The organism is Eubacterium sp. AF36-5BH, from assembly GCF_003460505.1.
Lineage (GTDB): Bacteria > Bacillota > Clostridia > Lachnospirales > Lachnospiraceae > Eubacterium_G.
In genome coordinates this window covers 367-58,037 of the sequence record NZ_QTVG01000011.1, presented here as the reverse complement: position 1 = coordinate 58,037, position 57,671 = coordinate 367, and the positions used below count along the sequence as shown (strand labels likewise).

45 protein-coding genes, 1 pseudogene and 1 other annotated feature (1 of these 47 running past the window's edge) are annotated in these 57,671 nt (G+C 34.0%); of the genes and pseudogenes, 2 read left to right on the top strand and 44 right to left on the bottom strand.

Annotated features, from left to right (window positions below; all coding sequences use genetic code 11):
* From rplO to rbr, 22 genes are all read right to left on the bottom strand, one after another.
* A protein-coding gene (rplO, locus tag DW006_RS10905; protein ID WP_022165090.1) for a 50S ribosomal protein L15 crosses the window boundary here: on the bottom strand, nucleotides 1-266 show its 5' portion. It extends 175 nt beyond the left edge of the window; the window shows 266 of its 441 coding nt (coding positions 1-266); it begins with the start codon at nucleotides 264-266; its stop codon lies off the left edge, out of view.
* Nucleotides 267-286: 20 nt separating this feature from the next.
* The gene (gene rpmD / locus DW006_RS10900; RefSeq protein WP_022165089.1) at nucleotides 287-469 is read right to left on the bottom strand and encodes a 50S ribosomal protein L30; all 183 of its coding nucleotides are present in this window, start codon (nucleotides 467-469) and stop codon (nucleotides 287-289) included.
* 18 nt (nucleotides 470-487) lie between these two features.
* On the bottom strand, nucleotides 488-997 hold the full coding sequence (rpsE, locus tag DW006_RS10895) for a 30S ribosomal protein S5 (protein ID WP_118000545.1): 510 nt from the start codon (nucleotides 995-997) through the stop codon (nucleotides 488-490).
* Between the two features lie 17 nt (nucleotides 998-1,014).
* Nucleotides 1,015-1,383: a 50S ribosomal protein L18 gene (rplR, locus tag DW006_RS10890; protein WP_118000543.1), complete on the bottom strand. Its 369-nt coding sequence runs from the start codon at nucleotides 1,381-1,383 to the stop codon at nucleotides 1,015-1,017.
* A gap of 16 nt (nucleotides 1,384-1,399) precedes the next feature.
* On the bottom strand, nucleotides 1,400-1,939 hold the full coding sequence (gene rplF / locus DW006_RS10885) for a 50S ribosomal protein L6 (RefSeq protein ID WP_118000541.1): 540 nt from the start codon (nucleotides 1,937-1,939) through the stop codon (nucleotides 1,400-1,402).
* A gap of 104 nt (nucleotides 1,940-2,043) precedes the next feature.
* Nucleotides 2,044-2,445 carry a 30S ribosomal protein S8 gene (gene rpsH, locus DW006_RS10880; RefSeq protein ID WP_022165552.1) on the bottom strand — a complete coding sequence of 134 codons (402 nt, stop codon included), beginning with the start codon at nucleotides 2,443-2,445 and terminating at the stop codon, nucleotides 2,044-2,046.
* 27 nt (nucleotides 2,446-2,472) lie between these two features.
* Nucleotides 2,473-2,658, bottom strand: a complete 186-nt coding sequence (locus DW006_RS10875) for a type Z 30S ribosomal protein S14 (protein ID WP_021952764.1) — start codon at nucleotides 2,656-2,658, stop codon at nucleotides 2,473-2,475.
* 15 nt (nucleotides 2,659-2,673) lie between these two features.
* Nucleotides 2,674-3,213 carry a 50S ribosomal protein L5 gene (gene rplE / locus DW006_RS10870; RefSeq protein WP_118000539.1) on the bottom strand — a complete coding sequence of 180 codons (540 nt, stop codon included), beginning with the start codon at nucleotides 3,211-3,213 and terminating at the stop codon, nucleotides 2,674-2,676.
* A gap of 22 nt (nucleotides 3,214-3,235) precedes the next feature.
* Nucleotides 3,236-3,547, bottom strand: a complete 312-nt coding sequence (gene rplX / locus DW006_RS10865) for a 50S ribosomal protein L24 (protein ID WP_022165554.1) — start codon at nucleotides 3,545-3,547, stop codon at nucleotides 3,236-3,238.
* A 12-nt stretch (nucleotides 3,548-3,559) separates the two neighbouring features.
* Nucleotides 3,560-3,928 (bottom strand): 50S ribosomal protein L14, encoded by a 369-nt coding sequence (rplN, locus tag DW006_RS10860; RefSeq protein WP_022165555.1) that lies wholly within the window; start codon nucleotides 3,926-3,928, stop codon nucleotides 3,560-3,562.
* 29 nt (nucleotides 3,929-3,957) lie between these two features.
* Entirely contained in the window at nucleotides 3,958-4,218 is a 261-nt protein-coding gene (gene rpsQ / locus DW006_RS10855; RefSeq protein WP_347475138.1) for a 30S ribosomal protein S17, read from the bottom strand.
* 31 nt (nucleotides 4,219-4,249) lie between these two features.
* Nucleotides 4,250-4,459 carry a 50S ribosomal protein L29 gene (gene rpmC / locus DW006_RS10850; protein WP_022165556.1) on the bottom strand — a complete coding sequence of 70 codons (210 nt, stop codon included), beginning with the start codon at nucleotides 4,457-4,459 and terminating at the stop codon, nucleotides 4,250-4,252.
* The gene (rplP, locus tag DW006_RS10845; RefSeq protein WP_022165557.1) at nucleotides 4,449-4,886 is read right to left on the bottom strand and encodes a 50S ribosomal protein L16; all 438 of its coding nucleotides are present in this window, start codon (nucleotides 4,884-4,886) and stop codon (nucleotides 4,449-4,451) included. Before rplP ends, rpmC begins: the two co-directional genes overlap by 11 nt.
* A complete protein-coding gene (gene rpsC / locus DW006_RS10840) occupies nucleotides 4,886-5,533 on the bottom strand; it encodes a 30S ribosomal protein S3 (protein WP_022165558.1) in 648 nt (215 codons plus the stop codon). The genes rplP and rpsC overlap by 1 nt, the downstream gene beginning before the upstream one ends.
* Nucleotides 5,534-5,548: 15 nt before the next feature.
* Nucleotides 5,549-5,935, bottom strand: a complete 387-nt coding sequence (gene rplV / locus DW006_RS10835) for a 50S ribosomal protein L22 (RefSeq protein WP_022165559.1) — start codon at nucleotides 5,933-5,935, stop codon at nucleotides 5,549-5,551.
* A gap of 33 nt (nucleotides 5,936-5,968) precedes the next feature.
* Nucleotides 5,969-6,241 (bottom strand): 30S ribosomal protein S19, encoded by a 273-nt coding sequence (rpsS, locus tag DW006_RS10830; RefSeq protein ID WP_022165560.1) that lies wholly within the window; start codon nucleotides 6,239-6,241, stop codon nucleotides 5,969-5,971.
* 13 nt (nucleotides 6,242-6,254) lie between these two features.
* Nucleotides 6,255-7,097, bottom strand: coding sequence for a 50S ribosomal protein L2 (gene rplB, locus DW006_RS10825; protein ID WP_118000537.1), 843 nt, complete (start codon nucleotides 7,095-7,097; stop codon nucleotides 6,255-6,257).
* Nucleotides 7,098-7,209: 112 nt separating this feature from the next.
* Nucleotides 7,210-7,509, bottom strand: a complete 300-nt coding sequence (rplW, locus tag DW006_RS10820; RefSeq protein ID WP_118000535.1) for a 50S ribosomal protein L23 — start codon at nucleotides 7,507-7,509, stop codon at nucleotides 7,210-7,212.
* Nucleotides 7,509-8,129: a 50S ribosomal protein L4 gene (gene rplD, locus DW006_RS10815; protein ID WP_118000533.1), complete on the bottom strand. Its 621-nt coding sequence runs from the start codon at nucleotides 8,127-8,129 to the stop codon at nucleotides 7,509-7,511. The genes rplW and rplD overlap by 1 nt, the downstream gene beginning before the upstream one ends.
* Before the next feature lie 23 nt (nucleotides 8,130-8,152).
* Complete coding sequence (gene rplC, locus DW006_RS10810; protein ID WP_022165564.1) at nucleotides 8,153-8,782, bottom strand: 50S ribosomal protein L3; 630 nt, start codon at nucleotides 8,780-8,782, stop codon at nucleotides 8,153-8,155.
* Between the two features lie 114 nt (nucleotides 8,783-8,896).
* On the bottom strand, nucleotides 8,897-9,211 hold the full coding sequence (rpsJ, locus tag DW006_RS10805) for a 30S ribosomal protein S10 (RefSeq protein ID WP_022165565.1): 315 nt from the start codon (nucleotides 9,209-9,211) through the stop codon (nucleotides 8,897-8,899).
* Between the two features lie 445 nt (nucleotides 9,212-9,656).
* Entirely contained in the window at nucleotides 9,657-10,196 is a 540-nt protein-coding gene (gene rbr, locus DW006_RS10800; protein ID WP_118000531.1) for a rubrerythrin, read from the bottom strand.
* Nucleotides 10,197-10,561: 365 nt separating this feature from the next.
* Between rbr and DW006_RS10795 the strand changes: the two genes are divergently transcribed.
* A complete protein-coding gene (locus DW006_RS10795) occupies nucleotides 10,562-11,422 on the top strand; it encodes a class I SAM-dependent methyltransferase (RefSeq protein ID WP_118000529.1) in 861 nt (286 codons plus the stop codon).
* 196 nt (nucleotides 11,423-11,618) lie between these two features.
* On the opposite strand, the gene DW006_RS10790 is transcribed toward DW006_RS10795, so the two are convergent.
* From DW006_RS10790 to DW006_RS10730, 13 genes are all read right to left on the bottom strand, one after another.
* Complete coding sequence (locus DW006_RS10790; protein ID WP_118000527.1) at nucleotides 11,619-12,257, bottom strand: 4'-phosphopantetheinyl transferase superfamily protein; 639 nt, start codon at nucleotides 12,255-12,257, stop codon at nucleotides 11,619-11,621.
* 122 nt (nucleotides 12,258-12,379) lie between these two features.
* On the bottom strand, nucleotides 12,380-12,856 hold the full coding sequence (ybaK, locus tag DW006_RS10785) for a Cys-tRNA(Pro) deacylase (protein WP_118000525.1): 477 nt from the start codon (nucleotides 12,854-12,856) through the stop codon (nucleotides 12,380-12,382).
* A 107-nt stretch (nucleotides 12,857-12,963) separates the two neighbouring features.
* Nucleotides 12,964-13,515 carry a DNA-3-methyladenine glycosylase I gene (locus tag DW006_RS10780; protein ID WP_118000523.1) on the bottom strand — a complete coding sequence of 184 codons (552 nt, stop codon included), beginning with the start codon at nucleotides 13,513-13,515 and terminating at the stop codon, nucleotides 12,964-12,966.
* A 202-nt stretch (nucleotides 13,516-13,717) separates the two neighbouring features.
* Complete coding sequence (srtB, locus tag DW006_RS10775; protein ID WP_158561123.1) at nucleotides 13,718-14,467, bottom strand: class B sortase; 750 nt, start codon at nucleotides 14,465-14,467, stop codon at nucleotides 13,718-13,720.
* Nucleotides 14,468-14,726: 259 nt separating this feature from the next.
* Entirely contained in the window at nucleotides 14,727-19,166 is a 4,440-nt protein-coding gene (locus tag DW006_RS10770; RefSeq protein ID WP_118000519.1) for an SdrD B-like domain-containing protein, read from the bottom strand.
* Nucleotides 19,167-19,418: 252 nt separating this feature from the next.
* Complete coding sequence (locus DW006_RS10765) at nucleotides 19,419-20,063, bottom strand: ATP-binding cassette domain-containing protein (protein ID WP_199521909.1); 645 nt, start codon at nucleotides 20,061-20,063, stop codon at nucleotides 19,419-19,421.
* 79 nt (nucleotides 20,064-20,142) lie between these two features.
* Complete coding sequence (locus DW006_RS10760; protein ID WP_118000517.1) at nucleotides 20,143-21,015, bottom strand: hypothetical protein; 873 nt, start codon at nucleotides 21,013-21,015, stop codon at nucleotides 20,143-20,145.
* Entirely contained in the window at nucleotides 21,008-21,817 is an 810-nt protein-coding gene (locus DW006_RS10755) for a hypothetical protein (RefSeq protein WP_118000515.1), read from the bottom strand. The genes DW006_RS10760 and DW006_RS10755 overlap by 8 nt, the downstream gene beginning before the upstream one ends.
* Nucleotides 21,814-22,863, bottom strand: coding sequence for a hypothetical protein (locus tag DW006_RS10750; RefSeq protein ID WP_118000513.1), 1,050 nt, complete (start codon nucleotides 22,861-22,863; stop codon nucleotides 21,814-21,816). The genes DW006_RS10755 and DW006_RS10750 overlap by 4 nt, the downstream gene beginning before the upstream one ends.
* A gap of 13 nt (nucleotides 22,864-22,876) precedes the next feature.
* Nucleotides 22,877-23,302 carry a hypothetical protein gene (locus DW006_RS10745; protein ID WP_118000511.1) on the bottom strand — a complete coding sequence of 142 codons (426 nt, stop codon included), beginning with the start codon at nucleotides 23,300-23,302 and terminating at the stop codon, nucleotides 22,877-22,879.
* Between the two features lie 277 nt (nucleotides 23,303-23,579).
* Nucleotides 23,580-24,857 carry a sensor histidine kinase gene (locus DW006_RS10740; protein ID WP_118000509.1) on the bottom strand — a complete coding sequence of 426 codons (1,278 nt, stop codon included), beginning with the start codon at nucleotides 24,855-24,857 and terminating at the stop codon, nucleotides 23,580-23,582.
* Between the two features lies 1 nt (nucleotide 24,858).
* Nucleotides 24,859-25,569 (bottom strand): LytTR family DNA-binding domain-containing protein, encoded by a 711-nt coding sequence (locus DW006_RS10735; RefSeq protein ID WP_118000507.1) that lies wholly within the window; start codon nucleotides 25,567-25,569, stop codon nucleotides 24,859-24,861.
* A 75-nt stretch (nucleotides 25,570-25,644) separates the two neighbouring features.
* Nucleotides 25,645-27,246, bottom strand: a complete 1,602-nt coding sequence (locus tag DW006_RS10730) for an MBL fold metallo-hydrolase (RefSeq protein WP_118000505.1) — start codon at nucleotides 27,244-27,246, stop codon at nucleotides 25,645-25,647.
* 510 nt (nucleotides 27,247-27,756) lie between these two features.
* On the opposite strand from DW006_RS10730, the gene DW006_RS10725 reads away from it, so the two are divergent.
* Complete coding sequence (locus DW006_RS10725) at nucleotides 27,757-29,157, top strand: MATE family efflux transporter (RefSeq protein WP_118000503.1); 1,401 nt, start codon at nucleotides 27,757-27,759, stop codon at nucleotides 29,155-29,157.
* Nucleotides 29,158-29,485: 328 nt separating this feature from the next.
* On the opposite strand, the gene DW006_RS10720 is transcribed toward DW006_RS10725, so the two are convergent.
* From DW006_RS10720 to DW006_RS10685, 9 genes and pseudogenes are all read right to left on the bottom strand, one after another.
* Nucleotides 29,486-30,307 carry a hypothetical protein gene (locus DW006_RS10720; protein WP_118000501.1) on the bottom strand — a complete coding sequence of 274 codons (822 nt, stop codon included), beginning with the start codon at nucleotides 30,305-30,307 and terminating at the stop codon, nucleotides 29,486-29,488.
* Between the two features lie 659 nt (nucleotides 30,308-30,966).
* On the bottom strand, nucleotides 30,967-33,441 hold the full coding sequence (locus DW006_RS10715) for a glycogen/starch/alpha-glucan phosphorylase (RefSeq protein ID WP_278286635.1): 2,475 nt from the start codon (nucleotides 33,439-33,441) through the stop codon (nucleotides 30,967-30,969).
* A gap of 387 nt (nucleotides 33,442-33,828) precedes the next feature.
* Entirely contained in the window at nucleotides 33,829-36,990 is a 3,162-nt protein-coding gene (gene ileS / locus DW006_RS10710; RefSeq protein WP_118000499.1) for an isoleucine--tRNA ligase, read from the bottom strand.
* 229 nt (nucleotides 36,991-37,219) lie between these two features.
* Nucleotides 37,220-37,471: a binding site (T-box leader), on the bottom strand.
* Nucleotides 37,472-37,668: 197 nt separating this feature from the next.
* The gene (locus DW006_RS10705) at nucleotides 37,669-38,634 is read right to left on the bottom strand and encodes a hypothetical protein (RefSeq protein WP_118000497.1); all 966 of its coding nucleotides are present in this window, start codon (nucleotides 38,632-38,634) and stop codon (nucleotides 37,669-37,671) included.
* A 16-nt stretch (nucleotides 38,635-38,650) separates the two neighbouring features.
* Entirely contained in the window at nucleotides 38,651-38,809 is a 159-nt protein-coding gene (locus DW006_RS12105; protein WP_022165714.1) for a hypothetical protein, read from the bottom strand.
* A gap of 31 nt (nucleotides 38,810-38,840) precedes the next feature.
* Nucleotides 38,841-48,851 (bottom strand): CotH kinase family protein, encoded by a 10,011-nt coding sequence (locus DW006_RS10700; protein WP_118000495.1) that lies wholly within the window; start codon nucleotides 48,849-48,851, stop codon nucleotides 38,841-38,843.
* 381 nt (nucleotides 48,852-49,232) lie between these two features.
* A complete protein-coding gene (locus DW006_RS10695; protein WP_118000493.1) occupies nucleotides 49,233-56,426 on the bottom strand; it encodes a discoidin domain-containing protein in 7,194 nt (2,397 codons plus the stop codon).
* 323 nt (nucleotides 56,427-56,749) lie between these two features.
* The gene (locus DW006_RS10690) at nucleotides 56,750-57,268 is read right to left on the bottom strand and encodes a hypothetical protein (protein ID WP_118000491.1); all 519 of its coding nucleotides are present in this window, start codon (nucleotides 57,266-57,268) and stop codon (nucleotides 56,750-56,752) included.
* A gap of 10 nt (nucleotides 57,269-57,278) precedes the next feature.
* A pseudogene (locus tag DW006_RS10685) lies at nucleotides 57,279-57,671 on the bottom strand (hypothetical protein); the annotation flags it as partial.

Genomic DNA, 57,671 nt, shown 5'->3' with positions numbered 1-57,671 from the left:
GTATCATTTTCGAATCTTTCTAATGCAGTAACATTGATACCAACGATATCTTTTGTATTGATATTAGTGAATCCTCTCTTAGGAATTCTTCTATATAATGGCATCTGACCACCTTCGAAACCAGGTCTAGGGCTTCCTGAACGAGCTTTCTGTCCTTTATGACCTTTACCAGCTGTCTTACCATTTCCTGAACCATGTCCACGGCCTCTTCTGAAATTATCACTATGCTTTGAACCTTCTGCAGGCTTTAAATTTGATAAATCCATTGTCGCACCTCCTATCTAAATTAAATTTCTTCAACTTTAACTAAATGTCTAACTCTCTGAATCATACCTCTGACTGCAGCGTTGTCAGGCATTTCAACTGTCTTGTTAAGCTTTGTAAGTCCTAAAGCTTCAGCTGTCTTTTTATTCTTTGGAACTGCTCCAATTGTTGATTTTACTAAAGTAATTCTTAATTTATCTGCCATTTCTAATTACCTCCCTTATTAGCCTAAAATCTCTTCTACAGTTTTACCGCGAAGTGTAGCTACTTCTTCCGGAGTCTTTAATGCAGCTAATCCTTCAATTGTAGCAAGAACTACGTTCTGCTTATTCTTTGAACCTAAAGACTTTGTACGAATGTTTGTGATACCAGCTAATTCTGCAACACTACGTGCAGGACCACCGGCGATAACTCCAGTACCTTCTTTAGCTCTCTTAAGAAGTACTTCTGCACTTCCGAATTTTCCAATAATGTCGTATGGAATACTATTGTTTTCATCCATAGGAACAGTAATAAGGTTCTTTATAGCATCCTCTTTACCTTTACGAATTGCTTCAGGAATTTCAGCTGCTTTTCCTAAACCTGCACCAACGTGTCCATGTTTATCACCAACTACTACTAAAGCTGCGAAACGCATATTACGTCCACCCTTTACTACCTTAGTAACACGTTTGATAGATACTACTGTCTCTTCTAACTCTAACTGACTTGCATCAATTATATCACGTCTCATGTGTGTTACCTCCTCAACTAAAATTCCAGACCAGCTTCTCTAGCTGCGTCTGCTAATGCCTGAACTTTTCCCTGGTAAATGAAGCCGCCTCTATCAAATACAACTTCCTTAATACCTTTTTCAACTGCTCTTTCTGCAATAACTTTACCAACATATGCTGCGGCATCAACGTTATTAGTTTTTTCTAACTCTTTCTTAACGTCAGCTTCTACTGTAGATGCTGCTACAAGAGTTTTTCCAACTGTATCGTCAATAATCTGAGCATACATATGATTATTACTTCTAAAAACTGCTAAACGTGGACACTCAGTTGTTCCACTTAAATGATTACGCAGTCTGTTATGTTTCTTAACGCGAATTTCGCTTCTAGATTTCTTACTAACCATTCTCTACACTCCTTTATTATTTACCAGTCTTACCAACTTTACGTCTGATAACCTCAGTATCGTACTTGATACCCTTACCCTTATATGGTTCAGGTTCTCTCTTACTTCTGATTTCTGCAGCGTACTGGCCTACTTTTTCTTTATCAATACCTTTTACAATGATTATGTTCTGTCCATCAAGAACTGTTTCGATTCCTTCTGGATCTTCCATTTCAACTGGATGTGAATAACCAAGTGAAAGTACTAACTTCTTACCCTGTTTCTGTGCTCTGTATCCAACACCATTTACTTCAAGTTTCTTTTCGTAACCTTCTGTTACACCAACAACCATGTTGTAAATAAGTGTTCTTGTAAGACCATGTAAAGCTTTGTTTTTCTTTAAATCATTTGGTCTTGATACAACGACTTCTTCACCGTCAACTTTAATGTCCATAGCCTCTGGTAAAACTCTTTCAAGAGTTCCCTTTGGTCCTTTGACAGTCACTTTATTATTTTCTGCTACTTCAACAGTTACACCTGATGGAATAGCGATAGGCATTCTTCCTATACGTGACATTTCGCCTTACCTCCTTATATTTCGTCTAAATAGTGATGAACATAGTGTGAATAATGAAGATTTCTCTTCATATTCACTTGTTCATATTACACTGTTTAAATTAATTACCAAACGAATGCGAGAACTTCTCCACCTACGTTTGCTTTTCTAGCTTCTTTATCTGTAATCACACCTTTGTTTGTTGATATGATTGCTGTTCCAAGTCCACCAAGAACTCTTGGTAATTCATCTTTTCCAGCATAAACACGAAGACCAGGTTTTGAAATCTTCTTGATTCCTGTAATAACTCTGTCGTTCTTGTCTGCACCATATTTTAATGTGATTCTAATTGTCTTGAAGTTTCCTTCTTCTAAAACTTCATACTTTGTGATATATCCTTCATTTACAAGAATTTCAGCAATAGCTAATTTCATCTTTGATGCAGGAACATCTACAGTATCATGTTTTGCAGTATTTGCATTACGAATTCTTGTAAGCATATCTGCGATTGGATCACTCATAGTCATAGTTTACTTCCTCCTTCAAATTTTCTCTTACCAGCTTGCTTTCTTAACGCCTGGTATCTGTCCTTTATATGCTAATTCACGGAAGCAAATTCTGCAGATTCCGTATTTCTTTAAATAAGCATGTGGACGACCACAGATTCTACAACGGTTGTAAGCCTGTGTTGAGAATTTAGCTTTTCTTTGCTGTTTAACTTTCATAGCAGTTCTAGCCATGGGTCTACCTCCTAATTACTTTGCAAATGGCATGTTAAATTGTGCCAATAATTCACGAGCTTCTTCATCAGTGTTAGCTGTAGTAACAAAGATAATGTCCATACCTCTAACCTTATCAACCTTATCGTATTCGATTTCTGGGAAAATAATCTGTTCTTTAATACCAAGAGCGTAGTTTCCTCTTCCATCAAATGCATTTGGATTAACACCTCTAAAGTCTCTTACACGAGGAAGTGCTAGATTTACTAATCTATCTAAGAATTCATACATTCTTTCTCCTCTAAGAGTAACCTTACATCCGATTGGCTGTCCTTCTCTTAACTTGAAGTTAGCTACTGAATTTTTAGCTCTTGTTACAACAGCCTTCTGACCTGTAATTGTTTCAAGATCTTTAACAGCTGTGTCTAAGATTTTAGCGTTTTCCTTTGCTTCGCCAACACCCATGTTTATAACAATCTTATCGAGTTTTGGAATCTGCATAACATTCTTATACTCGAACTTCTTCTGCATTTCATCCTTAATCTCGTTTAAATACTTTTCTTTAAGTCTGCTCAACTTTCTGGACCTCCTCTCTCAATTAATCGATTACGTCGCCTGTCTTCTTGGCAATACGTACTTTCTTTCCATCTTCTACTTTGAATCCAACTCTTGTAACCTGTCCTTTTACAACAAGCATAACGTTAGATACATTAATAGGTCCTTCCTGAGTTACGATTCCACCGTTCTGGTTCTGAGCACTTGGCTTAGTATGCTTTGTATGCATATTAACACCTTCAACTGTTACTGTACCCTTTTTAACATCAACGGCAACAACCTTACCTTCTTTACCTTTATCTTTACCTGCGATAACCTTTACAGTATCGCCCTTTTTAATCTTCATAGCTGACATTATGCGTACCTCCTATAAAACTTCAGGTGCTAAAGATACTATTCTCATAAATTTCTTATCTCTTAATTCTCTAGCAACTGGCCCAAAAATACGAGTTCCTCTTGGGGACATATCATCTTTTATAATTACAGCAGCATTTTCGTCAAATCTGATGTATGAACCATCTTTACGACGAGCGCCTTTAACAGTACGAACTACTACGGCTCTTACAACGTCACCTTTTTTGACAACTCCGCCTGGTGTTGCATCTTTAACAGTAGCAACGATAACATCACCAATGTTAGCATATCTTCTAGTAGATCCGCCCATTACTCTGATTGTAAGTAATTCTTTAGCGCCTGTATTATCAGCAACTTTAAGTCTACTCTCCTGTTGAATCATGCTGTATTCCTCCTATCTCTATATAAGGCCTATTTAGCCTTTTCAATAATTTCAACAAGTCTCCATCTCTTATCCTTTGAAAGTGGTCTTGTTTCCATAACTTTTACTGTATCACCGATACCGCACTGGTTTTCTTCGTCATGAGCTTTTAATTTGTAAGTTCTCTTAACGATTTTGTTATATAAAGGATGCTTTACATGATCCTCTACAGCAACAACGATTGTCTTATCCATCTTGTCGCTGACAACTTTTCCTGTACGTGTTTTTCTTAAATTTCTTTCCACAACAATTCTCCTTTCTTAATTAGGGATTAACCTGTAACTATTCAGCAGCATTTGCCTTTTCAACTATTAAAGTCTGAATTCTGGCAATGTTTTTTCTAACTTCTTTAATTCTGCTTGTGTTATCTAACTGGTTTGTTGCGTTCTGGAATCTTAAATTGAAAAGTTCCTTTTTAGCAGCTACTAATTCATCTTCTAATTCTGCAGCTGATTTTGCTCTTAAATCTTCTACATATTCCTTAATTTTCACTGTTATCACCGCCTTCTAAATCTTCACGAGATACAACCTTGCATTTAATTGGAAGTTTGTGTGTTGCAAGACGTAATGCTTCTTTAGCCACTTCATCAGGGACTCCTGAAATTTCGAACATTACTCTTCCTGGCTTAACTACTGCTACCCAATATTCAAGTGCACCTTTACCTTTACCCATTCGAGTTTCAGCTGGTGTAGCTGTTACTGGCTTGTCTGGGAAAATCTTGATCCAAACTTTACCACCACGCTTTACGTAACGTGTCATAGCAATTCTGGCAGCTTCAATCTGATTTGACTTAACCCAACCAGGTTCCATTGCTACGATACCATATTCACCATATGAAATCTTGTTTCCTCTAGTTGCTTTTCCTCTCATAGAACCACGGAACTGTTTTCTATGTTTAACTCTTTTTGGCATTAACATTATTTATCGCTCCCTTCTTTAGTTGGAAGTATTTCGCCGTTGTAAATCCAAACCTTTACACCTACTTTTCCGTAAGTTGTATCAGCTTCCGCGAAACCATAATCGATATCAGCACGTAATGTCTGAAGTGGAATTGTTCCTTCGCTGTAGAACTCTGTACGAGCCATATCAGCACCACCAAGACGTCCTGATGTTGAAGCCTTAATTCCTAAAGCTCCAGCCTTCATTGTTCTAGACATTGCAGACTTCATAGCCCTTCTGAAAGATACACGGTTTTCTAACTGCTGTGCAATGTTTTCTGCAACAAGCTGTGCATCCTTATCAGGTCTCTTAACGTCTTTAACGTCCATGAACAACTTCTTATCTGTCATTTTCTGAACTTCAGCTTTAACTTTTTCTATTTCAGCGCCACCTTTTCCGATTACAAGACCAGGCTTAGCTGTGTAAACATTAACTCTTACTCTGTCAGATGATCTTTCGATTTCAATCTTAGAAACACCTGTACTGTATAATCTCTTCTTTAAGTATGTTCTGATTTTGTAGTCTTCAACTAGGTTGTCAGCAAAATCAGCTTCTGCATACCATCTTGAGTCCCAGTCTTTAATAACTCCGACTCTTAATCCATGTGGATTAACTTTCTGTCCCATACTTTGCCTCCTATCTTATCTCTCATCAAGCACAATAGTAATGTGGCTGTTTCTCTTTAAGATTCTATAAGCTCTACCCTGTGCTCTAGGTTTGATTCTCTTCATTGTAGGTGCTGAATTTGCATAGCATTCTGCAATGTAAAGTTTACTAACATCCATGTTATTGTTGTTTTCAGCATTTGCAATAGCTGAATTTAATAATTTCAAAATTACGCTTGATGCATATCTTGGGTTGTATGTTAAAATACCGATTGCTGTTTCAACATCTTTACCTCTGATGGCATCTAAAACGAAGCATGCCTTCTGTACAGACACTCTAGCGTAAGATAACTTAGCTGATGGTCTTGTATCTTTATTAGCATTTCTCTCTCTCTTTATCTGGGATCTATGTCCTTTTGCCATAGATGAGACCTCCTTTCAAATTCTAACGGTTATTTAACCTCTCTTTTCGTCTTTTCCGTGTCCTCTGTAAGTTCTAGTAGAAACGAATTCACCAAGTTTATGTCCAACCATATCTTCTGTAACATATACTGGAACATGCTTTCTACCATCATGGACAGCGATTGTGTGTCCAACCATCTGTGGGAAAATTGTTGAACGTCTTGACCAAGTCTTAACAACTGTCTTTTCATCAGTTTCGTTCAATGCTTCAATCTTCTTCATTAAGCTCTCATCCGCAAATGGGCCTTTTTTTAATGATCTAGCCATTAGTTTCTACCTCCTATTTCATGTTCTTTCCGTCACGTCTTCTAACGATCATCTTGTTTGACTTCTTATTCTTCTTACGAGTCTTTAAGCCAAGTGCTGGTTTACCCCAAGGTGTACATGGACCTGGACGACCAACTGGTGCACGTCCTTCACCACCACCGTGTGGATGGTCATTAGGGTTCATAACAGAACCACGAACTGTAGGTCTGATACCCATATTACGCTTACGTCCTGCTTTACCAATGTTTACAAGACCGTGTTCAATATTACCAACAGTACCAATTGTTGCTCTGCAAACTAAAGGTACTAATCTCATTTCTCCTGAAGGAAGTCTTAATGTTGCATATTTTCCTTCCTTAGCCATTAACTGAGCTACGTTTCCGGCAGCACGAACTAACTGTCCACCCTTTCCTGGATATAACTCAATGTTGTGGATTTCTGTACCAACTGGGATAGCTGATAATGGTAAGCAGTTACCAACTTTAACTTCAGCGTTTTCACCATTCATAAGTACATCGCCAACTTTTAATCCGTTAGGAGCAAGGATATAAGTCTTTTCACCATCAGCGTAGCAAATTAATGCGATGTTTGCTGTTCTGTTTGGATCATATTCAATACTCTTAACTGTTGCTGGAATATCAACTTTGTTTCTCTTAAAGTCGATAATTCTATATTTTCTTCTAGAACCACCACCATGGTGTCTAACTGTTATTTTACCCTGATTGTTACGACCAGCTGTTTTCTTGAGAGATACTGTTAAAGACTTCTCTGGTGCTGCCTTTGTAATCTCTGCATTGTCAAGCATAGTCATAGCTCTTCTTGAAGGTGTGTATGGGTTAAATGTCTTAATTCCCATTTTAATTCTCCTTTCAAACTAAACATTTATTATCACGCTTGTTTCTGCGTCTAACTATTTCCTGTAAGCGATAAGGTATCCTCCCACTTTGTGGGTCCCTCCTTACCGCAATCTATAAACCAGCGAAGATTTCAATATCTGCACTGTCTTCTGTTAACTGAACGATAGCTTTCTTCTTAGCTGCTGTCTTTCCAGTTACATAACCACGTCTACGGTTCTTGCCGTTTAAGTTCATTGTGCTAACGCTTTCTACTTTTGCTCCTTCGAACATTTTTTCAACTGCATCTGCAACCTGTGACTTAGTAGCTTCTGTGTGAACGTAGAATGTATATTTCTTTTCTGCCATAGCGTTCATACTTTTTTCAGTAATAACTGGTGAAAGTATAACGTCATAATATTTAATATCTGCCATTATGCGTACACCTCCTCAATTGTTGCTACAGCTGCTTTTTCAACTACTAATGTATCGTACTTAAGAATGTCGTATACATTGATTGTGTTTGTTAAAGCAGTTTTCACTGTAGGGATGTTCTTAGCTGATTTTACTGTGTTAGCATCATTTTCGTTTAATACTACTAATGCCTTGTCAGCCTTTAAGTTTGCCATAACCTTTGCAAATTCCTTTGTCTTAGGAGCTTCAAACTTAAGTTCATCAACTACGATTAACTTTCCTTCATTAACTCTTGATGTTAATGCTGATTTAAGAGCTAATCTCTTTTCTTTCTTATTCATCTTAAATGAATAATCTCTTGGTGTTGGAGCGAATACAACTCCACCGCCTGTCCACTGTGGAGATCTTGTTGAACCCTGTCTTGCATGACCAGTTCCTTTCTGTCTCCATGGTTTTCTTCCGCCACCGCTAACTTCTGAACGAGTTTTAGCTTTCTGTGTACCCTGGCGTTTGTTTGCGAGCTGGCTTACAACAGCCTGATGTACTAAGTTTTCATTAACTTCAACACCAAATACTGCATCGCTAAGTTCGATTGTTCCGACTTCGCTTCCTTCCATATTTAAAACAGATACTTTTGCCATCTGTGCGTTCCTCCTTTCAAATACTACTTACCGGCTTTAACAGATTCTTTAATTGTTACTAAAGCTTTCTTAGGTCCCGGTACAGCACCTTTAACTAAGAGTAAGTTCTTTTCTGCGTCAACTCTAACGATTTCAAGGTTCTGAGTTGTAACCTTCTTGCCACCCATGTGACCAGGCATTCTCTTTCCTTTAAATACCTTACTTGGTGATGAACAAGCACCGTTTGAACCAGCATGTCTATGATACTTTGAACCATGAGCCATAGGTCCTCTTGACTGTCCATGTCTCTTAATTGCGCCCTGGAATCCTTTTCCCTTTGCAATTGCAGTTGCGTCAACCTTATCTCCAGCTTCAAAAATTTCAGCCTTGATTTCGTCTTTAACTGCGTATTCACCTTCGAGTTTAAATTCTCTTACATATCTCTTGTAAGATACGCCTGCCTTGTCAAACATTCCCTTAACTGGTTTGTTAACAAGTTTTTCTCTGATATCTTCGAAACCAACCTGTACTGCATCGTAACCGTCGTTTTCAACTGTCTTAACCTGTGTTACTACACAAGGTCCAGCCTGAAGAACTGTTACTGGTACTAATTCGCCAGCTTCGTTGAAGATCTGAGTCATTCCAACTTTTTTCGCTAAAATAGCTTTCTTCATTTTAATTACCTCCTGTTAATCTACAGCGGATCGCTTTCCGCGATCATCCTAGAACAGTTCATAACTAATCCGTCTGATTAATTATCTATATAAACCTTCAAGGATAATTTCTCACTATTTGTTTTTCATTTTGATATCAATATAAACACCTGCTGGCATTTCAAGCTTTGATAAAGCTTCTACTGCCTTCTGGTTTGGAGTAATGATATCGATGAGTCTCTTATGAGTTCTCTGTTCAAACTGCTCTCTTGAATCTTTGTACTTATGAACAGCTCTAAGAATAGTAACTACTTCTTTCTTAGTTGGTAGAGGTACTGGACCACTAACTTCTGTTCCTGTCTTCTTTGCAGTTTCAACAATTTTCTTAGCTGACTGATCTACTAATTTGTGATCGTAAGCCTTAAGTGTAATTCTCATTACTTGTGCCATAAAAAAAGCCGCCTCCTTTTCGTACTATTTAGCACGACAAGCGGTGACCGTACAACCTTTCCGTGCGTGTCGTATTCTCTACAACTTTGCATGGACGTTTCCACTCTATGGTGGACTCAATTATTTGTACAGTGACTTGTCGCCAGTTTCCTAACTTGACATTCGCTCCACGGAAAACCTACATATATGTAATGTAGCAACCTCACGTTTCAACGCTATCATGTCACAGCAAGAGTTATCATAACACAACTCTTTTCTAAATGCAATACCCTTTTTCAAAAAGTTTTAAGTTTGCAAAATGTTTCTTTTTTCTTCAATAAACATTTAGGCAATCCTATATCTTGACTATTTTTCATAAACAAACACCTCCGACAATATACACAACCAGTATATACATTGCCAAAGGTGTTTTCAATACATGACCTATGTTTTACATTTCTGCTATTTAGTAATTCTCAGCATGTACTTCAAAGAAGCTCTGTGGGTGATTACATACAGGGCAAACTTCCGGTGCTTTTGTTCCTACGCAAATGTGACCGCAGTTTCTGCATTCCCATACTTTTACTTCACTCTTTTCAAATACCTGTGCTGTTTCAATATTCTTAAGTAAAGCACGATATCTTTCTTCGTGATGTTTTTCAATTTCTGCAACTAAACGGAATTTCTTTGCTAGTTCAGGGAAACCTTCTTCTTCCGCTGTCTTTGCAAATCCTTCATACATGTCTGTCCATTCGAAATTTTCACCTTCAGCTGCTGCTGCAAGGTTTTCTGATGTATCTCCCAAACCGCTTAATTCTTTGAACCACATTTTTGCATGTTCTTTTTCATTGTCTGCTGTCTTTAAGAATAATGAAGAAATCTGTTCATATCCTTCCTTCTTTGCAACTGACGCAAAATATGTGTATTTATTTCTAGCCTGTGATTCTCCTGCAAATGCAGCCTCTAAGTTTTTCTCTGTCTGTGTTCCCTCATATTTATTTGTCATAACGCTACCTCCAAATTTTGTATATTTTGTAATTAAAATAATTATAACACAACACTTCATAGAAACAACCTTTTATTGTTTCTAATTCTTTTATATTTTTAGCCTTTTCAACTTTTAACACTTAATAAACTTTAATTACTTTTAATTGTTTATTGATGCTTTCTATGTTAATATATTAGCGGTTATTAAATAATGGATTTTGCAATACATTATTGATTATTTAAAAATAAATTATTAATTATTTAAATATTATATTTCAGGATGCATTATGAACTAATCATACAAGATATTAAAAATCATATTATAATAGGAAGTAACCTATTAAATACTTAACTTTAAATTTTAACGATAAAGAGGATTAATTTATGTGGATTGCAGATAATTGGAAAGATTATGAAGTTATAGATACTTCAACAGGAGAAAAATTAGAGAGATGGGGTGACTATCTTTTAGTCAGACCTGACCCTCAGGTTATTTGGAACACTCCAAAGAAAAACAAAGGCTGGCACAAGCACAACGGTCACTATCACAGAAGCAACAAAGGCGGTGGAAAATGGGACTTTTTCAATTTGCCTGAGCAATGGACAATTAATTATAAGAACCTAACATTTAATCTTAAACCTTTTAGTTTTAAACATACAGGATTATTTCCGGAACAGGCTACTAACTGGGACTGGTTTTCAGAGAAAATTCGCAATGCCGGTAGACCTGTTAAGGTATTAAACCTTTTTGCTTATACAGGTGGGGCTACTTTGGCTGCTCTAGAAGCCGGTGCTCACGTTACACATGTTGACGCTTCAAAGGGAATGGTTACATGGGCAAAAGAAAATGCAGTTTCTTCAGGATTAGCTGACAGACCTGTTAGATGGTTAGTGGATGACTGTGTTAAATTTGTAGAGAGAGAAATTCGTCGTGGAAACAAATATGATGGAATCATTATGGATCCACCTTCTTACGGTAGAGGTCCAAAGGGAGAAACTTGGAAAATTGAGGAAAGCATTTTTCCATTTGTGGAATTATGTACAAATATTTTAAGCGATGACCCATTGTTCTTCCTAATCAACTCATACACAACCGGATTACAACCGGCAGTTTTAAATTATATGATTAACACTGCTATTGTGCCAAAGTTTGGTGGAAAAGTTGAAGCAGAAGAAATTGGGCTTCCTGTATCATCGAATGGTCTTGTTTTACCTTGTGGGGCTTCAGGACGTTGGAGTAAATAACAATGTGAAATATTATAACAAATTTTAAAATTTCAAAAAAATAGCTATGATTTTAACATACTGTTTTTAAGTTAATCAGTAATCAGATTACTAAGACCTTTTAAACAATACATAAAATCATAGCTGCTTTTTTATAAATTTTACTAATCTACTTTTAGATTATATTTCTAAATTATTCTTTTTATATTCTTGCAAATTAGATTTCCACTTCTTCCATAGTAAATTCTTTGTCCCTAATGTCAGAGCAAATCGCCATTATATAAAGTTTATCCAATTTTATTTGTAAGATGGCATAACCAGGATTGTCGATAATTCTTGGATTGCCATGACTTAAATCTATTTCAAATGAATTCAAAGGTTTCCTTAATCCTATTCCAATATTTTTTAGGTACGCTTCCTTTATTGTCCATATTTCATGGAAACGCTGTCTTTGAATTTCGTAGTTATCATTTTCATTGATATAAGCACATTCATTGGCACAGAAATTTTTTTCAGCAATAAGATGGTTATGTTTTTCCATTCTTTGAATATCTATACCAATATTAAAATCCGAAACCACTATAACAACATAATTTCCAGAATGAGAAATATTAAAAGACATCCTCGTTCTTGTAAAGTGAGGTTTTCCATTTTTGGCAACCATTATTTCATCTCTTATATCAAATTTTTCACGGATATAGTTAATAAGCAATCCTGCTCCCAGACATCTTAACTTGTCATCTGTTTTCTTTAAACGTTCTATTTTTGCAAGTCTTCTCGGACTTACTTCTTTTACTTTTTCTGCAAATATATTTTTATTTCTAAGTGGTGTTATATTAAAGTAATAAACCTTCATTTCATTTCCTCTTCTATTTTATATTTTCCTTAAATTATTCCGCATCTCTGCTAAATCTTAACATTATAATTCTATAATGTTAAGATTTTTGCCGGCTGTTGTTTATAGGCTATTGTTTGCCATTATTCTGTAATATCTGCCAGTTGAAATTTTATAACATTTTCCAAATCAGTTAAAGACAATTCTACCTGATAACCAATCTTTCCACCGCTAAACATAATTGTATCGTAATTTTTTGCAGTTTCATCAATTGTTGTTTTAAAAAATTTCTTCATTCCAATCGGTGAGCATCCTCCATGAATGTATCCTGTAAGAGGCAACAGTTCTTTTGATTTAAGCATTTCTATTTTTTTCTCACCAACAGCTTTTGCCGCTTTCTTTAAATCAAGTTCTTTAGAAACAGGAACTAAAAACACATAATAACTCTTTGATTTTGACACTGTTACCAAAGTCTTAAACACAGCATTTGGATCCTGACCTAATGTTTTCGCCACCTCATCTCCTGCTATTGCTTCTGTAGCAACATAGTTATGACTTTTGTATTTAATCTTTTTGCTATCTAATACTCTCATTACATTTGTTTTTTCTTCTTTTTTCATTTTAGATTCCTTCTTTTTCATTTGCTTTGTTTATATAGATTAATATTAATATAATTTTATATTAATATTAACCTGCATTAATTTGCATTTATAGTATTGATTTCATTTTAATTTCCATGAAACAAAAAGCAACCTGGTTCATGGGAATTTATTATGCCTATTGCCTGTAAATAAGAATAAATAATAGTGCTTCCAACAAAACTCATCCCTCTTTTTATTAGATCCTTTGAAATAGTATCTGACAATTGTGATGTAGTTTTGTCATATTCATATACTATTTTATTGTTTGTAAAGCCCCAAATATAATTATTGAAACTGCCAAACTCATTTATAATATTTTTAAATGCTTTTGCGTTTTTTACGGCTGCTGCAATTTTTAACCTATTTCGTATTATGCCTGGGTTGTTTTTTAATTCTTCCAACTTTTCATCATCATAATGGCAAATCTTATCCAGATCAAAATTATCAAAAGCTTCTATGAATGCTTCTCTTTTGTTTAGCACACATTCCCATGACAAGCCTGCCTGAAACCCTTCTAATATTAGCATTTCAAAAAGTTTTTGGTCGTCATGAATAGGTACGCCCCATTCCTTGTCATGATACTCCACATACTTTTTATTTTTTTCGTTAACCCAATGACACTTTTTTACTTCCTGCATTTTTTATCCTTATCTTTTAGTACAAGCAAATTTCTTGCGTTTTTATTCTTGTTTAAAATTCACGTTTTTGCTTCTTAATATTTATGAGAATCTTTTACTTCCAGTGTTTTCATTTTTTCATTTCCAACAGTCAATTATATAGCATTTGCAAAACTATTACAATTTACTATTTCATTTTTTGCACACAATTTATGTAAACATACTATTTTATTTTTTTACACACGATTACCATTCTGCTATTTTCGTTTGTATTTTCGCAAGTTGACAATGAAATTATTTTATCCTTATAAGTTATTTTTTCATTAGTGTTATAAAGACTTCGTTTAGAAATTTCATTAATATATTTATTTATTTTCTTTTTACCTGACCAATATGCCACGTTGTAATACTCAAAGGATTTTTTTACATTTACTTCCGAAACAAATGCGTATACCACCAAATATTTCCCGCTGTCTTTTATTGTATCAAATTGCACATACTTGTGTTCCTTGTAAAAATCCACATTTTTGTATTTTATCAAATCAGAGAACATTGTTCCGTTTTTCATATGATGACCATAAATTATAGTATTAAAATCCATAGGATCAACAGAACACTTTTCTCCTACAAATGGTGTTCCATATATTGAGTCCTCTTTTTTGAAATTGTGCATTAAATAAAAATCATAGGGTTTTGTAGTCTTCATAACAGGATAATTGATTTTTGTACCTTTAATTTTTATCCATCCTACAAAGTCGCTGTTTTCCTCGTATAACTTTGCATATTTCTTTTGAATATTATTTCCCTTAGCCTTTACCAACCCCTTCTGATTATTGTCTATTTTTTTCTCAATTGACGTAAAAATTTTCTTCTGTTCATGAGCCTGATAAAAGTACGTTACTATTTTATAGCCACTAACAGCCATTATTGCTATTAATATTATGGGGATTATTTTATCTTTAACTTTTTGCATTATTGTTTCCTTTACCTGTATAATTGCTTTTGCTCTTTTAATTTTACATTTATCTGATTTTTTTTCAATATGCATATTTTCAATTATAAAATTGTTGGATAAGCATTTTACTTTCTTTTCGCATCAGGATGCCTCCCTAGTGGAAGGTTTTTTATAATAATAATTTGCAGAGGAATTTCTTATTACACAAAAACGCCCTGGCTAATACATGATAAGTATTAGTCAGAGCATCTCTCAAAATTTATAAAGGAGTATTTAATTATTTGTTAGCTTTTCTTCTTGATGCATAAAAAATGTATGCACCTAATGCTAATGCAAAGATTCCAATAAACCAAAGAATGTTTGATGCTTCTCCTGTTTGAGCAGTATTTAATGAACCACTATTTGAAGAACTTTCATTTCCACTATTATTGTTATTATTTTTGTTGTTTTTGCCTTTAGCATTGTTGTTCTTATTTAAACTACCATTTTCACTTCCACTCTTTGATGTGGCTCTCTGTGACTTCTTGGTTGTCTTTTTACCTTTATTTTTCTTTGTTGTTTTTTTATTTGTTTCTCCAGCAGTTGTTGTAACACCTGTTTTTTCACTAGACGTTTCAGATATTGCCTGTGGTGTTGTCACTGGTGTTGTATCCTTAGGCGTTGTTGCCTGTGGTGTCGTTTCTTTTGTTGTTGACGCCGGTGTTGTATCCTTAGGCGTTGTTGTCTGTGGCGTTGTTTCTTTTGTTGTTGACACCGGTGTTGTGTCCTTAGGCGTTGTTGCCTGTGGTGTCGTTTCTTTTGTTGTTGACGCCGGTGTTGTATCCTTAGGCGTTGTTGCCTGTGGTGTTGTTTCTTTTGTTGTTGACGCCGGTGTTGTGTCTTTAGGCGTTGTTGTCTGTGGTGTTGTTTCTTTTGTTGTTGACGCCGGTGTTGTATCCTTAGGCGTTGTCACCTGTGGTGTTGTCTCAGTGCTTGTATCTAGTAAACCTAAATTCTGATACTTAACTTCTGCATGAGTAATATTTTGTTCAACCATTTCATCAATTGTTGGTAAGGTTATTTCTGTTATTTTAGCTTTATTAAGTTTGCCGGTTTCAGTATTACTTTCACCTTCTGCCTTAGAATCATCATGTCCCTTCTTATCATCATCCTGTGCAAACTGATTTGTTACCTTATACTTTGACAAATCAACATCCTCTGTTGATTCGAAATCAACATAATATTCTCCAGCTTCTAATTTTTCAAATTTGTAATTTCCATTTTCATCGGTTAACTGTTCTGCAACCTTTGTACCATCTTTTTTATAAAGAATAACCTTTGTGTTCTTTACTTCGATGTCATCATTGTTGAAAATTCCATCTTTGTTCTTATCAATAAATACCTTACCTTCTAAAGAACGATCATAAACCTTACTCATAGCTGTACTGACTAATGTTTCCTGAGAATAACTGTTAAATAAAACATCATTTGCCGCTGCATCATCCAAACTATAAGTCATATCAATTATAGAAGAGCTCATAGCTTTGAGAGAATCATCTACAAATGCCCACGCTGCAGGCCATCCATTTGTTAACCCTTCTCCTGTTATTTCACCTGTTGTCTTATCAATTGTTGCTACAGACCACTGCTTAACCTGCTCTAATGTAATCTGGCTTGCATACTTTCCTGCAAATGTCTTATCATTTGTATAATACACTTTTACATCATTTATATCTTTAATTTTGTTTATATTAATCTTCATTGAAAGAATTTTGTAACTACCCTTCATAACGGTTCCATTAACACCATCTACAGGCATTGAGTCTACAGCATAAACATTATCCGTTGCAGTATTTCCTGAATTATTAATGACCATTTTGTAATTTGCAGTTCCAAATCTTTCAAGATTTTTTGTGCCTGTTTTTGTAATATTAAATGATGATAATTTTACAATTGAAATTCCGGCTGTTGATAAATTGCCAAGTTCTGCTGCCTGTTTTCTCTTATCTTCATCTGTAGAAATCTTAGCAACATTTGTTAATGTTGCATTATTTGTCACATCATTTTCCGGATTTTCTTCATCACCTATTTTACAACTATAGTGAAGTGAAGGAAGATCACCATTTGTCACTTTCTGATTAGGTATTTTCCACTTTAATGTAGTTGTACCGTCTATGTTTTTAGTAATTGATTCAGGTTCAATATTATCTCCACCTGTCACTGTTCCTGCACTAGGTGTATTTTCTTTATATGTTCCTCCATATTTCGAGCTTCCTTCAACATACGTTAAGCCTTTAGGCAATATGTCAGTAATGTAAACATTTGTTGTAAAATCATCAGGTACAGTTACATCCTGTGCAAATTCTAACTGACTTGCCAAAACAAAGTCAACATATCGTTCGCCATTATCTAATGTATAAATTGATTTTCTTTCTGTTTTGTTTGTCTGTTCAACCTGTTTTGAAATCTTAGCATAATATGGAACAACGTAAACACTGTCCCCAAGTGGCCAACTATTTTTTTCGCCACCAATATATCCTGTTTCATCATATTTTGCCTTAACGTATCCTCTTCCGGGATCAAGATCAACTGTATGTTCTTGTGTTGGTGCTCCTGTTCCCTGCATATAACGATTTGTAGATGAAACTGCATACTGATACCATTTTTTTAAAGTTTCCTCTTCTTTTCCTTCTTCAAAACTTACAGTATCTGCATAATCGCTTATAAGCCAAGCATTAGTTGTAGCTGTAATTCCATAGGCATATTTTGTTATGTCAAAATTTTTCTTTATTTGGATAAATCCCTGTGTTTCAATAGATGTATCTTTTGTACCGGTATTACATCCACGCCATTCATATAGCATTCCCACACATGTATATCCGTGATTTTCCAGCTCCTCCAAAGAAGTAAAATAAACCAAATCTTCCTCTTTTGTATCGAGCATTTCGTCATCATAGCCTTCTTCATCCGGTTTTAATCCTTTATGATTCCAACCTGTTTTGTCAGGCTTCGCCGCAAAAACAGCGTTATAAACAAATGAGCCACTTCTTCCTGACATTGCATTAGCCTGCCTATCCATATTAAACTCAATAGCACTGTCATCAAATTTAACTAACTGATTAACTGCGATTGAATGTCCATTTATATTGCTCTGACTAACTTCCTTTTCAGCATAGGCAATTGTATACGCAAATTTACTGCCAACAGTTAACGCATCTGAACCATCATTAATATTTTTGTCTCTTTCTTCATCTGTGCCATAATGTATATGACCTTCTACATTAGAACTAAAATAAATAATCTGGCTTCTTTTTCCATCTGTTACTAAGGAACGTTCAAATGACTGATTATCATCTGTTGTAACTGTCTGTTTAGTAGTTTCCGTATCACTTACGCCAACAGCTTTCATATTGTCTACTGTAGCATTTATTTGAACTTCACCTGTTTTACTATTATATTCATCCTCAATTTTAACCGAACCATCAACTGTTGTTGTTGGCTGAATGACCTTCATTCTGCATGATGCAAAACATCCAATGGCAACTTTACCGTCACTCATATTATATTGATTTGAATTGGCCAAATCATGTTTTGGAAATTGTGACATATCAATCTTATAGTCTTTTACTGTAAAAGATATTTTACTACCATTTTGAACTGCACTCCAAATTCCACTGTTATAACATCCTGTGTCTCCGGCATCATTACTTGCCGGTATGTTCTTTACAGACAAAGCATCATTTTTGTTTTCATCTGTTGAAAATAATAATGGTGTATATGTCTCTGTTATATTTTGTAATGTTCCACCTGTTGGAAAAAATGTAGAGTTGAAATCCACATCGAATGTTATATCACCCTTTGGAAGTTCCACTCCTTTAATTCCCTTATCATAATCATCATTTCTCAACTGTAAAACAATACCATATACTGCTTCATATCCTTCTACTTTATTTTTATCCTTGTTATATGTAGCTGTTGAAAAATCAAATGTTCCTCTCTGACTACATGTTCCCTTTACTAATTGGATATTATACTTTGGCACTGATGTTACCTTTACTTCATCTGGTACAATCTGTACTGTTTCCTTATATCCTTCAACCCATGACTCTATAGTTGGCTGAACAATATCTCCTTCGCCTTTTCCACCTACTTCTAATACAATAGGTACTGTACATCCTCCCGGAATAGCAGCCCCATTAGTAGTTGGAAGGTTTCTATAAAAAGTATATATTTTTTTACCATTTTCTTTTTTAGTCTCTAAATCTTCGACCCAACCCATTGATGAAATTCCTAGTTGTATTTCATCATCGTCATCAACAGTTACCTTGTAACCTACTCTGCCTTCCGCAAATGTCTTGTTGTTTCTTGATTGAATTTCTGTTGCCACATTATAGGTTATAGAATCGTAAGATCTTACTCTGTCATTACTTTTTGATGAATCATTTCCTCTTTCATCATTCTCGTCGAATTTTGGAGTTCCTGTTTCAATTCCTTCACCCCAAACTGTTCCATTCTTACTAATAATTGCAAGCTTACTAATATAAGCTTCATCTGCTGCCTCACTTCCTCCTGCAGCGCTGTCTACTGCTGCCATTCTTACAGCTTTGGCAGTCTTTAATGTCTTTGTGTTTTTGCTCACCAATAGATTTCCATAGACACTAGTTGGAATAATAGTTGCAACTAATGCTAAAATCAATATTAGTGATGTCAATTTCTTATTTAATTTAGCCTTACCCATAACAACCTCCTGGTGTGGTTTTACCACAATATTCTCCTTTTTTCTTATTTTTTTCGCATATATTATAATAATTTGTGGTAATAAAAAAAAATATAAAATCCTTTATGTACTTATAAAGGATTTTATATATATTCTTCTTCCTATTTATTTTTTAACATACTTTTTCAACTTTCAATTTGCTTTTAGAATTTTTATTCCTTTCATTTCTGAACTTTTCTTTTGCTTTTAGAATTTTTTATTTTCTATAGTTTTTTATTTTTCACTTATAACTCTTCCATTATCCATTTCATAAACCTTATCGCATAGTACATCTATGTCTTCTCTATTATGACTGGCAATTAAAATGGTCTTCCCCTGTTTCTTTAGCTGTAACAGATATTCTCTTACTTCCTGAACCCCATGGTTATCAAGTCCGTTCATTGGTTCATCAAGAATTATGATATCCTGATCCTCCATTGTTGCCTGTGCAATGGCTAAACGCTGTCGCATTCCTAAAGAATACTTACCTACTTTTTTTCTGCTATAAGGATCTAAACCCACATTTTCCATAACGCTTCTTAAGTATTTCTTATCCCTTTTATTATTAATCATATATAAGTATTCTAAATTCTTCATACCACTTTTATTTCGCAAAAAACCCGGTTCTTCTATTATAATACCTGCCTTTTTCAGAACTTTCATATCCTTTCCCATTACCTTACCATTTACTGTAATGGTTCCTTCATTTAATTTGACAAACCCACAAATACTTTTAAACAGAACTGTTTTTCCCGAGCCGTTTCTACCAACAATTCCACATATTTCACCTTTGTTACATGTGATGTTCACATGGTCAAGAACTGTATATTTGTCAAATTTCTTTACAGCATTATCTACCTTTATAGTAACTTGTGACATTTCTACCTCCATCTTATTTCTTAAAATATTTTGTTTGAATTTATACAAATAATTCATATTTCCGAAATTCCCATAGCTTTTAATCCTCATTTGTATAATTCAAACTCATTCTATTTATTCTAATAACGCTTACTATGCTAAAAAATACCATTGCTATTATTAATTCTATAAGACATTGTGACATTGTAGGTGTTCCCAGAGAATAGTCAAAATCCGATTTTTGTTTTCCTAATACTGTAATATCAAGCCATGAGCATGGAGAAACATATACAAGTACTCCTATAGCAATTCTTAGATTGTATGCTACTATCATTAGTATTTCAAAACATGCTCCCATACAAATTCCTATTACTCTATTAAAAACCAGACTAAACGTAAACATTAAAATTCCCATAAACATAACTATCACCATTACAAACAATGCACATACAATTAAGCTTTCCCATGGAGTATATTTATTTAATATACTGCTTGGAAACTTTACGCAATCGTACTCTAGATTCTTATCTGTCAATGACAATGTATATGCTATTTTTCCCCATTGATTATTGATGTCTCCTCTTATTAAGAATGGCATTATACTTGTAACTGCTGCCATAACAATAAAAACAAATGACATAGCAACTATATGTATAATTTGTTTAATTGCCCAGTATGACTTTCCTTCCCTAATAATACAATACATTTCTGAAGACTTTAAAAAAGGTACTCCAGAGAAGAAATATAACATTATTGCTATAAATCCACAGTCATACTCAAAATCATATAGGTACATTGGTAAAACTGTAACATTAATATCATATCCTACATCTTTTGCCATATTAAGTAATGGTATTGCAAAGACAAAATTATATATAAAAAGTAAGACTAATGTTGATAATGCACGGGATGTGAAAATTTTATCCTCTAACGAATAAAATATATGTTTTGCATAATTAATTTTGTTAATCAACTATATTCCTCCTAAATTTTATTGTTATTAGCATTCCCAAAACTATTATTATTCCCAACGTCGGTGCTATTATCTGCACTATTAATTCCACCCATGTTTTCTGTTGAAAACTATTTATCATATACACATATATATAACCTGGAAAATTGGGAATCAGTTCTATCATAATATAGTTTCCTACTGTTATTAATATGCACGGAACACATAAAACTAATAGCCTGTTCTTAATGTATAACGAAGCCAACATAGAGCATAATGAAGTAATACAATATAAAAGCGACTGAAACAATATCATAATCATAAATATGGTCACGTATTTCTTTTCTTCCACTAAACCTTTAAACAGATTAGAATCCATCAAATCACTTAATACAAAATTATCAGCACCTGTCTTGTACCAATTAAATCTGAAGAACGTTTTTGACATAAAGGCATACAATATCATTCCTAACATAAATGACACAATTACTGATACTACTACAGTAATAATTTTTGAAAGAATGTATGTATTTTTTCCACTTCGGGTGACACTGTATAAATAATTTTTGTAATTTAAATCATCACACAGACAATCAGAAAATGTCAATGCAGTAAATATAAATACCATTATTCCAAAATGACTCATAACCAAGGCATAATACAAGCAATCAAAAATCGAATCACCCTTTGCTAATATTGAAAGATCTATTCCACCTGTTCCACTTGCTCCAAGAAAAGGAATTATAGCTATACATAGAACAATAATTACAAATTTAAAATTAAATAATGCTCTGTATAAATCTGTTTTTAAACACCTTATCATAATTCCAACGCCTCACCGGTAGACGCATCAAAAAACAACTGCAATCTACTTATTCCATTTTTATTTTTTTCAAGCATATAACATTCATAAATTGGAGTTACTTTATCGTTTTCCTTGATGTTAGTATAATAACATAACTTAAAACTCATAATGCTATACTTCTCTTCTCCTTCAATGTTAGAATACTGAGTTGAAATATTATCCAGAATATCCTGAGGATTTTTTATTGATACAGTCTTATTGACATTTCCAAAATCAAAGGCTGATGTGATTTCAATATATTCAAATCCTCTTTTAGAAACTATAGCAACAACAGATGCTTTTGAATCTTCGTAATTTTGAAATTCACCTTCAAATTCATGGTATTCAACTATTCCATTAACTTTCTGTCTAATACTAATATAATAGCAATCATCTTTTTCCGACCAATTTCTTTTTTGGATTTTTGAGTTGATTGTTCCATCTACATCGTAATGTTTTTCATATTTTTTTAATTGCTCATATTTTATGGCATAACAATTATATTCAACTTCCCCTAAATTAATATTTATATCTTGTAGCTGTTTTTTTACCCATTTTATAGCATTTTTTCTTGTCATAAATTTTAAATTTTCAGTTAGTGAAAACTTGTCTAAATTATAACTATCGTCTCGGATGTCGGTATATATAGAACTTTCATAATAATCATAATTTTGTGAAGTATAGAAAAAGCCTCCATATTTTCGTATGTACAAGGAATTATTGAGATTATCTCTATAATAGCCTTTTTCTATCATCTTTACATTATTACTGTTATTCCCAAAAAGTAGTTTTTTTAATTTATCTGTATCTATTTTTTTTCTTTTTGCTTCAATTAGCTTCACATTGTTTGGAACATTTTCAACAGTAGTATCCAGAGATATATTATCTCCGGATACATGATACTGTTTTGAAGAATTATTAGATGTTTCATTTTTTGCAATTCCTGAATTGTTACATCCAACAAAGGAAGTTGCAAGAAAACACGTTGTTGCTAACAATGTGATTTTTTTTAGTAACTTGTACATCTAATTCCTCCTTTTATGGTGTATATTTTCCATCTGAATGCACTGATCCAGCTTTACCTGAATAATATCCACCTATAAGACAATAATATTCGCCTGCTGCCACTCTGTAATCATATAATGCAGTTTTTGTTTTTCCTACACTCTTTTTGCTAATAAGCATTCTGTCTGATATTACTCTTTCAGGGTATTCAGCCTTAAAAGAATGTAACTGCATTTTTGCAACAGAATTGCTAAAATATTTTGGTGACACATAAAAGCATGATTCATACTTATTACCACCATCTTTTTTTACCTTTAACGATTTGTTATCATCTTTTTTTGCAGCACTAGAGTCTTTTGTAACAGTAATATTATATGTTATGGTATTTGCATATGTAGATACTGTTCCGCCAAAAACTATGCATGTACACATAAGTAGTGCAATTAATTTTTTTCTCATATTTTTCTTCTCCTTATACTAATTTTTCATTATCCGGATAGCTGCCCATATAGTAACACCTGAGAATTTTTTTTCAACCAAATTGTAAAAAAACAAGCTCAAATTGTAAAAATTTACAGTTTTAGCAAAAAAATAATGTGGCTTGTGACATTATTAGCACCCAGTGTGGTATCCCTAGTTGAACGTTTTTGTATAATAAGAAATTACGGAAAAATATCTTATTGTATAAAAAAACTCTTAAAATCCAATTTTAAAAAACTGAATTTTAAGAGTTTTTTTACTTTTTGCACATAATAACTTTTACACAAAAATCTTTTTCGGTATAAGAAAAGTCTATATTACTTTCGTATTTTTTTAGTGTATCCTTAATATTTGTAATTCCAATTCCGTGGATTTTTTTGTCGGTCTTGTCCGTTATAAACTTTCCATCTTCTTGTTTTATCTTGCCGTTATAGCTATTGCTAACTTCAATAAAAAGATTTCCCATTTTTAATTCCATATGTATATTTACATATTTTCTACCGTCAGTTTTATCTGCTGCCTCAATTGCATTGTCTAAAAGATTTCCAATAATTGTTATTATATCTTTTGTGTCTATGCTAAATTGCTCTGGAATTACAATCTTACTTGATACTTTAATATTTTTGTTTGTTGCATGGGACAATTTATAATTAATAACACTATCGACTGCTACATTACCACTTTCACTATATAATTCTTCGCTGGAAACTCTGTCCTCTAACTCTGTAATATATTCTTTTGCTCCCTTTCTATCATTTTGCATTATGGCATCTAGTGCCAGCAAATGATTTTTAATATCATGTTTGAATTTTCTTATTTCATTTACATGTTCAGTAGCTAATTCTGCCTGATTTAAATAGTAGTTTTTTTCTTTTTCAAGCAGCTCTAAACGAATCTTTTCATTATAGTAATCATTTAAAATATCATACATAAAAATTATCAAAAACAATATTACAAGCATACACATAACTGAAACAATTTTCACTAGTTCCGGCACGTTTCCATATAAGAATATAACCATTTCCAATGTAATAGCTGCCACACTTAACAGGATAATTATACCACTAAATATTTTAGGCATTTTGAATTGTGTATCAGAAACCTTAAACATTCTTATAATCTCATAAATTATCCACAGCATTATTGCAACAACAATACAAGATAACGCATCACCATTTTGTCCATCCATGGATATTCTTGTTCCTGTAATTTCAAGCATTCCGGTACCTATTAGTTCCGCGCCAAAAAGACATAAGTATATTAGCATTACTGAAATGACTTTATTTAAAATTGTCCCTCCGTAGCATAATGATATTATAAATATTGTAATTAAGCCTACCCCAATATTTACAATAATATTAGGTGCGACTTTGTATTGGATTGCCCCAACTGCAAATTGTAATATATAGGTGCAGCAGGTTATCCACTTGTTTGTTTTTCCCCTGTCCAAAAACATTATCATAAATTTCGATATAACATATAACTGAAATATTGTTGACAAAACATATGATATAGTATAAATTAAGTTTTCCATTTTATCCCTCCATCTTTAAGTATTTCTCTCTTATTTTTTTTCTTCTTGCCTGACTAATTGGCAATTCTCTTCCATCAGCCATAATCACCTTGTCATTATTAAAAATTTTAATAAAAGAATAGTTTACTAAAAATGATTTATGTATAAAGAAAAATTTATTATCTTTAAGTTCCGTGTATATATCCTCTAGTGAACCGTAAAACTCATCGTCTTCTTCTGTTGTTTTTACAGTTATCTTTCGCTTATTTCTTTCAAAATACATTATTTTACTTAATTCAATATTATATGTTGACTTGCTTTTTTGATATGTAAAAAACAATCCTCTGTCTCCATATACATTTAAATAATTGTTTAGAACCTTCTTAATTGCTTCTTCTGTCAATGGTTTAATTAAAAAATCAAAAGGCCTGTTTTCAAAAAGCTCCATTGCATAAGATTTTTTAGAAGATATATACACTATTTGAGCCACATTATTTTCAAGTTTTTTCCTAATATACTTACCTATTTCCACTCCATTCATTTCCGGTATTTCTATGTCTAAAAATATCAAATCGTATTTAACATTTAACATTTTTTCACATAATTCTTTTCCTGAATAGAATGTATAAATCTCTGCTTTTATTTCTGTTTGGTGTAATAGTTTTTCCACAATATGATTTACGCTAGTACACACTTCTTTGTCATCATCGCATATTGCTACTTTTATTCCCATTTTTATCTCCGTTGGTTATTATTGTTATTATTCATTTGCAAATTATTTTTGCCATTACTTTACCTGCGGATTATTTTATCTGTCCCACTTATCACATAAATTTTGAATCTGATTTGTAAATTTAGCTAAATCTTTGTTCGTGCCTCCTTCGCTTCGCTTAATAACTGCAAGCAAACGCTGACCTGCTGCAAGTAAATTTTCGTAAACAGAAGATGCCCTTCTTTCCTTTGCTGATTTTTTCTTAATTGGAATAGGCACTCCCTCTTTGATAATTTCACCTGTCAAAAGGTCAAATTCCGTACCGCTATAAGGAGCATATGTATTAAAACCATGTTCTTTTTCCAAAAGATTAGCAAAATAATCGCACACATTGTCTTCCCCATGAACCACGAAAACTTTTTCAGGCTTAATTTCCATTGCTTCAAGCCATCTTATTAATTCTTTTTGGTCACCATGACCGCTAATTCCTTTAAGGCTTTCAATTCTTGCTTTTACTGCAATTTCTTCACCAAAAAGTTTTACTGAAGTTGCACCTTCAAGAAGATTTCTTCCTAACGTGCCAATCGCCTGATAACCAACGAAAAGAATTGTTGAGTTTTCTTTCCACAGATTGTGTTTTAAATGATGTCTGATTCTACCTGCCTCGCACATACCCGATGCTGATAGAATAACTTTTGGCTTGGTATCCTCATTAATTGCAATGGAATCATTGCTTGTTACAGAAACTTTCAAGCCCTCAAACTGAAGAGGGTTAATTCCATCATTAATCAGTTTCTTCGTTTCCTCATCAAAGCAGTCAACTACATTGTTATTAAAAATATTCGTTGCCTGCACAGCCAACGGGCTATCAACATAAACCCCAAAATCAGGATACTTTTTTATCAAATTTTCTTTTTTTATTATCCTTAAGAAATATAACATTTCCTGAGTTCGTCCAACTGCAAATGACGGAATAACAACATTACCACCTTTTTCAAAAGTTTCCTCTAAAACTTTCGTTAATGTTTTAATGTAGTCTGGTCGCTCTTCATGTAATCTGTCACCGTATGTTGACTCAATCAAAACATAGTCCGCACCTTTTAAAGTTTCAGGATCCTTGATTATAGGCTTGTTAATGTTTCCAATATCCCCAGAGAAAATAATTGTTTTACTTACACCATTCTCCGTAACTTTCATTTCTATACTTGATGAACCTAGTAAATGACCTGCATCTACAAATTTTATTTGAAATTCATCACATACTTTTACAACCTGATTGTAATCTACAGGTATCATCAGCTCGCAAGCGGCCGCTGCATCTTCCGTATTATAAATAGGAACATACTCCTCACGTCCTGCTCTTTTTGCCTTCCTGTTCTTCCACTGTGCTTCAAACTCCTGAATATGCGCACTGTCTCGCAACATAATGTTGCAAAGTTCACAGGTTGCTTTGGTTGCAAAAATCTGCCCCTTAAAACCTTTCTTAACCATCAATGGAATTAAACCTGAGTGGTCAATGTGAGCATGTGTCAGGAAAATGTAATCAATATCCCCTGCGGGAACCGGCAATTCCTGGTTTACATAAATATCCTTGCCCTGCTCCATACCACAATCTACAACTGCTTTCTTGTCACCTACCTGTAAATAGTGACAACTTCCTGTTACCTCATGATCTGCGCCTAAAAATGTGAGAATCATAAAATCGCCCCCTTTGTAAGTTTATTTTTCGTTAGTTTGTTTTGTCTTATTATAAGACTTCTAATCCGTTCCTGTTATGGATTAATTATAACACTTACAAAGACTTTTATGGAGAGTTTTTTGAGTTTTTCTTTTTTCAGAAAATAGTTTCAACTATTTTTTGTATACAACATCAGTCCGGCTTCCTTCCACTCTTCTTGCTTTATAATATGTATATTTTGCAATTTGTTTAAAAGAAATGATATTTTATAAAATTTCATAATCTGCATAAAAGATATTGAACTATTAGTTTTTTCATTGCATAATAGTATTTCAACACATATAAATATTTTTAGTACTAAGTGGTTAAACAGATTTGCATATTAGTTAGATATTTTAAGACTAAGTTGTTAAACAGATTTGCATATTAGTTAGATATTTTAAGACTAAGTGGTTAAACAGATTTGTATGTTAGATAGGTTTGGAAACTAAATTATTAAATAGACATTTACAAAAAGAAAGAAGGTTTTTATGAACGAAGGGACAATTTCTTTAAAAAATAAATTTTTCGGTGACAAGGCTTTTTACAAAATGATTCTTGCAATTGCCGTTCCAATTATTATTCAAAATTTACTGACAAATCTTGTTAGTATGGCTGATAATATTATGGTTGGGCAGTTGGGTACTGACCAAATGTCCGGAGTTGCCATTATAAATCAGCTATTTTTTGTTTTTAATTTGCTGGTTTTTGGTGGTATGTCAGGTGCCGGTCTTTTTTCCGCACAGTATTTTGGTCAGAAAAACAATGACGGTGTGAGAAATGTTTTTAGAATGAAGATTCTTATTGGCATAACAATTATCATTGCATCTCTTGGGGTTATGCTATTTTTACACGAACCTTTGATTAACATGTTTCTCCACGAAGGTAGCGACTCGGGCAACATTGTTGATACTTTCAATTACGCGCGAAACTACCTATACGTGATGGTTATCGGCATTGCACCTTTTGTAGTTTCTAACTGCTATAGCACAACTTTAAAAGAATCCGGGCAGACTATTGTGCCAATGAAAGCCGGAGTTCTGGCTGTAGTTTTTGATATTGTACTGAATTATATTTTTATTTTTGGGAAATTCGGTGTGCCTGCCATGGGCGTTACCGGTGCAGCTATCGCCACTGTTATTTCACGTTTTGTGGAATGTGGCTATTTGGTTGTTTACACCCACACACATGTAAAAGAATATCCTTTTATTAAAAATTGCTACAGAACTTTGAGACTTCCTATGTCACTTGCGAAGAAAATTCTTATTACCGGAACGCCACTTATGCTTAACGAATTTTTGTGGGCTGGCGGACTTACTTTGCAGACACAGGCTTTTTCTACAAGGGGACTTGCTACAATCGGTGGATTGAATATTTGTAATACTTTAGGTAATATTTCAAATTCAATTTTTGTAACACTTGGTACAACCATCGCCATTGTTGTAGGTCAACTGTTGGGTGCTGGCAAACTAAAAGACGCAAAGGTCACAGCCACACGTATGGCAACTTTTTCGTTTTTAATTTCATTAGGCACTGCCGTAATTTTATTTATACTTGGACCGATATTCCCACATTTTTATAATACAACAGGGGAGATTCGCCAACTGGCAACACGTTTCATTTGGGTGGTAGCTCTGGCAACACCTTTTATATCATTCACTAACTCTGAATATTTTATTTTGCGAAGCGGTGGCAAAACTATCATTACATTCCTTTTTGATAGTTGTTTTGTTTGCCTTGTAAATGTTCCGGTTTCAATGTGCCTTGCGAAATTCACCTCCATGAATATTGTAAGCATGTTCCTACTTGTAAACATGTTGGAAGGCATTAAGTCATTTATTGGTTTCGTAATGGTAAAAAAAGACATTTGGCTGAATACAATTGTGGAGTAGAATATGGTTTGTTTACTTAATATTTCTTATTTATGGAATTAGTAGGATTGAGTTTTTGATGAATCTTGTGTAGTTTGTCTACATTATAACATTTGATTATATGAAGAATAGGATTGAATTGTAATGTCTCACTCAATCCTATTCTTATGTTTAATCTATTTCCTATTGTTTTAATCTAGTTTCTAAGTTTGTGATTTAATCTAATTTTTAAGTTTAATCTATTCCCTATCACAGCAAATATTGGTGATTATATTTTCACGCCTTATGCAAATATTGGTGATTATATTTTCACGCCTTATGCAAATGTTAATCATTTATCTTTTTTATCTTATACCAAATATTTTTTTACCAGTTCTTCCAAAATTCTTGTATTAAGCGGACCGTCACTTGTTTCAAATGTCATTAGCAAATTATCACCAGGAAATATGTTATTTTTCTGAAATGTTTCGATTTTTCTTAATGCTTTCCTTGAATACTCGCTGTCGTCCATCATTCCGAAATGTTCCAAATAATATTCTTTTCTAGTTCTAACATTCAAGATTTTGAAATCAGGTACTACATATCCATAGCCTTTCAAATATAACGGTTGCTCGTAAACGTACGGTATCCCCTTCATATATAATTTGTCCGCAATTATTTTTTCTGATTTCGAACGAACCGCCTCTCCCTGTTCAGTAAGTATCTCATTATCTTTATCTGTGAATATGAATTTTTCACTTACTTTACTCATATTTTGTTCTTTTAATTTGTTTTGTTCTGCCTGCCACTTTTCTGCGTACATTTCGTTTGGCATTGTATATGGTTCAACAAATATTTTCTTTTTATCTGATATCTTGTCGTAAGCTTTTAATGTTTCATCAAATTCATATTTATCCAACATATTTCTAAGACACTTTTTATTTTTCTTGATTATAATTTGAACTTTTTTCTCATATTCTTTTTGAGCAAGTTTTTTAATAATACTACGATTCTTTTTATTTATGTATGTTTCCGTACCATCATCTTTTCGCCAATAATACTGAATTGAATTTTTATTTTTACTTATATTAACGTATCCCTCAGGAAGTCTTTCTAATGTTTTTTTATTAGTCTTTTCTATTTCTTCTAACTCTAATTGTTTTTCATATAAGATTTGTTTTAAATTTTCCATGCGCCGTCCTTGTTTATCCTCTATGTTACATCTATTATGTTACATTTATTATATGTTAAGTTGATTTGTTTTTCAAGTGTTATTATTAATTAGATATGTTGATTTTATTGTTTTTAGAAATTTCCACCCCTTCAGCTTGTTATTTTTCCTAGGGGGGTGGAAAGCTGGACTCCCTACACTTTTTCACATTACAATCTTTCTATTTTTTCCACCCTTATGGCTTGTTATTTTTCCTTTTGGGTGGAAAGCTGGACTTCTCACTCTTTTTCTCTCTTCAGTATTTCTCATTTTTCCACCCCTTCAGCTTGTTATTTTTCCTTTTGGGTGGAAATCTGGACTTCTCACTCTTTTTCTCTCTTCAGTATTTCCCATTTTTACACCCTTATGGCTTGTTATTTTTCCTAGGGGGTGGAAAGCTGGACTCCCTACACTTTTTCACATTACAATCTTTCCCATTTTTCCACCCCTTCAGCTTGTTATTTTTCCTAGGGGGTGAAAAGCTGGACTTCTCACTCTTTTTCGCACTACTGTCTTTCTCTTTTTTCCACCCTTAAAAATTATTATGGTTTCTTTAGGGTGTATTATCGCCATAATATTAGTTTTGTTTGCATAACAAGTCAAAAAAATAGGGGCAGCTACGCTGCCCCTAGGTAAATCTCCTACAATTCTACCTTTACTTTCTCTAAGTGCCAGATATCTCTTACGTATTCTTCGATTGTTCTATCTGATGTGAACTTGCCTACGTTTGCTACGTTAAGCATCGCTGATTTTGCCCAACCTGCTTCATCTTTGTAAGCTGCTTCAACACGTCTTTGAGCTTCTGCGTAAGACTGGAAGTCCTTTAAGATGAAGTATCTGTCTGCACAACCTGTTTCTTCCTTTGTAAGAAGTGAGTTGTAAATTGGTCTGAATCTTTCAGGATTATCAGGTGAGTAGAATCCGTTAATTAACTGCATAAGAACTTTTCTAATATCCATGTCTGAATTGAAAATCTGCATTGGATCATATCCACCATTATTTTCGTAACCAATAACTTCGTCTGAAGACATACCAAAGATAAATGCATTTTCCTTGCCAACTTCTTCGACGATTTCAACATTTGCACCGTCCATTGTTCCAAGTGTTAATGCACCATTTAACATGAACTTCATGTTACCTGTTCCAGAAGCTTCCTTTGAAGCTGTAGAAATCTGTTCTGAAACATCTGCTGCTGCAAAAATGATTTCTGCATTTGAAACTCTGTAGTTTTCAATGAAGACAACCTTAATCTTACCGTTGATTGACTCATCATTGTTGATTACATCTGCAACACTGTTGATTAACTTAATTGTAAGTTTTGCAATCTTGTATCCTGCTGCTGCCTTTGCTCCGAAAATAAAAGTTCTTGGAATAAATTCCATATCAGGATGTTCTTTAATCTGATTGTATAAATACATAACATGTAAAATGTTAAGTAACTGACGTTTGTATTCATGAAGTCTCTTAACCTGAACATCAAAGATTGAACGTGGATCTACATCAACTCCATTATGTTTTTTGATATATTTTGCAAGACGAACTTTGTTCTGATACTTAATGTTCATGAACTCAGCCTGAGCCTTCTTATCATCTGCGTATACTTCAATGCCTTTGATTTTTGGAAGGTCTGTAATCCAATCATCGCCAACCTTGTTTGTAACCCATTCAGCAAGAAGAGGGTTTCCATGAAGCAAGAATCTTCTTTGTGTAATACCATTTGTTTTGTTATTAAACTTCTGTGGCATCATTTCATAGAAGTCCTTTAATTCCTGCTTTTCAAGAATTTCTGTATGAAGCTTAGCAACACCGTTTACTGAATAGCCGGCACAAATTGCTAAGTTTGCCATCTTAACCTGACCATCATAAATAATTGCCATCTTAGCAATCTTGTCATAGTTACCAGGATATTTTTCTTCAATTTCAAGACAGAATCTTCTGTTGATTTCTTCAACAATCTGATAACATCTTGGAAGTAATCTTGAGAATAATTCAATAGGCCATTTTTCAAGAGCTTCAGCCATAATTGTATGGTTTGTATAAGCTACACACTTTGTAGTAACTTCCCAAGCTTCATCCCATTCTAAATAATAAACGTCCATTAAAAGTCTCATTAATTCTGCAACTGTTAATGTTGGATGAGTATCATTCATCTGGAATACTACTTTTTCATGTAATTTCTTAATGTCATCATGCTTCTTTAAATACTTCTTAATTGCTGTCTGAAGTGAAGCTGAAACAAAGAAATACTGCTGTTTTAATCTAAGTTCCTTACCTGCATAATGGTTATCATTTGGATAAAGAACCTCTGTAATTGTCTTAGCAAGGTTTTCCTGTTCAACTGCTGCCATATATGAACCCTTGTCAAATTCTTCAAGGTTAAAATGAACAACTGGTTCTGCATCCCAAATACGTAATGTATTAACAACATTGTTGCCATATCCTACGATTGGCATATCATAAGGAACAGCCATAACTGCCTGATAACCTTCCTGACCATAATAATCACGTCCGTCTCTGTGATCAATCTTAACAGTACCACCAAATCTAACTTCACAAGCATACTCTTCACGCTTGATTTCTAATGGATTAATATGTCTTAACCAATCTTCAGGAATTTCTTTCTGATATCCATTTTCAATCTTCTGCTGGAACATACCGTATTTGTATCTGATTCCACATCCATATGCAGGATAATTTAAAGTTGCAAGACTGTCTAAGAAACAAGCTGCAAGACGACCTAATCCACCGTTACCTAAAGCTGCATCAGGTTCCTGGTCTTCAATTACGTTTAAATCAAGTCCAAGTTCCTCAATTGATTCTTTAATTTCATCTCTTGCAGATAAGTTAATAATCATGTTACCTAAAGCCCTTCCCATTAAGAACTCCATTGATAAATAATAAACCGTTCTGCCATCAGCCTCATCATAAGCCTTCTGTGTAGCAATCCACTGGTCAATAACGATATCTTTTACCGCATAAGCAACACATACAAATTTGTGTCTGTCACTTACTTCATCTAAAGTCTTACGGTAAAGCATCTTTGCCTGATCTTTTACACGCTTTTTGAATTCTTCCTTGAATTCTTCTTTTTGAATTCTGTCCATTGTTTTAGTCATAAACCCCTCTCCTATCCTTATTATTTGGTAACATACAATAAAATTCATCTATCTTTTGCAAAATATATGTGCTGCTGTTTTCCCAATATGATTTCGATATCCAAACACCACAATCCTAATTATGATGACTGTTCCATGCTTAGCACTCCTTCGATTTTCCCCAAAGAATCACATATTACCAAGCTTACACTTCACTTATATGCTAATATTAAATGTGTACCAACATATATATCCTATATGCTAATATTAAATGTACACCAACATATAACACAACTTATATCGATAAATTCTATACATATGCTGTTGCGTATATTCGTATAACACGCATAAAGGAACGATTTACACCGTTCCTTTATAAATTTATATTCTGTTCAAATAACTAGCCTACTATGAGTTTTTTTCAACGCTTAATGTAACCTTTTCGCCATTAATGTTCCATTCCTTCTCATACCCTTTTATTGTATCAAATTCGACATTATCTGCCAACACTTCTGACTTAATTTCATCAATATTACGTTCTACAACGTCCTTAACCTTGTCATTATTAGCAACATTCACAACGATTTTGTCCATTACTTCGAATCCAGCTTCTTTTCTCATTGTCTGAATCTTGCTGATTACTTCACGAACAAAACCTTCTTCTAATAATTCATCACTTAAGTTAGTGTCAAGAACTACTGTAACGTCGCCATCTGCTTCAGAAACATAACCTTCAACCTGAGCCATGTCGATAAGTAAATCTTCTTTTTCAAGAACAACTTCATTACCGTCAAAGTCAAATGTAAGAGGTTCGCCGGCATTAATCTTATCCATAGCACTGTTTCCGTCAAGGCTTGCCAATGCTTCCTTAATCTTGCCTAAGAACTTACCATATTTTGGTCCAACAGTTCTAAGCTGTGGCTTAAATGAGTATGATGTGAATGCTCTAACATCATCAGTAAACTCTACTTCTTTTATATTCAATTCTTCTGTAATAATTTCCTGGAAAAATTCAGGTAAATCAAAATCAGCCTTTACAAACATTTTGCCAATTGGCTGTCTGTTCTTGATGTTTGACTTATTTCTACAAGCACGACCAAGAACTACTACCTTAAGAACTCTTTCCATATTTTCTTCTAATTCTTTATCAATCTGAGCTTCATTAACTTCTGGGAAGTCACAAAGGTGAATTGATTCTTTTGCACTTGAATCCACACTTCTAACTAAATTCTGGTAAATGTCTTCAGTCATAAATGGAATCATAGGTGCTGCTGCCTTTGATACAGTAACAAGTGCTGTATAAAGTGTCATGTAAGCATTAATCTTATCCTGTGGCATGTCTTTTGCCCAGAATCTTTCTCTTGAACGTCTTACATACCAGTTTGACATTTCATCAACAAATTCATCTAACGCTCTTGCAGCTTCAGGAATTCTGTAGTTTCCAAGGTTGTCATCTACAGCCTTAACCATAGAATTCATCTTTGATAATAACCACTTATCCATTACTGATAATTTATCATAATCAAGTGTGTACTTAGTTGGATCAAACTGATCGATTTCTGCATAAAGTACATAGAACGCATAAGTGTTCCAAAGTGTACCCATGAACTTACGCTGTCCTTCTTCTACTGCCTTGCCATGGAATCTGTTTGGAAGCCATGGAGCTGAGTTAATGTAGAAGTACCATCTGATTGCATCTGCACCGTATTTATCAAGTGCTTCAAATGGATCAACTGCATTACCCTTTGACTTACTCATCTTCTGTCCGTTTTCATCCTGAACGTGACCTAAAACGATTACGTTCTTGTATGGAGCCTTGTTAAATAACAATGTTGATTCTGCAAGTAATGTGTAGAACCAGCCACGAGTCTGGTCAACAGCTTCTGAAATAAAGTCTGCAGGGAACTGCTGTTCAAATAAATCTTTATTTTCAAATGGATAATGGTGCTGTGCAAAAGGCATTGCTCCACTATCAAACCAACAGTCAATAACTTCCGGAACTCTCTTCATTGTGCCACCACATTCAGGACATGGCATTGTAATTTCATCAATGTAAGGTCTGTGGAATTCAACAGTCTTAGCTTTTTCGTCACCTGACTTTTCAAAAAGTTCCTGACGACTGCCAATTGACTGCATGCAACCACAATCACACTGCCAAATGTTAAGTGGTGTTCCCCAATAACGGTTACGGCTTACGCCCCAGTCCTGAACATTTTCAATCCAGTTTCCGAAACGTCCCTTACCGATACTTTCAGGAATCCAGTTAATTGTGTTGTTATTTTTAATTAAATCATCCTTAACTGCTGTCATCTTAATAAACCATGATTCACGTGCATAGTAAATAAGTGGTGTATCACATCTCCAGCAATGTGGATAACTATGTTCAAATTTAGGTGCGTCAAATAATAAACCTCTTGCATCTAAATCTTTTAATACTTCAGGATCTGCCTTCTTTACAAATAAGCCGGCAAATGGTGTTTCTTCTGACATTTCACCTTTTTCAGTAACAAGCTGAACAAATGGAAGGTCATAGTTACGGCCAACATTAGCATCGTCTTCACCGAATGCAGGTGCGATATGAACAACACCTGTACCATCTGTAAGAGTTACATAAGTATCACATGTAATGAAGAAACCTTTCTTGTGCTGCTTTTCAGCTTTTTCATGAGCACATTCATATAATGGCTCGTATTCTTTGCCTTCAAGTTCTTTACCTTTGTATGTTTCAAGAATTTCGTATGGTTTAACACCTTCTTCTTCATTTCCAAGGCTACCTAAAACTGTATCTAATAAAGCAACTGCCATGTAATATACATAGCCGTCTGCTGCTTTTACCTTTGCGTAATCTTCATTCGGGTTTACACAAAGAGCAACGTTTGAAGGTAATGTCCAAGGTGTTGTTGTCCATGCTAAAATATATGCATCCTCGTCTTTCGCCTTGAATCTAACGATTGCTGAACGTTCTTTTACATCCTTGTAACCCTGAGCTACTTCCTGTGATGAAAGAGGTGTTCCACAACGTGGGCAATAAGGAACGATTTTGAAGCCTTTGTATAATAAGCCTTTATCCCAAATAGTTTTTAAAGCCCACCATTCTGACTCAATATAGTTGTTATCGTATGTTACATAAGGATTATCCATGTCAGCCCAGAAACCTACAGTACCTGAGAAATCTTCCCACATACCTTTGTATTTCCAAACACTTTCCTTACATTTGTCAATAAAAGGCACAAGACCGTATTCTTCAATCTGGTCTTTTCCATCTAAACCAAGCATCTTTTCTACTTCTAATTCAACAGGAAGTCCATGAGTATCCCAACCTGCTTTTCTTGGAACCATATGGCCCTTCATTGTCTGGTAACGTGGAATCATATCTTTTATAACACGAGTTAAAACGTGTCCAATATGTGGCTTACCGTTGGCTGTTGGAGGTCCATCATAAAATGTATATGTTTCTCCTTCCTTACGACTGTCCATACTTTTCTTAAAAATGTCATTGTCTTTCCAAAACTTTTCTGTCTGCTTTTCTCTCTCAACAAAATTGAGATTAGTTGAAACTTTCTTGTACATTCTGTACTCCTTTCATTTTTATATAGTATTGCTATCTATTTAAGTGTTTAATCATTTGCTCACTACGTATGGGCATGAGCCTTGTCTACTCATAGACCTTTGGTCTATTTCGTCGCCGGCTTCGCCTTATTCAAACACATAAAAATATAAATTCTTGTGCAAGCACAAATTTATATTTTTATGTGTCTGAGCAAGGCTCATGCCCATACGTAAAAAAGGCTTCCGCCCTGTTAAGGACGAAAGCCTGAATTTTCGTTATACCACCTTTAACAGCATACTCGGGAATTCCCTTTATATGTGTTCTCTGTAACGGGAGAAACCGTCAGCGCCTACATTAATATAAACTACAAAAGTCAAAAAACATTTCGGGCTGCAACTCCAGAGTGATTTTCATATATCTGCTACTAATACCCGACTCCCACCAACGTCAAGCTCTCTAAAACGTTCACTGATAAACTACTGTCTCTATCAAAGTCTTTGTTCATTAAATTTTATACATTTGTTATTTTAGTCAATTAATTTAAGAATGTCAACCACTATAGATGCTAATAATTCAAGAAATCTACATAAATATTAATAATTCAAGAGCTCTCTATAAATATTAACAGTTTAAGAAATTAAATTATTGATAATATTTATTAACAGCATCTATTGCCTTACACATATTAACCTCCTGTTCTAATTTTCCAACGTTCCGTCTGTAACAGTATATGTTGGGCTTGATGGTGTAAACAAGTTATTGTCCCAGCCATACGGAAGTGTTGTGTTTCTAAAATATGGATTAGTTGTAGCAACCTTGCTTAAAATATTTTCAAACAAATATTTATGTCCTGAATAGTTTTGTGCTTTACTGTTGCGGTATAAATAATCTGCTACTTCTGCAACCGACATAACAGCAGTTTTCTTTCCGTAAATGATTGTATCATTTCCTGCGGTGTCTGTTGCTATTATAAATGACCTAACAAAAATGGAATTTGTAATCTGTGGATTAATTCCATTCATTGTTACAACATAATATGTATTTTCTGTATCAGTAGTATCCCAATTATTAATTACTGCCCCATCACTTGCTAAAAAGCCATAAGTAACATTACTACCGGCATACTGCATTTTTCCTTCGTAAGAATACTGTTGTCCTGTAACTACATCTGGATTTAAAATTGTATATGCTGTGTTTAAAGCATCATTTTTTCTATAGCCACTTTGGTTCGGATCCAGGGCATATATTATTCCAAATTGTTTAACAGTATATGTGTTACCATCACTTGCTGTAATAGCGCTTCCTACGTTTAGTCCCTTACAAACAGTTCTAAAAGCAATATTTGAATCAGCCCCATTTGTTTTAATTTGGAAACCTTCAACTGCTGAATTATCTGTAGTTAAAACTGAAACAACTTCTACCGCGTCAGATACTGAACCTTCTGACTCCACACCGTTCAATGTGGATGTAACTTTCACTGTGTAAGTTCCATTTTCTGTATCGTCTGCTAAAAGGCTTATCCCTTGATTCAACGATTTATTAAATGTAGCTGCTGTGGTTTTGCCCACAGCTTCTACATTTTGTTTATTAGTAAATGTTAAGGAGCCTACAACTAAAGTTACAACACACACTGTAGATATAATCTTTTTATATTCTTTTCTCATAACATCTGCCCCTTTCCTAATCCAAATCTATTATGGGAGTGGTTGGTCCACCATCAGGTTGTGAAATATCAGCCACTGTGGTAATGTCACCATCCCAGCCATCCATAATATTTTGATTTATGTCAAAACGTGTAACTTCAATTATAGGTTTTTCATATTTTTTTGTGCGACTCACTTAAATACCCTCCTATTAATTGTATGTAGTATTACTGTTTATAAAAATCTTTATCAATGCTATTATCCCATGAATAATCTACAAGCCTATAACATCCTTTGTATTTCGTTCCATTTTTCTTTCCATACTTGGATGTTTCATTGTAAATCCAATCATAAACACTATCATAGTTCTTGTCATTGTTTTTCACTCCGTTAAGTAATTTCAGTAATTCATCTTCTACCTGGGAGCTTCTAAACTTACCTCTTGTATCATATGATATTCCCCATAAGCATTTGCAATAATTGTGTAAGTCCTGTGTCATTTTTGTCACTGTCTCATATCTGCTGTCAGATGTTGATGTGACTCCCATTGCCTTAAACATTGCATTTGCAATTTGTCCCATATTGTTATACATATCAACAATATTTAGAACATTATCATATAGGTAATCATGAGATTCTTTTGTTCCCATTTTCTGATTTTTATATAAATTCTGTGCAATGTCATACATATTTGTTGTGTAAATATTTTTACCATATACAACTTTTTCTGTACCATCACCCATATCTAATACTGCATATGCTCTAAATGCCCAATTCTGTTCCAATGAAGCATATTTGTAATTAGTATACTTAAATGTTAACGCATAGTATGTATAGTAATCATTGTCCTTAGCAGAAGTCGTGTAGCCTGCCAATTTGCCTCTATCTGTTGTTTCATATTTTGATACATTTGCATTAGATGAAACTGCATCCAAATTCATATTAGATTTTATGTCTGTATTTCCATCATCAATTGCATAAACTGTACCCATTTTCTTAACTTCATACAGTCTGTTATTGATTTTCATTACATTACTTGTTTTTGAAACAACTCTAAATGATGGATTGTATTCAGCTACTCCACCGGCATTCTTATTTGTGTTCATCTGGAAGCCAAGAACTTCTACATTTCCTGTGTTGACTTTTACTTCAAAAGGTATGTATGTGACTTTGTCTCCACTTTGAACTTTCAACAAATAATATGTTGTTGCATAGACAACACTAAACAGTTCTTCTGTTTCAGAGATTATCTGACCTGAATAAGACTGGTCACTTACTTTTTTCTCTGTAAAAGTCAAATCATTTGCATTTTCTGCATATAAAACAGAATCGCTTCCTTCTGAAACATAGACTTTTGTGTTACCTGCTACATAATAATTTGTATCACCGATTATGGATAAGTAGTGTCCATTGTAACCAACTGCATTATATGTATTTGTTCCAATAGATGTTGTTCCTCCTTTTTCTGTTATAGAAGAACCTTCATTGAATGCAGGATAATCTAAAAAGCTGATTGTACCTTTAAGTTTCAAGCCTGAGCCCATCTTTACAGACAATTGTGATTCACCACTAATCTCTCTCCATTTTCCTGTATGATTAACACCTGAATCAATTGAATCATCTGTTGGAATTATCTTAAAGTAGAAATCCTTATATGTATTTCCATCATTTCCACAAACACGAACTACATAGTAGTAAGTTGTGCCTTTTGTAAATCCCTTCGGTAATTCAAACATTGTTGAAGAATTCATTAATGTCTGTCCTTCATAGTAACTATCATATACTGATTTCGAAACTAACGATGTACTATTACCTCTTTGTACAAAAATCTTAGTTGTTGTTCCTGTAAAATATTTTGAACTACCGTTTAATGAAATATAACTGTCATTGTAACCTGTTATTCCATTAATGTCTTCATCAGTATAATAGTAAATTTTTGCATTTGTTTTTCCAAGTGAACCTTCTTCTGAAACAGGTAATATATGCTGGCCTGAAATTAATATCCATCTGTTATCATTGTCATCAGGATATGTAGGTACTTCACCCGGTACTATTTCCTCCGGTTCTTTTTCCGGCTCAATAATAGTGTATTTTACCGAATCTTCTGTTGTCTGTTCACACCATTTTGCCACTACTTTAATGGTATGTGTAGAACCGATTTCATTATATCCTAAGAAGCTATATGAACCTGCCCGTACATCTTGAGCCTTTAATTCACCATCAATGTAAACATCATATAAATATCCATCAGCTTCCTGCTGTGTTGAATTAACCCAGGAGATTGATAACGAACTACCTCTGTTTGTAGCAACTAAACCATTAACCTTTTCAATCTCAGGTATATCTGCTTTAATCTTTATTGGAATAGAAACATATTGTCCCGGATAATTTTGCTCATCCCAATATACTTTCATGTAATAATATTCATTATCTTTTTTTCCACCTAAAGCACTATGAACAGGTATCTGCGCTAACATATTAGGTAGCATAATCTGAATCTTATTGTTTCCATTAATTCCATATCCACTTAAAGAAACATAATTGCTCTCACTCTTATAATAATCTACTGAATTTGTATTTAACAAATCACCTGTACATGCATAATAAGAACCTGTTTCTGTTCCTTCCTCAACATATTTTCCATCTACTGAAGGAATAATCATATCACCGCTACTGTCTAACAAACCTCTTGTAATTAAAACTCTGTTAGCATTTGGATTAATCTTGTTCTGTGTATCCAAATCTACAGAAATATGATTTCCGTTGTAAGCTGCAATATTACTTAATTTAATATCATGCTTATCGTAATAAATTGAACTCTTTACTTCGCGATGAGCTGTGTGGTAATAAACAGGAATTGCTGAATTATCCATATTATTTCCCTGAATTTGTGTCCAGTCTCCAATATCACCATTTTCATCTGTAACTCTGAATGCAACTACTACATAATCACCATTTTTGTTATATAACTTCAATAAGTAGTATGCATTTAAATCAAAGTCATCAACGTTCATGTTGAAGCCGTTTCCGTCTCTGTTAAAGTGTGTTCCTGGTTTTTTAGGTTTTTGAACAGCATTTCCATCTACACCAATACCGTCAATGTCCCAACCTTCAACATCCATTATTGTACAGTTATCCAGGTCATTAATGTTAGACTCAACCTGATTTTTTGTTATTGCTGCCCAATATGGAACTGTACTAATAATATGTCCTGTTGAATCATTCTTAACTTCTGTCATTACAGTGTAGTTTGGATTGAAACCAATTGACATATAGCTAGCATTATATCCAATATCTTTTGTAATGATATTTTTGTAATCCAATGTTCTATTGTTTGTATCTACTACCTTGTATTCTATTCTGGCAGCCTTTGATCCCTGTGCCACTTTAAATTGATATGGTGTATTGCTTCCCACTGTTTCTTTTAAAGTTGTCCAATCCATTGGATTTTGTTCAATTACTGCATTGACAGTATATTCGTAACTGTTATTATTTTCATTAGACTCCTGAATGTATCCAACATCTTTGCCTTCTTCTGTATCCCATCCAGCATCATCTACATTAATAATCAGCTTCTTTGTTCCAGTTTCTTTTGCACACACATTTTTTAATCTGATACTAGCTGTTTTTCCAACATTCAAGCCTAAATAATAACCATCTGACACTACCTGCTCTACACCTTCCTGTCTACAAAGTGTCACATAAATTTTTTTGCCATAATTTTCCTGAGTATCTGTTGTAGCTGATACCTTTGCTGTACCGATATTTTTAACTGTTGCTACTAAATCAAAGTTTACATCAACTTTTACTTTCTCGTTGTTTTCATTTGGTCCCTTTACAGTGCTGACTATCAAATCAACCATAGCTGTTGTACTTGCATAATTATAATAGTTTTCATCTCCTGAAAATTTAACTAACACTTTTACTTGGGACTGATTGTCAAGGCCTTCATTATCTCCAAATGTATAAACATAATTACCATCACTGTCTACTTCATCTTTGCTAATAGTTTTCTTAATTATGTTTCCATCAACAACGTACTGAATCTGGTATGAGTCAACATTTTCATCTGTTGACTGTTTCCATGTTGCCTTGACTGGTCCGTCACCATTATTACTGTCTAATGTAACTGCTCCTTTTGAAATTATCTTAATTGCGACTTCTGTGCAGTTGTTGTTCTCATCACTTTCATCAACTACATAATCTGCGTCAGCGTATCCACCTATATGAATTGTTCCTTCTTTTAAATCACTTTCCTGAACAGTGTAATTAAATGTAACTGTTGGGGTAAACTCAGCTCCCACATTTAACTTTTGTTCAAGGTTGTCGTTCCCCATTGTTCTATATGTAGGATTAACAATATTTGACTCAATTATTTTTCCATCCTTAGTTGGCTTTACAGTCATGTTATTGTTTCCGTTAGGTTTTGCAACCCCTAAGCCAACATTCTTCATAGTTACTGTAATCGGAATAACATCCCCTACTCCATAGGCATTACTTGGAGTTGATACTGATGAAATTATCAAATCTGGCTTTAGGCTTCCCTTAGCATGAACATGTTCATCATCATCTTTTCCTACAGTTGTTACTGTTACTGTTGTTCCTTCAGTGAACTGTTCAAAATCACCTAAACTACACTTGTTATCAGTAACTGTCATTGTTTTTGTTTCATCACCAACAGTATACTCAACGATGTATTTCTTAACATCATCAGATGCAGGCCATGTTGCATATAAATTTCCATCTTCTAAATTGAAAGTTACTTCTTTTAATGAATCATAGAATTTGTATGACTTAGAATATTCGTTATTATCCTCATCATCTCCCTCATCTATAATTCTGTCTGCATCTACAAATGCTCTGTATTTATATATATTTGAGCCATCCTGATTTTCATCAATTTTAACATCAAAAACAACTGTATACTCTTCGCCCGGTTCCAAATATCCAGGACTAGTTCCCTGCTCTGCCTCAGTTGTATTAGCGTAACATATTTTATAACCTAAATCTTTACCGTTATTGCTATCTTCATATAGTCTTACAATAAGATTCTTTCCTGCTACAGGTTTTGCAACTGCATTACCAATATTTTTTATTGTTACACTAAGCTGTAAGTTTTCACCAATATAATGTGTCACTTTTGGAATGCTCATTCCTGTTACAACTAAATCAGGTTTTTTTGTATTTGAAATGATGGCTGTTGTTTCTTTTGAGCTCGTAACTGTGCCATCGTAAATACTCTTTACAACAACCTTATGTTCACCAACTGAATATCCTGATGCTGTTATGTTGTTTACAGTTCCAGGGAACAAGTCCTCAGTCCCTGAATATTTATAAAGTACCCCATCAATTTCTACCTGATATTTATAGGAACCTGCCATTTTGTCAGGTACATTAGATGACCATGATATAAATAAATCGCCCTTAGCATCATCACTTGCAACATTTGTACCTGTTGCCTTTAAATCTGTAATTCCATATACAGTATTAATGTTAGCATCTGAGAATGTAAGAGTTTTATTAGTTGCATTTTTAAAATCAAGTAAACCTAAGCCAAACAATAAATCATATGAATCATTTGTTGAGTTAAATGAAAGTGAATAATTAAGCACTGCACTTCCATCTTTTGCCCTTTCAAATGTATATTCTTTTTCTTCATAAATATCATTTGAATATGCTCCATTTACATACTCTTCAGGACAACATTTTATCTTTATAGTCTCGCCTATTAACTCTTTTGGTCCATATATCTTAAAAGATAAATTCTGTAACTCGCCCTTTGTTGCTGCTTCATTATAAATTGCAGCTTTGATAGTCCATGCCTGATCACTTCCTGTATGTTTGCCCATATTGTTAAAAGTCAAATTAGCCTGTCCACCATTTGTGTAATCTACTTTTACATCTGCCCCTGTTGATATGTCTGAATTTACACCTTCGCATATAGTGAAATTCCACTTGCTGTCAACTCCCGTATCATTCCACAAATTTGTCTCTCTTCCGAAAATGTAATTTACATACAATGTGAATGAATTTGAACCCATTACTCTTGTTGAATCAACATCTGATAGAGTCTCTTTGATTTCGTCTCCATTTTTGATTGCCACAACTGCTGTTGTATGTTTTCCAACTGTAGTTGCCTGTCCGTTGTTATTTGTTGCCTTTGCAAAAGCATAAGCAGGAACTGATATTGATGTTGTATTCTCGTCATCTGTTGTTATGTATAATTTTCCATCAGCATATATAGCATATTTAATTGCACCATCAACCTTATCCCATGTTATATTCTCATCACGATATTTTTCCCATTGATTGTCTGTGAATGTAACTTTTATAGCTGATGCCTTTGCTCTTTTCAAATATATAATAGCCTTATCCGTTTTATTAGCGGCTACAACTTCCAGTTTATGAACATTATAGTCATCTACATCTGTTTTTAAGACGCTAACAAATGCTCCTTCTGTAATAGTATAATCCTTATTATCTAATTTTACTGAAGTAAATTTAGCACCTAAATTGTATGCAATATAAAGTGTTGTATCGAGTACCTTTTTAGCTTTATTGTCATACGCTGTGCTATACTCTGATGGAATATAATACTTGTACTCTCCATCTGAGCCTTCAAAATCAATCCAGTTTGCATCACCCGGCACATCAATTTCACCTGCTGTTGTTGTTTCAGTTGGTGCTACTGTAGATGAATCTGTTTCAACCGGATCTTTACCACCCGTGGATTCGACTGTAGCCGTAACTGCGTCTGATTCATAACCATTTAGTGTAGCTATTAATTTTACCGTATGAGTTCCATTAGTTACTTCATAAGTATATCTTCCTGCCGCTACACCTGTTGATACTAATACGTCATCTATATATACGTTATATTTCTGACCATTACTAATCATGTCTCCATTTTGTCCCCATTCTACAGCAATATTGCCCCTACCATCGGCTGTTGCTAATAAGCCGATTGGGGTAATAGGCTTTGATGTCGAGCCTACAACCTTAACTAGGAATGTTCCTAAATTATTTCCTTCTACGGTAATGGTATGGTATGAGATTTCTCCTTTCTTCGAATCCAACAAAGAGTCCTTAATAAATACACAATCATTTTTTACATAAACCAACTTATTAACAGATGCATTTATAATATCCATATATCTAACACCATCAATAATAATTCCTGTTGGTGTACCACCGTCTTTAGCAACAAAGCCGAAAATACTTTGTGCTTTCATATTATCAGAAATCTTTCCCCATGCCTGAACTGTATTTGCTCCATAATAACCACACATGGTTTCACGTTCTGCCATCATGACTTTTTTAGCTTTTGTCATATAAATTGTTGCGCCACTGCTTGACTTATTTTCATTTACAATTTCCCAATCATCATCAGCAATGCTATCCGGATTAATTTTTTCCTGGGTTGCATCTTCAACTTCATCAACAAACTCTTCGGCTGTCTTTTCGCTATCACTTCCATAAACGCTAAAATCAAATATTGCCACAGGATAGCCTGTACTTCTCTTTGTTGGCACTATTCTGATATATTTAGCTTCTACTGAATCTCTTAAAATTATTTTATCTGTTCTTGCTCCTGTTAATCCGGAAAACTCAGCAACTTTATTATAGATTTTACCATCTGTTGAAACTTCTATCTCATAATCTGCAGCACTTGCTGTCTGCCACTTAATCAAAAGTTCCTTTACGTTATATGTATTTCCTAATTTAAGTTTAAAGTTATCACTTGTATTATCCAATGGTTCCCATTTTGTATCTGACTGGGTATCAATGGCATTTGATGGAATGTCCCCTGCAATTGGTGAGTAAGCAATTGCTCTTGCTCCTGCATATCTTACATAATTATTAAGACCGTCAACAGAATCTTTTCCTACACCGTTACTGTTTAAATCATCGTCGCCACTAATTCTATAATAAGCTGCATCTTCGTCACCTATATTAAACTGACTCATAATCCATGTGTTTCTATTTTTGAGCCATGTTTTATACTCTGTAATATACTCTTCATATGTATCATACATTACACCTGAACCATAAGAGCCTACACTTTTAAGTTCATCTCCTGTAAAAGTTTTTCCACCTGTTCCATCTAATGATCCATTAATTCCATATAACCATGAATATCCCCATCCTACATTTCTGTCATCATCCGTTGTTGCTCTTTTATAGTTATATGCTTTTTCATAATTTGTCTTAACGGATTTAGAGATTTCATTTACGACTGTGTCAACTTCTCCATTATCAGCATATAATGATTTAATCTTTGGTAATAGTTCTTTGTATCTTGCCACAACCTTATTATAGAAATTTTTATTCTTCATTAATACTTCGAACCACTTAAATGCATTCTGACTTCTAAAACCCTGTGCACTCTCATGTTCATCAATATTTCCGCTTGATAAATCAAGATCCCACAATGGACCTGCGTATAATTTTCCATTTTTAATATAGAAACGTGTAGAACTAAAACCTATATCCTTTGTCATGAAATATTCTGATGTAATGTAGAAATCTACAAAAGAATCTACGTCAATGAATTTTTTCATATCTTCAAACTGTGCATCAGATGTTTCGTATGATGTACTGTTAATTACAGTTTCAAATCCTTCTAAGTATGATTTAATATCATTTACAAATTGTGGCTTAACAGCATCTGCACTATTACCTGTTAAACTAGGATTTAATTTATTTCCCGCAATGTCTGTAGAACATACCGGATCATTTAAGCCAAACTGCTGTCCAAGTACACTTGTTTTAAAATAATATGCGTCTGTGTCTAATCTGCTATCATTAGCTAATTCAAGTAAAGCATCATACAGTTTATATTCTGTTCCATTAATAGTAACTGTTGTTGGTGTACTATCTGCCTTTACATCATCAGTAGTTTTGTCATAGTAACTTGTATCAATATTAACTCTGTCTGCTCCTACTTCCACTGACTCTGTTAAAAGGTATGTTCCCAAGTATTTTCCGTCCACGTATAAATCAACATTTTTACAATTGCTTGTGAATGCCTTACTTACATTGTTTTCAAATGGTGTCTGTGTACTCTCTAAATATCTCTGGAAATTAAGTCCCATGTAATTTCTTATCATGGTTTTATCAAAAATATTTGCAAGCAGACTCCATTTCTTTGCTGTACCCATACCAAATGGATTAATTGAAGAGTCAAACTTTAAGTTATACGCTTTCTTGTCAGCTAAAGATGTTGAATTACCTCTAACATTTACAGTTCCTGAATTTGAAACTTCTGTTGTACTTCCGTCTGCTCCTTTTATCATTAAAGAGGCATTCACTTTTGTCTTTGTAGTATCTGTGTATAAATTAATATCTTTTGTTTTTGTATCTCTTGATGAGTTTATAAAAATCTGCGGGATTCCGTTATCGTATGCTGTTGTTTTTCCTCTATATGTAAATGTTGTTTCACTTGAAGCCGGTGATGTTACAATAGTATCACCTTTCTTATAAACAGCATTCATTGTTACAGTATACTCTGTACCTTCTGTTAAATTAAGGCTACTTAAGTCAACACTGCTTCCCGATGATGCAATGTTTTCTATTGTCTGTCCATTGATAGTTAATGTGTATGTATATGTTGCCCCATCTTCAACAGTAACAGCATTTGGATCTGTAAAGCTTACCTTATATCCTCCATCAACTTCTGAATAGTTGTATACATATGCTTTAGTTAAAGCCTGTAGTGTAATTGAAGGTTCCGGTTCTGTTGTGGTTGTTTCTGTTGTGGTTTCTTCCTTAATATCTTCTTTGTTTCCTGTATAGAAATAATACACAACATCATGTGTGCCATACACAAATCGTAATGAATAATATGTGTTAGCCTTTAAATTTACGTCAGTCAAACCAAGTCCTATGTTATATCTTGTATTATCATGGTCTTTCATTCCTGCAAACACAATTTCTCCTGTTGTTGTCTGCCCCTCGTTTAAATAAATTTTTGCATTATCTGCACCTGTAAGTCCTTCCGGATACACATGCAAATAATGGTGACCGTAAGCTTCTATGGCACTACTTTCTGCGCCCTTTGCCACCTTATAATTTAAAGTCATAGGAGTATTACTGGATTGATACGACATATTTGAAATTGTAGTCCATCCACTACCATCATTCTCCGCACTAACATTTTTCGGAGTAAAATTAATACTTGTAACCACCATAGCCATAGCAAGTATCATTGAAATTAATTTTTTCATCTGTCTCTTCATTTCCCTTTTCTCCCTTTCTTTTTTATAAACAGTATTTACTCTTAATTAACGTCGTTTTTCACTAAACTACTTATTTTTTCTTTATATTATTAGGTCAATTCTAAAAAAAGGTAAACTAACCCATCATTGTTTTATCATTTTTTAAGTATAACATTATGCATATTTTGTTTCAACGAAAAAACTTTTTTTCTATATTCTGCATAACCACCAAAGCTTTTTTTGTGCATTATGCTTATATAACGTTTGCATTTTTATTACTTTTTTAGTATATTGTTATTGTTTTTTATTATTTTAAGAAAGAGGGCGAAAAATGCATAAAACAATTTTTATACATTTTCTGCCCTCTTTTTGGAATTTTGGTATTATTTATTTTATTAAGAATTATTTAAACTTAACTTTTTTAGGCTTGCTCCACTTGCCGTAGACTTTCTTGCCGTTTGCAATCTTAACTGCTCTTGCCTTAACATAATACTTCTTAGATTTCTTAAGTTTCTTAATGTTAATGCTGAAGTTTGCCTTCTTAACAAGTTTAGTAATAGTTACCTTCTTCTTGCCCTTGCAGTTCTTCTTGATTGAAACTTTAACCTGGTAAGCTGTAGCGCCTGCTACCTTGTTAAGTTTAATCTTAACCTTCTTAGATTTCTTACTCTTAGTAGCTTTCTTAATCTTAACCTTCTTAAGAGTAACCTTTGTACCAGATTTTGTTGTAGTACCAGGCTTTGTTGTAGTTCCTGGCTTTGTTGTTGTGCCTGATGTTGTTGTTTCACCTGGTTTTGTTGTACCACTTGGCGTTGTTTCTCTTGGCTTTGTTGTCTCGCCAGGTCTTGTAAAGTCATTATCGTCTTCGTCATCATCATTTACACTCTTTGTAGTTGGTGCTGACTTAACAACGATTGCCTCTGAGATACCTTTTGATTCAATACTATTCTTAATAGCTGTAACAACAACTTCGTGTGAACCACCTTTTACTCTTTCAATTGTATATGTACCAGGTTTAACATTAATCTGTTTTGCCTTTCCATCTACCTTTACATTGTATAGCTGTTCTGTATCACCTGTAAACGAAACAGTAATCTTGTTAAATTCATCTGATGTTACTACAAGACCTTCTGCTTCAGTTGGCATAAACACGCTAGTACCCATTAATGCAATTTCAGAAATCTGATATCCCCAAGTTACATTGCCGTCTGTAAGTTCAATCTTAACAAACTTAACAGTGTCCTTTGTATACTTGTCCATATCAAGTTTAACTTCTGTTGCACTCTTATAGGCTACACCTGACTTGTCAGCCATCAACTGATAATTCTGTCCATCATCTGATAAGTAAATCTTAAATGCTGTCGCATTTGTATTGTTAGCCTTAAATGCAATTAATAATTCCTCAACTAAACTCTTATCAACAGGAGCTGTAAGTTCAAGTGTTACTGTTGCCTCTTTCTTTCCGTATGTTGTCTGTACTGTTTTATCGTTTTCAGTTGAAATAGTACCATCAACTAATATCTTAGTATCCTTGCTGCCTTCAGTACCATCATTAATATCCTCAACTGTTACTGTTGCATTGCCCTTAGTTAAGTTTCTAACAGTACTAATATAATCAACTAATGAACCATCATCCACTTCAATTGTCTTAGTAATACCCTTAGACATAAGACCATTGCCGTAAGCTACGACCTTAACGGTATGAGTTCCTTTTTCAACTTCACTAATTACGCCTTCGCCGGCATCAATTAGACCAGTAACGCTCTTGCCATCAAGGAATACTCTATACTTAAAGTCTTTCTGATTATCACCTGCTACAATATTGTATTCAATTTCACTGAACTTGTTTGATGTTACTGTAAAATCAGCAGTCTCATCGCAGTTGTCAACCTCAATAGGCTCTGCATTCTGCTCTGTACTAAGTACAGCAATTTCTCTTACCTGATATCCCCAATTATTTGCATCTGGGTAGAATATTCTGACAAATCTAACATTGCCTTCAACACCAGTCATGCTCTGTTCATCAATAAGATTATTCTCCTTTGCCTTTGCTAAATCCGAACCTGGAACTGACTTAACATTTCTAAAGTCAACACCGTTAATTGAATACTGAATCTTATATCCCTTAGAAGGAAGTGTTCCATCATTATTTGTATGATACTTAATAACTATTCTGTCTAATTTAGCTGCATCATATGTATCGCCTAAATCAATTTCAAAATATGTATTAGCTGTTTCAAATTTAGGTGAAATATAATTTCCTTCAAATGAACCGTCTGTTATATCTTTTTCAGTACCACCTTCATTCTGTCTGCTTGGGTAAACATTTACTGTTTTGCCTAATGCCTTGTTGTACTTCTTATTAACTGCCATTTCTGCATTACTTGCTGCAGGTCCTACTGTTAATTTACATTCTGCTGTAAATGTTCCAACCTTAACAGTAATAGTTGCCTCACCTTCACCTTTGGCTGTTACTGTACCATTTTCATTAACTACGGCTATCTTGTCATTTGATGAGCTCCATTCAGGAGTTATTTCATCAGTTGTATTTTCAGGATTAATTGCTAATTCCAATGTTTCTGAAGACTTGTTCTTCATTTCAAAGGTTTCAGGAATGCTAATAGACTTAACATGTATAGGTTTTGTTACAATTACCTTACATTCTGCCTTGCTTCCTCCAGGTAATGTTGCATAAATAGCAGTTTCACCAACACCTTTACCTGATACAAGTCCTGTCTGATCTACTGTTGCAACTTTTGTATTGCTACTTGACCATGTTACTTTTTCATTTGATATTGCTGAAAGCTGAACTGATCTGTCACTTGCAATTCTTGCTTCTTTTCTATTAATTGTAACTGTTCCACTAATAATAATATCTGATTCTGTTGTATCTGATAAAATCATTCCTTTTCTATATGTAACAGCTTTAACAATTATAGTTCCATCAACTTCAAATGGAGCTGTGTATGTTGGAGAATCTTCTGTAGGTGTAGTACCATCTGTTGTGTACTTGATTTCTGCACCCTTAACTACAGTTGATAATGTTACCTTCTGTTTTCCATCATATACACCACTAACCGGTGAAATTACAGGTGATGTTGCTTTCACGGCACCGTATACTTCAAATTCAAAAATTGAATATCCGTAAGCTGTACCTCTTGCAAGACCCTTCATTCTTACATACTTAGCTTTTGTTGCTGGGAAGTTAGTTGTAACCGTGCCGACTTTACCGCTTTGTGTCGCAACTGTTGTCCATTCTTTTCCATCAAGAGAAACCTGAATTTCATATTTTTCAGCGTATGCTGCTTCCCATGTAATAACAGCCTGGTTAATAACTTTTGTAGGACCTAAATCAAGTTGAAGATATTCATCATCATTATCTTTTGATTTCCATCTTGTGCTACCATTTCCATCAATTGCATTTGCGGCAACATTTGCACCATCTTCTGAAGAAGCTGTTGCTGTTGCTTCAATTGACAAGTTATCGCTACCCTGAACTATATCTCCATCAATCTTCAATACTGCTGCTGCATAAGATGAATCAATACATCCATCTTCAACTGCAACTGCCTTAATTGTTGTATCACTTGATACTAAAATCTTACCTGTATATTTCTTTGAGTCTTTTGTTGGAGCTGAACCATCTGTTGTATAGTAGATTGTTGCGCCTTCTTCTGCTGAAAGTTCTACTAACTGTGTATCAGAAAATTCTGTTGTTCCGTTTACATCATCTGTTACAACACCATCTTTAAGAGCTGTTGCTGTAATTGTAGGTTTCTTAACCTGTTTGTATGCGAAGTAATTTTCTGTATCAATCTTAAAGCTTACAGTTGAGTTTGCTTCAATTCTTGCTTTACCAACTAATGTTCCATCTGCCTTCTTAATCTGTACTACTTTTCTTCCTGATGTTGGGTTCCAAACTTCTGCCGTGTATTTTCCATCTTTTACATAAACAGAACCCTGAATATTACCAACTACCATATAGTCATTTGTTCTATGACCAATTTCGTCCATTGCTGAAACAAACCAAAGTGTATTTGCTCTATCTTCTACCTGAACCTTACTTACATTCTTTTCAAACAAGTTATATGCACTTGTTGCATCTGTCTGTGATAAGAATGGCCATGTAATATGCTGCCAACCTGTATCAGGTGTTGCATAAGTATCAGGGTTATGCCATGCGGCATCCTCTGTCTTACCTTCTGCTACATATTTTTCATGCAACTTTCTTTCGATTTCAATGGCATAATTTGTATCATCCCATAATCCCTGGTATACTTTTTTACATTTTTCCTGATTCATACCATAGTTTGTAAGGTACTCAGAAATTGGCAACCACTGAATTCCGTATACATATAATGGTTCTCCACCAAAATATGTACCATAACCCATTGATGCACCGTAAATCTGACCTGTTCCCTGGAATGGGTAATCATATACTTTATCAGCATCTCTGTCAGGATGATCCCCTAACCAGTTTGTTTCATCATAATCGAACCAATACTGTTCTACCGCATCCATTTCTGTTGTGAATCCGTATGCACCTGCATCAATCCACTTCTGCTGCTGAGTTGCTTCACCCCATAGGTACATACCAACCCAACTGAATAATGCTTCTGAAGCTGATTCCTGGTTATTACCTGAATCGCTGTCAGCGTATCCACCAGCCCAAGAATGTCCTGAATACTGGTCAAATGATCTGAACTTACAGAACATGTTTCCATCATCTTCAGGTTCTTCAGGATCTGCATAGTCCCTAACCATAAGTTCAATCATATCTTTATAATCATTGTAAAATTCTTTGTCGTATGTTGCTAATACTGTTGCACCAAACATAAAATACCCATATGTAAAGTGGTGGTCACAGATAGCTGCGTTAGCACCGAAAGAACTGTCTGGATAATATAATGTTCCCCAATCCTTATTGTAGATAAAGTAACATCTATCATCCCCACCATCATAGTTGAACCAGTCTTCCATGATGCTCTTTAATTTTGATAATAATTTTTCTTTAATTTCTGTTTCACCTAACTGATCAGCCATAAGAACACTGATTGCAAGTGGGTGAACGTTTTTACCTTCCCAGTAGGCATCTGATACAGGAGCTGTATCCATCTTTGATGCTACTACCTGATTTAAGTAATCTTTCATTTCATTGCTATCAAACATCTTGCTGTTTGATTTTGCGAATGTAGGTAATAAACCTGAGAACTGCTGTGTTGTTGAATATTCATTAGCCCAGACTGACTTCATATCACCTCTGATTGAAGGATATGTTGTGAAAGTCTTATCGCCCTCAACATCTGCGCTATGTTTCCACTGATGTGGGAATAAGCAATGCATCGTTACATTTGAGAAACCTTCTCTCATTAACTTTGTAGTTGCTTTGTAATTTGTAATAATCTTTGAATTATCTTTGTTATATGAATAAGTTACTAATGTATCTGTTACAAAAGCATATCCATGCTGATAGTAAGTTTCGATATCATCTTTACTGTTCATACCTGCTAATGATAAATAATTCTGGTCTACTGATGGGAATGTAATCTTAATCTTATAATTTCCACCTGCAATCATAACCTTGAATTCTGTTCCTTCAGGAACATTTAATTCGTAGTATGTACCCTCATTAACTGCCTTTGTGTTTTCATCATCAAATGTTTTGAATCCAATATGGTCTGTTACAACAGTATCACCTTTTTTAGCTAATATCTGTTCGCCTTTTCCATTAAAGAATTCTGTAATAGATTCACCGCTTAAGTATGCAACAGTATCCTTATTGAATTCATTGAAGATATATGGTGAACCTTTAACAACTGTTGATTTCATCTTAAGACCATCTTCATCCATAAGACCTAATTCTACAGAATAATCACCATAATTTTCAACTCTGTCGTATGCAGATGTTGTTTCAAGTGTTTCAGGTACTAAATAAAAATCTCTTGATGTTTCTGTACTCTGGTCAGTACCTAATGTTGTTTCAGTTCTTTCTGGAACCCATCCTGCTGTTGCAAGTAAAACACCAAGACCTTTCTTTGAGAATGAAGCCTTAAGTGGTGTAGCACAAAGTAAGTTACTAAATGTCTGCACCATTGCTGATGACCACCAACTGTTTGAGTCAATAGGTGTTTTAATATTCTTTTCATTAATGAATGTTGGAAGTTTGTTCTTTTCGTTATACATTTCTCCTGAAACATATGAACCGCTTCCTGCTTTTAAAATTTGTCTTGTTGGAAGTTCTGGGATTTCTTCATTTGCCTTGCTATCCCCTTCCTTATATGAATATACTGATAATTCTCTGATACCCATACCACTACCACTTTCTACTTTTGTGTAACCTAATACTTTTACATATCTTACACCTGTCTGATATAAAGTGAAATTATCTGTAGCGTTAGCATATCCCTTAAGTACACGATGAACAGTTGTCCATGTTTTGTTATCACTTGAAACTAATACATCATAAATCTTACCGGCGTCAGAAGTCCAATCTACAACAATTCTTCCTACTGTATATGCCTGTCCCAAGTCAACTGTCAACCACTGGTTATCTCCCTGATATGATGTAAATGAAGTTGAAGTATTTCCGTCAACTGCGTTTTCAGGCTTAACATTATTGTAAGCATCAGGCTTAATATTTCCCTGATCATCCTTCATCCACCATTCATCTCTTGTACCTGAGCATGTTACTGTTTTATTTAATGCAAGATTTTCGCCATAGTTTACAGGTCTCTTTGCTGAACCACCTGTACCCCATACCTGGAATTCGTATAATGAACTACCATAAGCTGTAGCTCTCTTTGTTACAAGAACTCTTACATATCTTGCCTTTGTACTACTTAATTCTTCTTTTGAAATTGTCTGTTTAAGTTTTGCAGTTTCGTCAATTTCTACACCATTATTACCTTTGCCGTCTGCCTTAACTTCTACTGTACATTTTGCACTACCTACTAGTTGTTCTGGGTTATCTTTATTGTAAGCTCTAACCTCAAGTTCATGTGTGCCTTCTGTCAAACCAAGATTTCCGCCATCCTGACCAATTTTATCAAATTTAAAATTGTCAGGTGCCTGTACTATCTTGTCACCTTCGTAAACACTGTATACAGCATTTTCAACAGGTGTCCATTTTGCACTTACTTCATATAGATTTTTTTCTGTATTAAACTTGTTTACTTCATATGAGAAAGCCATATTTACAAAAGCTCCCGGCTTGTTTCCTTTCTCATAAATTGTTGTCCAGTCATCTTCATTATTTGAAATCTGGATCTGATAATACTTTGCATACGCTGCTTCCCAACGTAAATAAATGTGGTCTATATCTGCCTCTTTTCCAAGGTCAACATATAACCATTCATTTGTGTCGTCCTGCTTAGCCTGCCAACGTGTGCTTTCATCGTTGTCGACTGCAAGTTCTGCCGCAGAACCACTTCCGGTTTGTGAACTAGCATAAGCCGGTCTACCATTTGAAAGATTGTATGGTGTATTATCTTCTGCGTCTGCAGCCTTGATACTGATTAACTTGCCCTGTGGACAAATTGTTACAACCATAGCTAAAGTGAGCATTATAGCTGTGATTTTTTTCAATACTTTTGACATCTTAATTCCTCCCTTAAATAATCTTGCACCCTTAAATTATATCTTTTAAATTACCCTTAAAACAAGCGAAAAAACGTTTTTTTGAGTTTTTAGTTGTTTTTACTTTTTTCTATTCCACAAACCCTTTATTTAATAGATTTTCATACAATTTCTTTATGTATTTTTTACAGTCAACGATTTTTCGATAAAAATGTTTTTATTCGTTTTTATGTTTTTTTCATAATAAAACAGAAAATGCGCTACGTGACACTTATCTTCACGTAACGCATTCCTCACTTAAATTAATAAGAAAAAGTATGTTTTTTTACTACGACTCATAATAATTATTTCAATTTAATTCTCTTCGCTTTCGTCCAAGCTCCATAAATCTTCTTTCCGTTGATACCTTTAACAAAAGCTCTTGCCTTGATGTAATATTTTTTCCCTGCTTTCATTTTTTTTAATTTTATCTTTGTTGTTTTGTAAGTTTTTGTTTTACATTTTTTCATAGATTTCTTTATTGAATATCTGATTTGATATTCAACATTTTTTCTTATAATCTTTTTTACTTTGCTATTTGAAAGAACAATCTTCGCTGTCTTAGATTTTTTCTTCTTTGTCGCAGACTTAATGGAAATTTTTAAATCTTTCTTTTTTATTGTTATTGCAACAACGCCTGGATCATCAATGGTTATATCTCCTGGTTTATTGTTGTCATCAGGCTGTCCCCATGGATTATATACAACGTCGCCGTCAAAATCGTCTGCTTCTCTTACACTAGCTGTAGTAACACATGTGAATGTGCCTACCAACAATGTAAGCGTCAATATGTATATAAAAAATTTCTTTGAAAATTCTTTCATGTTCTCTCCTTTACTTTCTCACTATCTTTATTTTCTTAGGCTTGCTCCACTTGCTATAATATTTTCTATTTTTTACTACCTTAATAGCTCTAATTCTAACATAGAGTTTTTTCCAGTTCTTGAGCTTCTTATCTTTTAATACAAATTTTATTGTTTTTGAGTTTTTGCTATTTGCTATTTTACTAATTATTTTTTTGCTATTTGTTGTTTTACTATTTACTTTGCCATTTATTTTTTTGCTTATTTTCTTACTGTTTACTTTTTTGTTAATTATTTTCTTTTTGAACTTTTTGTTTACTGAAATCTGAATCTGGTACTTTTGTGCACTGCTAACTTTCTTAAACTTCAAATAAACCTTTTTTGAGTTTTTCTTCTTAGTTGCTTTTTTTACTTTGGTAGACTT

What these genes read in the sequence shown, in the direction of transcription:
- rpmD (WP_022165089.1), bottom strand. Translation starts at nt 469, where the DNA reads ATGGCAGATAAATTAAGAATTACTTTAGTAAAATCAACAATTGGAGCA.
- rpsE (WP_118000545.1), bottom strand. Translation starts at nt 997, where the DNA reads ATGAGACGTGATATAATTGATGCAAGTCAGTTAGAGTTAGAAGAGACA.
- rplR (WP_118000543.1), bottom strand. Translation starts at nt 1,383, where the DNA reads ATGGTTAGTAAGAAATCTAGAAGCGAAATTCGCGTTAAGAAACATAAC.
- rplF (WP_118000541.1), bottom strand. Translation starts at nt 1,939, where the DNA reads ATGTCACGTATAGGAAGAATGCCTATCGCTATTCCATCAGGTGTAACT.
- rpsH (WP_022165552.1), bottom strand. Translation starts at nt 2,445, where the DNA reads ATGACTATGAGTGATCCAATCGCAGATATGCTTACAAGAATTCGTAAT.
- DW006_RS10875 (WP_021952764.1), bottom strand. Translation starts at nt 2,658, where the DNA reads ATGGCTAGAACTGCTATGAAAGTTAAACAGCAAAGAAAAGCTAAATTC.
- rplX (WP_022165554.1), bottom strand. Translation starts at nt 3,547, where the DNA reads ATGTCAGCTATGAAGATTAAAAAGGGCGATACTGTAAAGGTTATCGCA.
- rplN (WP_022165555.1), bottom strand. Translation starts at nt 3,928, where the DNA reads ATGATTCAACAGGAGAGTAGACTTAAAGTTGCTGATAATACAGGCGCT.
- rplP (WP_022165557.1), bottom strand. Translation starts at nt 4,886, where the DNA reads ATGTTAATGCCAAAAAGAGTTAAACATAGAAAACAGTTCCGTGGTTCT.
- rpsC (WP_022165558.1), bottom strand. Translation starts at nt 5,533, where the DNA reads ATGGGACAGAAAGTTAATCCACATGGATTAAGAGTCGGAGTTATTAAA.
- rplV (WP_022165559.1), bottom strand. Translation starts at nt 5,935, where the DNA reads ATGGCAAAAGGACATAGATCCCAGATAAAGAGAGAGAGAAATGCTAAT.
- rpsS (WP_022165560.1), bottom strand. Translation starts at nt 6,241, where the DNA reads ATGGCTAGATCATTAAAAAAAGGCCCATTTGCGGATGAGAGCTTAATG.
- rplB (WP_118000537.1), bottom strand. Translation starts at nt 7,097, where the DNA reads ATGGGAATTAAGACATTTAACCCATACACACCTTCAAGAAGAGCTATG.
- rplW (WP_118000535.1), bottom strand. Translation starts at nt 7,509, where the DNA reads ATGGCAGATATTAAATATTATGACGTTATACTTTCACCAGTTATTACT.
- rplD (WP_118000533.1), bottom strand. Translation starts at nt 8,129, where the DNA reads ATGGCAAAAGTATCTGTTTTAAATATGGAAGGAAGCGAAGTCGGAACA.
- rplC (WP_022165564.1), bottom strand. Translation starts at nt 8,782, where the DNA reads ATGAAGAAAGCTATTTTAGCGAAAAAAGTTGGAATGACTCAGATCTTC.
- rpsJ (WP_022165565.1), bottom strand. Translation starts at nt 9,211, where the DNA reads ATGGCACAAGTAATGAGAATTACACTTAAGGCTTACGATCACAAATTA.
- rbr (WP_118000531.1), bottom strand. Translation starts at nt 10,196, where the DNA reads ATGACAAATAAATATGAGGGAACACAGACAGAGAAAAACTTAGAGGCT.
- DW006_RS10795 (WP_118000529.1), top strand. Translation starts at nt 10,562, where the DNA reads ATGTGGATTGCAGATAATTGGAAAGATTATGAAGTTATAGATACTTCA.
- DW006_RS10790 (WP_118000527.1), bottom strand. Translation starts at nt 12,257, where the DNA reads ATGAAGGTTTATTACTTTAATATAACACCACTTAGAAATAAAAATATA.
- ybaK (WP_118000525.1), bottom strand. Translation starts at nt 12,856, where the DNA reads ATGAAAAAAGAAGAAAAAACAAATGTAATGAGAGTATTAGATAGCAAA.
- DW006_RS10780 (WP_118000523.1), bottom strand. Translation starts at nt 13,515, where the DNA reads ATGCAGGAAGTAAAAAAGTGTCATTGGGTTAACGAAAAAAATAAAAAG.
- srtB (WP_158561123.1), bottom strand. Translation starts at nt 14,467, where the DNA reads ATGCAAAAAGTTAAAGATAAAATAATCCCCATAATATTAATAGCAATA.
- DW006_RS10770 (WP_118000519.1), bottom strand. Translation starts at nt 19,166, where the DNA reads ATGGGTAAGGCTAAATTAAATAAGAAATTGACATCACTAATATTGATT.
- DW006_RS10765 (WP_199521909.1), bottom strand. Translation starts at nt 20,063, where the DNA reads ATGTCACAAGTTACTATAAAGGTAGATAATGCTGTAAAGAAATTTGAC.
- DW006_RS10755 (WP_118000515.1), bottom strand. Translation starts at nt 21,817, where the DNA reads ATGATAAGGTGTTTAAAAACAGATTTATACAGAGCATTATTTAATTTT.
- DW006_RS10750 (WP_118000513.1), bottom strand. Translation starts at nt 22,863, where the DNA reads ATGTACAAGTTACTAAAAAAAATCACATTGTTAGCAACAACGTGTTTT.
- DW006_RS10745 (WP_118000511.1), bottom strand. Translation starts at nt 23,302, where the DNA reads ATGAGAAAAAAATTAATTGCACTACTTATGTGTACATGCATAGTTTTT.
- DW006_RS10740 (WP_118000509.1), bottom strand. Translation starts at nt 24,857, where the DNA reads ATGGAAAACTTAATTTATACTATATCATATGTTTTGTCAACAATATTT.
- DW006_RS10735 (WP_118000507.1), bottom strand. Translation starts at nt 25,569, where the DNA reads ATGGGAATAAAAGTAGCAATATGCGATGATGACAAAGAAGTGTGTACT.
- DW006_RS10730 (WP_118000505.1), bottom strand. Translation starts at nt 27,246, where the DNA reads ATGATTCTCACATTTTTAGGCGCAGATCATGAGGTAACAGGAAGTTGT.
- DW006_RS10725 (WP_118000503.1), top strand. Translation starts at nt 27,757, where the DNA reads ATGAACGAAGGGACAATTTCTTTAAAAAATAAATTTTTCGGTGACAAG.
- DW006_RS10720 (WP_118000501.1), bottom strand. Translation starts at nt 30,307, where the DNA reads ATGGAAAATTTAAAACAAATCTTATATGAAAAACAATTAGAGTTAGAA.
- DW006_RS10715 (WP_278286635.1), bottom strand. Translation starts at nt 33,441, where the DNA reads ATGACTAAAACAATGGACAGAATTCAAAAAGAAGAATTCAAGGAAGAA.
- ileS (WP_118000499.1), bottom strand. Translation starts at nt 36,990, where the DNA reads ATGTACAAGAAAGTTTCAACTAATCTCAATTTTGTTGAGAGAGAAAAG.
- DW006_RS10705 (WP_118000497.1), bottom strand. Translation starts at nt 38,634, where the DNA reads ATGAGAAAAGAATATAAAAAGATTATATCTACAGTGTGTGTTGTAACT.
- DW006_RS10700 (WP_118000495.1), bottom strand. Translation starts at nt 48,851, where the DNA reads ATGAAGAGACAGATGAAAAAATTAATTTCAATGATACTTGCTATGGCT.
- DW006_RS10695 (WP_118000493.1), bottom strand. Translation starts at nt 56,426, where the DNA reads ATGTCAAAAGTATTGAAAAAAATCACAGCTATAATGCTCACTTTAGCT.
- DW006_RS10690 (WP_118000491.1), bottom strand. Translation starts at nt 57,268, where the DNA reads ATGAAAGAATTTTCAAAGAAATTTTTTATATACATATTGACGCTTACA.